The sequence below is a fragment of the Pseudarthrobacter sp. NIBRBAC000502771 genome (assembly GCF_006517215.1).
Lineage (GTDB): Bacteria > Actinomycetota > Actinomycetes > Actinomycetales > Micrococcaceae > Arthrobacter > Arthrobacter niigatensis.
Genome location: NZ_CP041187.1, coordinates 2,936,113 through 2,992,079, shown reverse-complemented (window position 1 = coordinate 2,992,079; position 55,967 = coordinate 2,936,113). Strand labels below are relative to the sequence as shown.

Sequence of the window (55,967 nt, the reverse complement as noted above, 5' to 3'; positions counted from 1 at the left end):
CATGGCCAGTCACCGCCCGGGCCCCCAGCCTGGGACTGCCGTTGCCGGCGCCGGCGACCAGCACGGCTGGGCGCACCTCTACCTCGTGGCAGGGGCGTCGTCGATCCTTTTCGTGTTCCTGTTGATCGCCGCCCTGGTGCTCGACTTCATGGCGCCTCCCCCTGTGCACGGCGGGGCCGCGACACTTGGGTTCATCGCCTCGAACAAGGCCGGCTATGTTGCGGAGCAGATCCTGTGGATCCTGCCGAATGTCTTGCCGGTGCTGGTGTTCACGGCCCTTTTCGTGGCGTTGTCGACGGTGCGGAGAAGCCTGCCCCTGATAGCGCTGATCTTTGGTGCGCTGCCCTGGGCGCTGCTGCTTGCGGTACCGGTCAGCAGCCGGGGCTCCCTGAACCTGGTCTACCTCAGCGACCGCTTCATGGCTGCCGGGTCGGAGGACGAACGGCGGATCTACGCTACCGCGGCTGAAGCCATCATCGCCGAGAACAACACCCCGGCAATCGTTGGCGTGCTCTCCGCCCTCGGGATCCTGCTGATGGGCCTGGCAATGCTCAGGGCCGGACAGGCAATTTTCCCCCGCTCCCTGGCATGGGTCGGCATCGCCACCGGGGCCCTGGGGGTGGTCAGTGAGGTCCTGCGCCACGCGGCTCCCAGTTTCTACTGGGGTTACGGAATTTTGCTGTGGGTATGGTTCGTCGCCACGGGCATTGCGCTGATCCGCCTGTCGCGCTCTGCTGCCCTGCGTCTCGGGGGCGCCTGACCTCCGGCGCCCCTGATCAAGGACCTTGGTCCCTAAAGCCGGTACGGGCCCTTTGAGATGGTGGTTGGGCAGGGAAGGTGCGCAACGCTGGAGTCGCGCCTTTTTTGGTGGCCGTGCCGGAAGCGGGCACGGCGTGCAGCCCCATCCACGGGGCATGATTTTGAGGAGGACACGGCTTATGGCAGGTACGTTCGAACTGTTTGTCGATGATGATTCACAGATTCGGTTCCGGCTTGTGATGCCCGATGGACACGTGCTGGCGGTTTCCGGACAATTCGCCGACAAGCAGGCGGCCGCCGCTGCCATCGAGGAGGTCCGCGAGTGCGCGGGCACGGGCCTGATCCAGGACGTGGTACCGCCGCGTCCCGGTGTTGTCCGCGCCTCCCCGCAGCACCCCCGCTATGCCGTGCACCGTGCGCCGCGGAGGCTCAATAACCTCGGGGCCGCCTGAGTCCGGCCGGCACGGAACCCGCATTTCGGGCAACGCATTCAGGTAGTGGGGCACGTCCAACGACGGGCCCCACTGCTTTGTCCGCGACGGCGTGCCTGCCCGCTGCGCTAGAAGCTTGAGGAACTGCCGGATCCGGAGAAGCTGCCGCCGCTGCTGCCGTATCCCGTGGTGCCACCACCACCCCTGGCTGAATTGACGCTGCTGACCCCCGTATTGAAGCCGGAGTTGAAGGTGGCCACGGAGAAGAACGTGTAGGACGGGTACACCGTGCCGAGGATGCTCGGTTCGTACGTCCGCTGCCTGCGGTGGTCCGTGCCGCCGTGGGCCGTTTCCATCTGTTCCCGCATCAGCCGTGCTTCGCGGTCTGTCCGGGCGAAGCCCTGGATCACGGTTTCGGCATGGTTCTCCAGCAGCTCCGAGAGCCGGGAACGGGCGCTGTACAGCCGGTCCAGGGCCTCCTCCGGCGTGATCCGCCGCTCGGCCAGTCCGGCCGTCCAGCGCTCAATGTCCCGCAGGCTTTCGTCACGGAAGGACCGGAGCGCCGTGGCAGTGGCCGAGTCCCCCTGCCCGTGGCGTTTGGCCAGGAGCTGCTCCAGCCCGGCGAGGTCTTTGCGGAAGGGAGCAAGCTGCCGGTCCCAGGCCGTAGGCCAGGTATCGGCACGGTTCAGCAGGGCATTGCTGTCCGAGATGACGTCGTCCAGGGCGTCCAGCTCTGCGGCACTGTCGGCGAACCGGCGGGCCAGCTTGAGGTTCTTCCTGCTGCTCAACGCCCGCTTACCCAGTGCGTGCACCTGGTTGGACAGCTCCGTCGCTGCGGCATATTTGCTGAGGAACGTCCTGTGTTTCTCAAGGACCTGGCTTCCGTAGCGGGATGATTCCGGGATGGTGCCGGCATTCAGTTCCGTAACCTCCAGGTCCATGCTGACGTTGGAGTAGCTGCGGTCCCCGCGTTCAATCTGTTTTCGGCATCCGCTCCTGGTCACGGCACGCACAATCAGCCAAGCGGCTGCACCCAGGGCCGCGGTTCCGGCGAGAACCCAGGTCGTGACCAGGAACGCCGTCGAGCGGTACCAGGGCTGGTTGATGAGCTCTGCCCCGCGGCGGATTCCGGCAACTGTGCCGTCGGTCCACTGGGCGTCGCGGGACAGTTCCTTGGACGCATCCTGGATGTCGCTGCGCTGCTCGAGGGACACTTTCCGGTCCTCGCCCATGTACGTCCCCACGTGCCGGCCCACGGGGTCAAGGGCGAAAATGAACAGTCCGTCGGCCCATTTTTGGCCGTCCGGGCTGATCCACTCCGGGTGCGTGGACCGCGCGAATTTCAGGACTTGTTCGTTGAGGTTGTCCGCCGGGGTGCCGTTGTAGGTGAAGACAGCAACACGGGTGGGCTCATAGAACTGGATGCGTTCGACGGCGGGCACCAGCGTGTTCTGGTCAAGCACCCCTGCGGTGTCCGCCACGATGACGGCCACAGGCGCCACCGCGGTGCCGGGGGCCGCGGCGCCGACCAGCAGGGCGGCGAGGGCAAGCACCACCACGGCTATCCGGCGCATGATGCTGCCCATGTTCCTCCCCACTGTTTAGAATCAGGATGAAACCAGGGAGCAGGGCCGCCAAAGGGCTAAGGTCCTGTGAAGATCGTGTTGGTCAGGAGCGCAGTGCCGTGGCGCAGGATGCAGGGTCCATTGTGGCCGGTTTTGACGGTTCGGAGGAGGCTGCGGCCGCCGTCCGCTGGGCGGCGCGCCACGCGCACGCCATCGGTTGCGCCCTGCATGTTGTGCACTGTTCGCTGTGGCCACTCCTGACCCGGCACCTCGGTCCGGTTCCCGGTGTGTCAGGCAGTGGCCTGGAACAGTCCGCCCGGTCCATCCTCGAAGACGGCGTGGCGGTTGCCACCGCGGAAGTACCCGGGCTTCAGGTCAGGAGCACGCTGCTTCACGGATTGCCGGCGCAGCTGCTGGCCGAAATATCCGCGGGCGAACGCATGCTGGTGGTGGGCAGCCGCGGCTTGGGCGGCTTCCTTGGCCTCCTGGTCGGCTCGGCGAGCCTTGAACTGGCAGCCACTGCCGCCTGCCCTGTCGCCGTGATCCGGGAGGAACACCACCCGGCCGGACCCGTCGTCGCCGCCGTCGATGACTCGGGTTCCCCTGCCGCGCTGGATGACGCGTGTGCGCTGGCAGCTGTGTGGCACGCGCCCCTCAAAGTGGTCCATGTCCGGCACCAGCCTGCGGGCTACCGGCTGCTGGAAGGACAGGACGCGGCGGCCGGCGCCCAGGCCGTCCTGGCGTCGGCCTTGAACCGTGCAGCGGCTGTGGTGCCCGCGGTCCGGGTGGAGACCGAATTGATGACGGACAGCTCGGTCCCGCACGCGCTCCTCAGAGCCGCTGAATCGGCCCGGATGATTGTTGTCGGCACGCAGGGCCGCGGAGTGCTCAGGGCAACCATCGGTTCAACGGCCCACGCAGTATTGCATCACGCCCGCGGACCCGTCCTTGTCTCACGGCGGGCCGGATGACGCAGGGTACTCCGGGTGTCGGGCCGGTTGCCTGCCGGGGCTCCGCCTAAGCTGGTCACGTGACCCCTGTTCCCTCCCCCGGGCCGCTGGACGTTGTGGTTCATTCCGGACCGGCGGACTGGTGGGTCATCCTTGCCGGTTTGGGGCCTCTCGCGGTTCTCACAGCTGCCCTGCTGGCCTTTTACATCAACTGGCGCACGCTCAAGCAGCGCACCGCTGCGGACAAGACAGCGCTCGACCAGAAACGCGAGGCTGACGCCAACGCGCTGCAGCAAAAGACCGAGGCAGACAGCCGGGCGGAGTGGTGGCGCCGGACCCAGTGGGCGCTGGACCGGGCCCTGGATCCGGATGAAGGCACCAAGGCGCTGGGGCTGGCGACGCTGGAAGTCCTGGCCAGAAGCGAATTGGCGCGCACGGAGGAACTCGAGCTGTTCGACATCGCCTGGAAGAGCGTGTCCGGCGACGAGAACGGGGACGATGCCTCGCCCGAGCCCGGTTCCGGGCAGGAGGCGGCCTTCGTGGACGACCGCCACAACTTAGGCGAGAATGGAACAACGGATGAAGACAGCAGCAAGGAGGTTGGACCATGAGTGCAACGTCGCCTGAGCACCGGTACGTCCACGCTCCGCGGAACAGCGCTGCCAAACCCGCCCAAAAGAAGACCACCCCGGCCGAGCACCGCGTCCAGGTTGCCGCCGCGCGGCTGCGCGTCACGCTGGATGAACGGCTGGGACGCGAGACGCCGGCAAAGACCAAAGCGCTGGCCAAGGAACCGATCTAGCGCGCCTTGCTGACAGTTGGGGGTCGACGACGCGTGGCGGGTTTTGGTGGTCAGCTGTCCGATGGACAGCCGCGAAGCGAGTACGGACCTGGTGACCAGTGGCCGCGGTAATCCTGAGATGTGACGCAGAGGTCCTGCGCCGCTGGAACTACCGTGCCGTCGTCGAACAAGTGGCCGGATCCGGGATATTCCTTGACCGCTGGCGCACTGACAGTCATCCCGGCGTTGATCCCGGCAGCGAGGCGTGGCTCCTCGTAGAGGGCAGCACTGAGGCTTCCAGTGGCTTGATCGGCCACGGGTTCGTGACGTCCCAGCCGTACCGAATTGCGGCCCCCACTGATCCCGGACCCGCTCACTGGTTCTTCTGGGTGGCCTGGGATTCCCTTCTTCCGCTTGGCGAGCAGGTACGGCCCGGACTCCTGGGCGAGGCACTCACCGACGACCTTGCGTCGAGGGCGGACGGACCGTCCCTGGTGACCCTGCCGCCGTCGTCCGTCCCTGTACTGCGCCGGCTTTGGCGCGCCCACGCGCCGTCCACGGCGGATCCCCTCGAGGTGGCGGGCGGAACCTTTCCTCCGGAGACCCTCCGCACCGTCCGCGTGAACCGGTACGAGCGCGACCCCGACGGGCGCCGGGCGTGCATTGCGTTCCACGGCACGCAGTGCGCCGCGTGCGGCTTCTCGTTCGAGTCCGCCTACGGCGTGGCAGGGGTGGGAGCAATCGACGTCCACCATGTAGTGCCCCCGGAGATCCTCGACGGCGCTTATCAGCTTGACCCCATTGCGGACCTTGTCCCGCTCTGCCACAACTGCCATGCCATGGCACACACCGCGACCCCGCCGCTGACCGCGGGTGAACTCCGAAGCATTATGTCCGCGGCCGGCCACCTAAAAGGTGAGGTGGTCACGGAGGTGGCCCTCCAGGCGCAGGAAGATGCGCGGCGGATCCTCGATGGCGGCCGGATGTAGGGCTGCTGGACTATCTTGGGACCATGGCGGAGCCGGGCCGGAAGGAATACGGGGTAGACCCCGAGGAATTCCGTTCTGCCCAGGTTGATGCGGCCGCCCTGCTGGATGCCGGATTGGGCGACGTCGATTGGTCTGTTCCACCACCAGGCGCCGTCCGGTTCACCATCGATGTTCCCAGTGGGAAGCTGGCCGCCATGGCCTTGGGCAAGCCGGATGATCCCAGCGTGGTGCTGGTGCCCGGCGCCACCGGGTCGAAAGAGGATTTCTCGCTGATGATGCCTGACCTCGCCGAGGCCGGCTACTACGCCCTGACGTACGATCTGGCGGGCCAGTACCAGTCGGCCGGCGCCGGCCCCGAGAACCTGGTGCCACCCCGACAGCACTACGACTACCAGTTATTTGTGGACGACTTCCTGGCAGTCCTGGAAACCACAGCTACCCCGGCCCACGTGGTGGCCTATTCCTTCGCCGGCATTATCGCCCAACTCGCCTACGTGCAGCGGCCCGAACTGTTCCGGTCCATCACGTTCCTGGGCTGCCCGCCGGAACCCGGCCAGACCTTCCGGGGCGTGAGCCGTATTGGCCGGTTCAGCACATGGGTGAACGGGCGGGCTGGTGCAGCCCTCCTGATTTGGGGCATCCGGAGCGGCCGGGTGGCGCATGTGCCGCCGGGACGGCAGCGGTTCGTCAACTACCGGTTCCGTTTCACCCGCCGCGCCTCCGTCCGCGATATCTACACCCTGATGCAGAACGTCCCGGACCTTCGGGCGGAACTGGCAGAGGCGCCGCTGCCCAAATTCGTGGCCGTGGGCGAACATGACCTGTGGCCGCTCCAGTTGCACCGGCTGTTCGCCCAGGCAATCCGGGCCCGCATAGGGGTGTACCGGGGCGGGCACAGTCCGTGCGAAACATCCCCGCATGAGTTCAGCCGCGACCTCCTGGCCCTGTACGCCAGGGACGGGGACGCTTAGCACCCAGGCAGCCCGCCGCCGTCGTGCCTGGTCAACAAGGCGCCGCAGGGCGTCGAAGTTCCGTTGCAGCCCCGACTGGTCACCCCCGGCCAGCACCCTCCCCCTGCGTGCCGTTGAACTTACGACGCCGGCAGGCACCGTAGGAGATCCACCGCACCCACTTCCAGACACCGGGCCTCCAGGGCTACGATCTTCCGGCACGCTCCAACGCCAGGGTGGGGGCCAGCGGCAGAGGGAGGACACCGACGTGGCCGGACGAGCAGGAATGAACGGTCCGCATTGGCGGCGGGTGCTGGCAACGCTTGGCAACACGGACGCGAGGATTGCGTACGCGCAGATCGTACTGGGAGCCGCTCACGCCGACCTGCTGCCCGATGTGAAGCCGCAGCGGAGGCAGCGGGCCCTGGCGGCCCTGCTTGAGTCCGGGCTCGTGGGACGTCAGGCGTCGGGTGGGTTGGTGGCGCAGGACTCCATATTCCGGGACCTGCTCGCCCAGCAGCCGCGCCGGCAGCCGCAGACTGGGCTGGACAGATTCATGCGGCTGGGGCGGATCGAGCGATACCCCGCCAATGTGGCCGAGCGGCGGGCCCTGCTGGCAAGGATCGCCAATGAGATCATCGAACCCGGCAAGAAGCTCACGGAGAGGCAGATCAATGAGCGGCTGCTCAGCTATACCGACGACGTCGTCCTGCTTCGCCGCTACATGATCGACTTCGGCCTGCTGCAGCGCACGGCCACGGGCTCTTCGTATTCTTTGCCGGAATAACCAACTGCCGCCGTGTGATGGCGTGCAGTAGCTTGGACAGCATGGGCGAGACGCCGGGTTTGAGGCCTGCAGGCAGTCGGAAGGGGGCCATCGCTTTCGGCGCGGTGGCACTCATATGTGTTGTGGCAGGCGGGTTGGTCGCGGCAGTTACCGGGCCGCTGCACCTTGAGCATGGATCGTGGGCCGCTGCCTATCTGGTGCTCGTCGGAGGAGTAGCCCAGGGAGCGTTGGGCATCGCCCAGTACTTCCTGGCGGCGCAACGCTTTGGGGGGTGGAGAGTCATTGCGGAATTGGTGGCGTGGAACGGCGCGTCCGCGGCAGTCATTGGCGGGACGCTGGTTGGTAACCCGTGGGTTGTGGATGCCGGCGGCGCAATGCTGGTTGTTTCGCTGGCGTTGATGTTCCGGACTGTTCACTGGCGGAGCGCGATGTCTGGTTGGGTCCCCTGGGGATACCGGGCCCTGTTGCTGGTGATCGCCGTCAGCATACCCATCGGGCTGGTGCTGGCTCACTTTCGCGCTCCGTGAACTCTCCTGCGGCATGACAGGCCGCGCCGCCGATGGGATCTCGCCTAGAATTCTGACATGCCTACACTTGTCCACGAGTTCACCTGGCCGGATCGGGTCGTCATCGGCACCGTCGGAGCTCCTGGTGCGCGCACGTTCTACCTGCAGGTACGCGCCGGGGCGCAGCTGGTGAGCATCGCCATGGAGAAGCAGCAATCGGCTCTGCTTGCGGAGAAGATCGATGAAATACTCGACCAGCTCATCACCCTGGACGGTAACCCGTTCAGCGTTCCCACCGGCACGCCCGTCGAACTGGTTGACAACGATCCGCTGGAAGCCGTTGAGGAGCAATTCCGGACTGGCGCCATGGGCCTGGGTTGGGACCCGGCGACGGCTCAGGTGGTGATTGAGGCTTATCCCCTCACTGAAGCAGATGCTGATCCGGACGATGAAGCATTGGATCAGGACGGCGTCGAGGCCCCCGAAATGCTGTTGGTGCGGATGCCGGTGGGCACCGCCCGCGCGTTCACCAAGCGCACGCGTGAGGTTGTGGGCGCGGGCCGTCCGCTCTGTCCGCTCTGCGGATACCCGATGGACCCCGAGGGGCACGTCTGCACCCCGCCAGAACTTTAATCCAGGCGGCCTGCCGGCCAAAGACTACGAGGATTCGGACTCAATGGCCTGCTCGATTTTCTGGAGGGTAGCCGGTCCGGCTGCGATTTCAATGACGCCGCCGTCTGAGCCCAGGGTGATGATCCGGAAGTCCAGCGGCACGTCCTGTTGATTGTCGTGGCGGTTCGCTTTCCGCACCGGGACGTCCACAACCCCAACTCCAGTGAGAGTCCTCCCGCGGCCACTGGGGGTCAACGTGTCGTCGACGATGGGCTGGAATTCGATCCGCTCTGCGCCGGGGACAGCGATTCCCATCCGCCAGACGCTGTTCAAGGAGCCCGGCGATGATTGAGGGAACCGCAGGAAGACAACCAAGTCGCCGTGTTCATCGAGTCTCTCCGCGGCCGTCTGGAACCGCTTCGTCATGAAGAAGACGACGCCCCCGATCATCATCGCGTAGAAGATGGCGTTGGCCGCGGCGTCGTCGAGGCTTTGCCCGGTGATAAGGCTGGCCGCCAGGATGACAGCGCAGGCTATTGCGCCAACCAGGACGGCCCGGAGCGCGGGATGCATCTCGCCCCACTTCCTCATGGCGCCATCCTAGGGGCAGGATTTTCCCGCAGCTACGGCCGCATCGTTTGGAACGTCTAAGTGATGACGCGCCGCCCACTCTTGAGCGAACCTTGCGCCCATCGTGGGTTGCCGTTCAGCAACGGGTCCTATCGTTGGGGCCAGGATCCAGCCGCTGGGGCAGGGTCTGGAGTTGGACAGGGCCGGCGGCTGGAGCATCCCGAGACCGGAGGCAGCCCCCCAAACCGCCGCCGGCCCACACCGCCTTGGCTGCAGCCGCCACAGTTCGTCCCAACACAGGCGTGACAAGGATTTGCGGCAAAAGTCGTGCCCCGTCCACCACCCGCCCGAAATGTCAGACCCTCCCTTCATGATGAGTACATGGGAAGCGGCACGGCAGCACGGGCGTTTGAGGCGATCGAGGCTGCCTTGTCCGTGCTCCGTGGCGAGGTAGCCAGAGCCGCAAACGGACCGCTCGCACAGAGCGATCCCTTGGCCGCCGTCGCCGATGAATGCCTGGACATCCTGGCCGGAGTGGCCCGCACCGAAGCCCGTGTAGCGGCGCTGAAGGCCGCGGCTGCGGCTGCGTTCGCGGAGTCAGCGCGGTGTATGGCTCCCCCGGACATGCCGGTGCAGGCGCAGGAAATGGCGGTCGCCGCGGAGGTGGGCTGCATCCTTGCCATCGGTGACCGCGCCGCCGGTGCACTTCTGGCACAGTCTTACGCTCTCACCACCTCTCTTCCCCGGACTTTGGAAGCGCTCACGGCGGGTACCATGTCGTGGCAGCACGCCCGCGTCATGGTGGACGAAACTGCCACCCTCAGCTCTGACGCCGCGACCGCATTGGAAGCCCACTTCCTCGACCCGGATGCGCCGAACGCCGCCCGCGGGTGCCCCGCCGGGGAGATGCCGGCGTACCGATTCCGGCACAAGGCCCGCGTCTGGCGCGAACGTCACCACCCGGAGAGCATCGAGAAACGGCATGCAAAGGGCATCGAAGACAGGTGCCTCGAGTTCTCTCCGGAGCAGGACGGCATGGCGCGCTTGTCCGCACGTCTGCCGGCGGACAAGGCCATGGCCATCTGGAACCGCTACACTGCCATCGCCCGAGGGCTCCAGGGACCCAACGAGGAACGCACACTCACCCAGCTTCGCGCGGATCTGTTCGCCGCCGCAGCCCTTCACCGGGGCACCGGCTGCACCGGTTGCTGCGGCCGGAACGGGGCCGGAGTGAACGAGGCCGGGGCCCCACCGAAGGGACTCGCCGATGTGCCGGTTCCCCGCGCGGAAGTGCTGGTCACCGTCCCCGTGTTTTCCCTCCTCGGAGCCACCGACGAACCCGCCATGCTTGACGGCTATGGCCCTATCCCGGCTTCCACGGCACGGGACCTCGTAGCTAATGGAGCCGCTTCGTTCTACCGGGTGCTCGTGGACCCCCGCGACGGCGCGCCGCTGGAAATCGGACGCACCAGCTACCGCCCCGGGAAGGCCATGCGAAGGTGGCTGCGCTTGCGGGACGGCAAGTGCCCCTTCCCTGGGTGCAACAACAATTCCCTGGACAACGAAGCCGATCACCTGCTCGCCTGGCACCAAGGCGGGACCACCGGCATCAGCAACCTTGGCCAACCATGTCCAAAGCACCACCGGTTGCGGCACGTCAGCAGGTGGCGTCCAACGGCTGCATCGAAGAATGAGCCGCCCGGCTGGGTTTCGCCCTCAGGACGCAAATACAGGAGCGAGCACCAGGACTGGGAACCGCCAGAGTTGCCTCCGCCACTGCAGGTGCGCGTTGGCATCCGGACTCAACCAGGCCGCAACGCAATGATGCCGGACAAAGGCACAGTGGACTACTTCCGTCTGCCAAGGTCCCATGTAGAAGAATGCCTGGCCGAGTACCTCGCGGCGCGGTGAGCTCGGTGGTGTTCCGAAGGTTCGTCCCGGGAAACACAATGGACCCCGCACTAAGCCTGCGGGGTCCATTGGAACCGGCTGTTACAGAAGACCTTCAACACGGAACGGCCCCATCAGGCCGAGGCGATGGCTTCCGAGAGGGCGATTACGTGCAGTTCAATGAAGGTTTGCGGCGCACGCAGCCGCCGGTTGAGCCGCAAGGCAGTCGCCTGTATGCCAACCGCATCGTCAGAGCGCATACTTCTTGAGGCCCTGGGGCTCAGTAGAGGTCCTCGTGCGGACCGACGTCACCGCGCCTCTGGGCGACTTTCATGGCCACGCGAACGGCTTTAACCCGAATGTAGTTGAACGTCCTCACGACGTCTCCCGGCGAAGCGTTGCTCTTCTCCAAGGACCATGCAACGAGCCCGTCATACTCCCGGCGCCCCTCTACGTCCTCAGGTGCAGAGCTCTGGGCCAGGGAAGCCATGTAGGCGTCGGCAAGGCTGTGGCAGTGCTCACCCGTGTTGGGGTTCTTTATAAAGCCAGCCTCCATAGCCGCCGCCAGTTCTCCTCTGTAGGGCTCTGAGTTCATTCCTCAGGCGCCTTCTCCGGCGCATCAGCCGTGTCCCGCTTCCGGGACTTGAACAAACCGGCGACTTTTCCGCCCGCAGCACCGGTGGCTCCAGCCAGGGCACCCCCAAGGCCTTTCACCGCGGTAAGCGCCTGCGGCTCATCCGGGATGCCGTCGCCGTCGACGTCCACGGCACGGAAGGGGCGGGACACCGCAGACGCTGCACTCGCGACCCCGGATCCTACGACAGAGGCACCGGTTGCCACCCCTTCTCCAACTGTGCTGGCCGTCCCAGTGATCCAGCTTCCCGTGGACTTCGCGGCATCTTCCAAAGCTGCAAGCGCCCGGTTGGGTTCGGACTCCTGGTCCTCGGCGTCGGACAACTCAATCTGCAAGGCAAGATGAGCCGGGAACTCTGCCGGAGCCTCGGGGAATGCTTTTCGTGCGGACTCCACGACGTCCCTGCCAAACACGAAACGGCTCACGCCGCCTGTCAGCGCACCCACGCCGTATTCGATCGCCGTCTGATGTTTCCCGTTCAAGGTTTCCCGCACGGTGTCCAGTTGGCCCGTTTGGATGGTCCGGACGAGGCTTTGGGCGGCCCCGCTGGGCAACGTATCCGCCAGGGTCGTTGCCCAGTGGGACCAGTCGCCGCCGGCGGCCGCGAATTTTTGGCCAACGCCCACCACGCCGTCGGGAGAAGTCTCCGCCACGTCCTTGGCCATGGTGGCAATTTGTTCCTGGCTAACCCGCTCGTTGGTTAGCCCGTAGACCAAAGCGTGGGCCTGGTCCTGGTCCAGGGCCTTCCCGTGGATGTCGGCCAGGGCAAGCCCAAAAATTGCCGTTAGCTCGAACTGGAGCTGCTGATCCCCTGCCGGGAGCAGTGCCGCGATCCGGTTGGCGCCGCTTTTCGCCGCGCCCATGGCCATGTTCTTCGCGGCCACCTTAGCCGCTTCCTTGGCGGTTACCTGCACCGTCTTCTTAGCGGCCTGTTTCCCAGCCGTCTTCAGACCGGTTGCCGCGACGCTGCCACCCGGGATAAACGAGATTCCCACTTCAGCCGCGATCGACCCCGCAGTGATAGCAGCCCCTGCGGCTGTGATCGACGTGCTGTAGTGACGTTCGAGCAACCTGATCACTTCCGCGGGTGTCGCGTCTGGACGCCGGCGACGAATTCGCATGACGTACTTGCGTGCGATTGAGTGACGCGCACTGACCGCCTTCGCGATGTCTGCGTTGGCGTCTTCATCATCCAACTGGGTCTCCAGCGTGACAGCTTCGCTTTCGGTCATTTACGTTGTCCCCCTCTAAACCACAGGCTCAACCCTGAGCCTTTCTATAAACGCTGCAATTCGGTTCGCGGGCAGAGGAGCCCAGGGCTCCCCCGCCGCGCCGTCATCAGTGTCCCGCACGACGCGGCAGGATCTTGCTCGCCACGCTGCGCGGACCTCCGCCGGTCAGATCGCACGGGCGGAAGTGAGCTTATCCCGGGATTTGGATCCGTGCGGCCTCCTGCAGCAGCGGATCGGAAATCATGACGGTGGCGGTTCCCGGCGCAATATCGAAGGCAACGTTGCCCCGCGCCTTGTCGCCAGGCAGAACCTCGCCTGAGCCCAGCTGGTTATCGGCGAACATGCTCATGTCCGCCTTACGCCCGTTGGCATCCTTTGCCGAGAAGTAGAGCGGGTTGGAGCTCGTCTTGCCGGATTCCGTTTCCCAGAGCACATCCAGGAGCAGGTAGGTGCCGTTCTTGGGCGGTGTAGCGAACGCACCGGTGGTGACAGAGTCGGTGCGTACGGCGGACACGACAGTGATCCTGGCGACGTTGCCGTTGCGCATCTTCACGGAAAACGGGACGCCGACAGTAGGTGCCGCGGGAGCAGCCGGAGCGGACGACGGCGGGGCTGCCGCCGCCGGGGCGGCAGGCGCAGCGGCAACCGGCACGGATGCTTCGGCAGACGCTGAAGTGGAGGCGATCGGGCTGGACTCCGCCGCCGGATTGCTGCCGCCAGAGCAGGAACCCAGGAGAATGCCCACCAAAAGCACACCTGCAGGGACAACGAAGCGCTTCTTGTTGTAGAACGGGCGCTTGGCGGGTGCCGGAACTGCCGGCTGGGTCGGAAATGCAAAGTTCTGGTCAGTCATGGTGATGCCTTTCGAGAGCGTGCGCGGTGATGCTGCGGTTGTTACTGCTTTTCCCATTTGCCACAGCGGGTTGAGTTGAAGTCCTGGCCCGGGGACAGGGTGACGACTGGGCGTCCGCCGCCGGGGATGTCGTTTTCGATGATCTTGCTGCCGTTGGTGCCGGACTGGTAGATGCCCCAGTAGCAGGTGGATCCGACGGCGGCCGCGGCGCGGTACGTTCCGGGTTCGATGTCGGAGCCCACGGTCCAGGTGCCGTCGCCAACGGTGTTGGCTGCCTTGGCCTTCTCGGCGCCGGTTACTGCGTCCTCCCGTTTCTTGACGGCGGCCTCGGCGGCCTTCACGGCCGCATCGGCTTTGGACACTTCGGCTTCACGGGCCGCGACGGTGGACTCACGTCCGGTGATGCCGCTCTGCAGGGTGTCGTACTTACCCTTAAGGGAGGCGTAGCTGGAAAGCGCTGCGTCGCGCTCAGTTTCAACGGTGGACTTTTCGCCCGCGAGGGACTTGTATGCCGGGCTCGCAGTCGGGTCCGGCAGCACCGTTCCGACAGCAACGCCGCAGGCAACAAGTACGACGGCGGCGCCCGCCACAAGGACGCGCTTCTTCCGTCGGGGCTTCGCTGCCGGAGCAGCCTGGCGGCTTGCGGGATCCGTAAAGACTTCCTCAATGGACGTCTCTGGCGACCCGGAAACCGGGCCGGGGTGATCGGTGCTCATGTCTCTTCCTTCGTTCGTGGATGACCGCTGAACGGCGGCGGGATCCTGCTCTCCCAATGTGCGGTTTCCCGCCGCCGCCGCAGCTCCGGAAGATTCCTTCGTGGCTGCAGATCGAACGTATGTCCCTCCCACAAAGCCTCTTAGAGAAGAAGCTGATAACCCCCCTTATCAGTCGAGAAGGTGTGATGTCTGGGGACGCCGTTAGGCTGATGGAACAATCACGACTGAGGGGGGCTGTAAATGGAAGCAACCGGCACGGCATTGCACATGACACTGTCCGACGTCGCCGCCCTGGCCCAGGTGCAGCGCCCGGTCGTCTCAATGTGGCGCAGGCGAAGCAGCGGCGGCCCGGTGCCTTTTCCCGCAGCTACGGAACAAGTCAACGGCGTCGAGCTGTTCGACGCTGGCGAAATCACCGCCTGGCTCCACGCCACCGGGCGGGGAAACAACCCCGAGGCAAGGAACGACGTCGCCGTTTTTGCCCGCCTGGCCGACCCCGTATCGGCAGCGGCCCGGGACGGCCGGCAGACGTTTGATGGCCTCACCTCGCTGCTCGCGCTCAAGGTCATCAGCGGACAGAGCCTTGGCCACATGAGTGCAGCCCAGATTCTGGACGCCGCCGACGAAGCGGACCCCGACGACGTCTTCCTCTATTCCGAGCTCGAGGCGCTTGGCTCCGCCCTTCCGGGGCTGGCCAGTTTCGCGGACAGACTGGCGGACAGCGCGTTCAGTGCCCCCGCAGCTTTCGAAAAACTGCTGGCACACCGGTTCAAGGAAGGCCTCCGCGACCAGTCGGACACCGCACTCACGGACGCTGCCCTCAAGCTCGTCGGCGCAGCAGCCACGGAACTCGCAGCCACGCTGGACGGCAGACCCGTCTACGTGGACTCGACCCCGGGCGGGAGCGACGTCATGCTTAGCATTGCGCAGCAGAGCGGGGAAACAACGGCGGTCACCTTCCTGGCAGCTGACCACGACGGCGGGGCGTCGCGGCTTGCCCGCAGGCGCCTGGCAGTGCATGGCACAGACAACGCGCCGGTGAAGCTCGACTCCAACGGCGCGTTCGCGGTCAGCGGTCCCGCGGTGCACGTGGCGCAGTATCCTGCACCGGGAGGTCCTGCGGTGGATACGGCAGGCGTCCTGCTCGGCATTGAGAACATCGTGCTGCAGATGGACGACTCCCAACGGGCCGTCATCATTGCTCCCGCCCGGGTACTCTGTGACGCACTGACCGGGGAGGCAGGGAAACTCCGCTCCGATCTGCTGCGCTCGGGCCGCGTTCGGGCCATCGTCCGGCTGCAGCCGGGACTGTTGCGAGCCAAGCCCAGGGAACCGCAGGCGCTGTGGGTCCTGGGGCCGTCGTTTGCCAACGTTCCCATCGCGGACCGCTGGACCATGGTCGCCGATCTGACCACCACCGCGCTGACCCTCGATGTGAGCCAAGACCTGATCAGCGACATTGTCGCCTCCATGGGTGACAGGGCCACCATCCGCGCCCACTCCTTCCGGTTTGCGCGGCTAGTGCAGACCCGCGTCCTGCTGGCCAGGCGCGGGGCACTGGTGAGTGTCCCACCGGCCAGGAGTTCGACGGCGGCGCGCGGCATCGAGACGGCGCTTCGGATCGAGGAACTCGTCAGGGTCCTCTCCGCCGGAGCGGCCGATCCGCCTGCACTGCCGACGGTCCAGCCCGCGGCGGTCGACGGTCCGCTCCTGCCCGCAACGGTCCAAGAGCTTATCAATACCGGCAACCTCAGGTACGTGAAGGGTGTCCGCCTTGAGGAGGCCGACCTCAACGGCCGGGCCGGGAGCAGGATCGTTGGCCGCGAGGAACTGATGGATCCGCACAACTCAAAGCCGCGGTACATCACCCTGCTGGACTTCGCCGCCAAGTACCCCACCGGGCGCCTGACCGAACCGGGAGATGTTGTCTTCTGTACCAGCCCGCGTCCCGCCGCGATGGTCGACGCGGAGGGAGGCGCCGTCGTCGTCTTCCCTGCCCGGGTCCTGCGGATAGACCGCGGTGACCCCGGCGGCCTGGTGCCGGACGTCGTGGCTGCGGACATCAACTCACGGCCGCCAGCCGACAAGACCTGGCGGAACTGGCAGCTGCGCCGGACCCAGGACCGCCAGCGACAGCCGCTCGCCACAGCGCTGGAAACGCTGCAACACGAGCAGGCACGCGCCCGGGAACGACTCAATCAACTGGAAGAACTCGCTACCCTGATTACGGACGGCGTAGCGGGCGGAAGCCTCACCCTGACAGACCTAATTACCCACGCCGGACCAGAAGGAACTGCATAATGCCCCCGAAAGTGAAGGTGGACCTCGCCCCGTCCACCATGAAGGAACTCAAGGACACGCTCTGGAAGGCGGCGGACAAGCTCCGCGGCTCGATGGATGCCTCGCAGTACAAGGACGTGATCCTGGGGCTGGTGTTCCTGAAGTATGTGTCGGACGCGTTCGAGGAGCGGCGCGGACAGATCCAGGCTGAGCTGGAGGCGGAGGGGCTCAACGAGGAGCAGATCGCCCAGCTGATCGACGACGTGGACGAGTACACCGGCCGCGGCGTGTTCTGGGTATCGCCCCGGGCGCGCTGGACCTACCTGGCGGAGCACGCAAAGGGCCTGGATGCGGTGGACGGTGCGGCGCCAAAGTCCGTCGGGCTGCTGATTGATGAGGCGATGGAGCTCATCATGGCAGACAACAAGCCCCTGGCCGCCACGCTTCCCAAGATCTACAACAGGGACAATGTGGACCAGCGCCGGCTGGGCGAACTGCTGGACCTGTTCAACTCGGCGCGGTTCACCGGCCAGGGCGCCAGCAAGGCTCGCGACCTGCTGGGCGAGGTGTACGAGTACTTCCTGGAGAAGTTCGCCAAGGCCGAGGGCAAGCGCGGCGGCGAGTTCTACACGCCCGCCGGCGTGGTGCGCGTGCTGGTGGAGGTGCTGGAGCCGCACCGCGGACGGGTGTATGACCCGTGCTGTGGCTCTGGCGGCATGTTCGTCCAGGCCGAAAAGTTCCTGGCCGCACACCACCTGGAGGGCTCGGACATTTCCGTCTACGGCCAGGAGCTCAACGAGCGCACCTGGCGGATGGCCAAGATGAACCTGGCCATCCACGGCCTCAACGCCAACCTCGCCTCGCGCTGGGGCGACACGTTCGCGCGCGACCAGCACCCGGAGCTGACCGGGAACAACGGCGCGGACTTCATCATGGCCAACCCGCCGTTCAACATCAAGGACTGGGCCCGGTCCGAGTCCGACCCGCGGTGGAAGTACGGCGTGCCGCCGGCCGGCAACGCCAACTATGCGTGGATCCAGCACATCATCTCCAAGCTGGCGCCCGGCGGCAGCGCAGGCGTGGTCATGGCCAACGGCTCCATGTCCTCCAACTCCGGCGGCGAGGGCGAGATCCGCGCCCAGCTGGTGGAGGCCGACCTGGTCTCCTGCATGGTGGCACTGCCCACCCAGCTGTTCCGCAGCACCGGCATCCCGGTGTGCACCTGGTTTTTCGCAAAGGACAAGACCGCCGGCACGCGCGGCTCGGTGGACCGCACCGGCCAGGTGCTCTTCATCGACGCCCGGAACCTGGGCTACATGGTGGACCGCGCCGAGCGCGCCCTGTCCGACGACGACATCGCCAAGATCGCCAATACCTACCACGCCTGGCGCGGCACAGCTTCCGCGGTTGAGGCAGGGCTGACGTACGACGACGAGGCGGGCTTCTGCTATTCGGCCAGCCTTGCGGAGGTCAAGGCTGCGGACTACGCACTGACTCCCGGACGGTACGTTGGCGCGGCCGAGGTGGAGGACGACGGCGAGCCGATCGAGGAGAAGATCGCGCGGCTTTCGAAGGAACTGTTGGAGCAGTTCGAGGAGTCGGAGCGGCTGGCGACTGTTGTGCGCGAACAGTTGGGGAGGGTTCTGTGAGCGGCTGGCGAGAGACAACGTTGGGTGCTCTCTGCGCTGAAGGCGGTGGAGGAATCCAAACTGGCCCGTTCGGAAGCCAACTGCATGCGTCAGACTACGTTCTTGATGGCATACCCAGTGTTATGCCGCAGAACATCGGTGACAACTTCATTCATGAAGAGGGCATCGCTCGAATTCAAGAAGCAGATGCGCTGAGACTTGCCAAGTACCGCATGCGAAAGGGCGACATAGTTTATTCGCGGCGTGGGGACGTCGAAAAACGCGCTCTTGTTCGAGAGAACAATGAAGGATGGCTCTGCGGCACCGGTTGTCTCCGTGTACGGCTCGGCGAACAGTCTGACCATGATCCAGCATTTGTCTCGTATCTTCTGGGCACCGAAGAAACTCGCGCATGGATTGTTCGCCATGCCGTAGGTGCAACCATGCCCAACCTCAACACGTCCATACTTTCCGCCGTGCCGTTAGTGATCCCTGAGCCTGCCGTGCAACAAGCAGTCGCGGAGGTTCTGGCAGCATTCGACGACAAGATCGTCGCCAACACTAGGCTCGCCCAGACCCTCGACGAGTATTTGATGTCCCGGTGGACCGCACTGTCACTGAGCGAAACTTTAGAGCGGGTCAAGCTGGATGGATTGGTCCAGGACGTAATTGGAGGAGACTGGGGCACCTCGGAACTCGCTGATCCGAGCACGGAAGAGGTATTGTGCATCCGTGGTGCCGACATCACCGATCTTCAGATGTCCGGCCTTGGCAGCATGCCCCGAAGGTTCATCAAGCCGAACAGTCTCCGGCGGAGGCAACTCGCGAATCTGGACCTAGTAGTGGAGATGTCGGGTGGAAGCCCCACCCAATCGACAGGACGGGCTGTCCTGATAACAGATGCCTTGCTCAACCGCTTGAACTTGCCATTGAGCAGCTCCAATTTCTGCAGAATTGTTCGTCTCGGCAACGCCAAGAACGCATATGTCGTCTATGCACTCTTGCGCGACAGTTGGAGTAGAGGCGAGTTCTTCCAGTACGAAAACGGATCTACCGGCATCAAAAACCTGGCATTCTCTGATTATTGCGCTGCGAAGGAGGTGCCGATGCCCTCGGACGTGGAGCTCAACGACTTTAATCAATTTGCAGGTGGCGTTTTCTTGACAATGCAGTCAATCGGAGAAGAGTCGGCTCATCTCATAAGAACCCGTGACACCCTCCTTCCCCAGCTCATGTCCGGCAAGCTCCGGATCAAGGACGCGGAGAAAGTCCTGGAGAACGCCGGGGTGTAAACGTGCAGCGCGATTAATGGGCAGCCGGGGATCGCCGTCCGAAGCCTGAGTAAGCTGAACAACAAATCGATTTTGGGGGAATCACCGTGACAGCACCGTCAGTAACGTTTTCTGAAGCCGATTGGGAGGGCGCCGCGAAGGAGCGGCTCGGCGAGCTGGACTGGAGGCCACTGGAAGGCCAGGCAATCGCGCCCGGCAGCGGGGAACGCGAGTCTTGGGCCGAGCTTCTGATCCGGCCCCGGCTCCTCGCCGCCCTCCAGCGCCTCAACGCGGCAGTCCCTGCACAGTATCTGCAGCAGGCCCTGGCGGAAATCGCATCACCCAAGTCGAACGATCCGATGGCCGAGAACCACCGCATCCACAACTGCCTCGTCGACGGCTACCGGCTGACCTACATCGACTCGGACGGCAACGAAGCCAACCCGACCATCCGGCTGCTCAGCCAGGCGCCCGACCAGAACGACTGGCTCGCCGTCAACCAGGTCACGCTGGTGCAGGGCGACTACAAACGGCGCTTCGACGTCGTGCTCTATTGCAACGGCATGCCCGTCAGCATCATCGAACTCAAGAAGGCCGGCAGCGCCCACGCCGACCTCCCCGGCGCCCACGCCCAGCTCCAGACCTACCTCCGCGAATTCCCCATGGCATTCCGCTTCTGCGTCTTCACGCTCGCCAGCGACGGGATCCAGGCCAAATACGGAACGCCATTCACCAACTTTAATCACTTCTCACCCTGGAACGTTGACGACGACGGCGTCCCCGTTCCCCAGGGTTATATGGTCGATGGCGACGCGGTCACCGCCCTCGACACCGCCCTGGACGGCCTCTACAACCAAGAACGCTTCCTGCAGCTCGTCCGGAACTTCACGGCCTTCGATCAGGGGTCGGGCGGTCTCGCCAAACGCATCGCCAAGCCGCACCAGTACTACGCCGTGACCAAAGCGGTGGCGAGCACAATCCAGGCGGTCGAAAGCAATGGCAAGGCCGGTGTTGTCTGGCACACCCAGGGTTCGGGGAAGTCCATGGAGATGGAACTGTACGCCAACATGGTGGCCCGCCAGCCGAAGCTGAAGAACCCCACCGTCGTGGTCATCACCGACCGGAACGAACTGGACGGCCAGCTGTTCGAGGGCTTCGACCGGAGCCTCCTCCTCGCTGAATCTCCAAAGCAGATCAGGAAACGCTCAGAACTGCGCGACGAGCTGAGCAACCGCACCACCGGCGGCATCTACTTCACCACGCTGCAGAAGTTCGGCCGCAGCAAATCTGAAAAGGACGCCGGCGCCGACCACCCGCTGCTGTCCGACAGGCGCAACATCATCGTGGTGGTGGACGAGGCACACCGCTCGCACTACGACGATCTGGACGGCTACGCCCGTCACCTGCGTGACGCACTCCCCCACGCCACGTTGATCGCCTTTACGGGTACACCGATTTCCTTCGACGACCGAAACACCCAGGACGTCTTCGGCGACTACATCGACATCTACGACCTGTCCCGGGCGGTGGAAGACGGCGCCACCGTTCCCGTGTATTTCGAGCCGCGGCTGATCAAGGTGGGACTTTCCGAAGGCGTCACGGAAGAGGACCTGGACAAGTCAGCCGACGAACTGACGCTCGGGCTCGACGATACGGAACGTGCGCGCATTGAGGCGAGTGTCGCCGTCGTCAACGCTGTTTATGGTGCGCCGCAGCGTATTGCTGCGCTGGCGGAAGACCTGGTGGCGCACTGGGAGAACCGGCGTGAGCGGATGGGCAAGTTCATCGAGGCGCCGGGCAAGGCGATGATCGTGGGCGGGACGCGGGAGATCTGCGCAAAGCTGTACGCCGCGATTGTGGAACTGCGCCCGGACTGGCATTCAGACGACCTGTCGAAGGGCAGGATCAAGGTGGTGTACTCGGGCGACGCGACCGATGTGCCGCCGGTGTCCGACCATGTGCGCCGGGATTCTCTGAATGCCCAGGTAAAGGAGCGGCTCAAGAACGTCGACGACGAGCTGGAGCTGGTGATCGTCAAGGACATGATGCTCACCGGCTATGACTCACCTCCGCTGCACACCCTGTACCTGGACCGTCCGCTCAAGGGCGCGCTGCTGATGCAGACGCTCGCGCGGGTGAACCGCACGTTCCGCGGCAAAGAGGACGGGCTGCTGGTGGCGTACGCGCCGCTGGCGGAGAACCTGGCGAAGGCGCTGGGCGAGTACACGCAGTCGGACCGGGCGAACAAGCCGGTGGGCAAGAACATCGACGAGGCTGTAGGCCTGACGGTGTCCCTCGTGGGGACGTTGCGGTCTTTGCTGGCTGGCTACGACTGGAAAGCCGTGCTGATGAAGGGCGGACCTAAGTCGTTCCTCAACGCCGTGACCGGCGCGGTCAGTTACCTGCGGAATCCTGCCACTCCCGGCAACCAGCCTGCTGAAGGCGAAGAGTCACTCGCCGCGAAGTACCGCAAATTTTCCGGGCAGCTGTCCCGGGCGTGGGCGCTGTGCTCGGGTTCCGAAACGTTGGCCGAGCTGCGTCCTGAGATACAGGTGTACGAGGAAATCCGGGTGTGGATGGCGAAGTACGACGCCGCGGACAGGCAGGCCAGCGGTGAACCTGTGCCGGAGGAGATCCAGCGGCTGCTGGGGAACCTCATTGCTTCCGCCACATCCTCTGGTGAAGTACTCGACATCTACGACGCCGCCGGAATGCCCAAACCGTCGTTGGATGACCTGACACCGGAGTTTATTGCGAAGACGCAGCAGGCTCGGAACCCGCAGCTGGCCATTGAGGCACTGAGGAAACTGATTGCCGATGAATCTGCCTCTTCCACACGGAACAACGTGATCCGGCAACGTGCTTTCTCGGAACGGATCACCGAGCTGATGAGGAAGTACACGAACCAGCAGCTGACGTCAGCCGAAGTCATCGCGGAGCTGGTGGAGTTGGCCCGTGAGGTGGCCGCAGAGGGTAAGCGTGGTGAGCAGTTCACTCCCCCGCTGAACTCCGACGAGCTGGCCTTCTACGACGCTGTGGCGCAGAACGAGTCGGCCGTGGAGGTCCAGGGCGAGGGCGTTCTGGCTGACATCGCCCGGGAGCTGGTTTCGGTGATGCGGCGGGACGTCCGGACCGACTGGACGGTGCGCGATGACGTCCGGGCTAAGCTCCGCTCCTCCATTAAGCGACTTCTCGTGCGTTTCGGCTATCCGCCGGACAAACGGCCGGAAGCCATCAAGCTGGTCATGGAACAGATGGAGTCCATGGCACCACGGTTTGTTGAGGCACGAATTTAGTTACCAAATTTTTCTACCACACAGCAGAAAGCCCGAGATGTAAGGACATCTCGGGCTTTCGCTTTTTCGTGTCCCGGGCCCATTTGGAACTTCAAATGGGCCCGGGGGACAAATAGGCGGCCCAGCGAAAGGCACGGAAGAGGCTCCGTCCCGCGTCTCCACCGGAGAACTTCAGCCGTTCTGAGCGGCCGGTAGACGAATTGCAGACTCAGCAGGATCCAACGGCTCGAGATCAAATTTCTTGCGAAGTGGCAGTAGCACCGGTTCAACTTCAAGCTTCATTGACAGAGACTGCAGAGATTCCCGCACGTAAGGATGTAACGCCATCAGCCCAACGCGTTCAATGAATTCTTGTCGCACGCTCTGCCCAACCTCAATAGGACCCGGAAACGCGAAAGTCATCCCCACGTCCACGGTAAAGCGAGCATCTTCTGCGTAAATCTGGAGACGCTGGCGTACCTCTGCAACCTCCTTCGATGACTCCAATCGAAAGTAAACCTGCGCCTTCATGTCGAGCGAATCGTTTCCGTCCGAAGGCTCATCAGTGTCTGGGAGGTTCTCCACGTCCTGCCATTCATCATCAAGACCCGCATCGCTGCGAACTCCCCGTAACTCGTAGTACGTCATGCCAGCCAATTCCGAGTCATCAACCATTGTCTGAAGATCGTGGTAGACAGTAACGTTTCCAGCGCGCAACGCTGAGGTCTTAGGCACTCTGCATCCGCCCCTGTTCGAGCTGCTCGCTTGTCCATGGTTCCGGAGCAAAGCTGCTCCGCTGCCGTACACTCCCGCCGGAGTGCACCTTGAAGTCCGTCCATCCTTGAGTCTGGTGGTAACGGCTGTTACGAGCCTTTACATGCACGACCAGTTCAGCATCAACAGCTCTCGCGTAACGCTGTAGCGTAAACAACGTAGGGTTGCCCCCGAGCCTCTCGAACTCTGACACCGTTGACTGCGACGTTCCCATCATCTTTGCCAAGTCTTTTTGCTTTATGTGAAGGTGCTTCCTTCGTCGAACCAACTGAAGAATCGTATCGGTTAGCGTACGTGCATCCCTCTGCGCCTGTGCCACTTCGGGGTTCTCTACATTAATACCGAGTGCTTCCAAAAGGTTGCCCATAGTCGTCTCCCTTCTCGGTCAACTAACTATCGGATAAAACCGATACGGTGTCAATTCAACCCCCGGAGATGGCTGTAACTCTTCAGGCGCTGCTTGGCGAGGGCCACGGACTCAGTCTGCCGTTGCTTGGTCTTACGAAAAAATGTCAAAGCCAGCAGCACCAACCCCCCATCCACCTCCGCATAGGCCATCCGGTAGGACCTGTGATCAAGCTGGAGCACGAACTCGAGGACACCGTCGCCCAGAGGCTTGACGTCCTTCTTTAAAGTTTCGTCGCGCGCGATTCGATCCATCAGATCCTCGAGCCGCGCCAGTTCCGCAGCTGACATCTTCTGCTTTGCAATTTCCTTGAGGACGGGACTTCTGGCGTCCCCCAATTTGAAGTAGTCCCACCGCTTCATTTACCCCCGACTCCTGACCTTCCCTCGCGTCCCAGCCCCCGCCCACGAAGCGGACCTGCGCTGTCGACTCGCTGCCCATAGCCGCCATCCAAAGACACTAGGTGCTGCACTCGCGGGCCACCAGGAGCTTGGCTGCCGAGCCTCGAATGATTGCCAGTTGTTCCAAGGTTGCGGATTTTCATGAGCGAGACCAAGCCTTAGAAGTCCCAGTCCTCATCCTCGGTGTTGACGGCCTTGCCGATCACGTAGGACGAACCGGACCCGGAGAAGAAGTCGTGGTTCTCGTCAGCGTTCGGGGACAGGGCGGAGAGAATGGCCGGGTTCACGTCAGTGACGGACGCCGGGAACATGGCCTCGTAGCCCAGGTTCATCAGGGCCTTGTTGGCGTTGTAGTGCAGGAACTTCTTGACGTCTTCGGCCAGGCCCACGCCGTCGTAGAGGTCGTGGGTGTACTGCACCTCGTTCTCGTACAGCTCGAACAGCAGCTCGAACGTGTAGTCCTTGATTTCCTGGCGCTTCTCCTCGGAAACCCTCTCCAGGCCCTTCTGGAACTTGTAGCCGATGTAGTAGCCGTGCACTGCCTCATCGCGGATGATCAGACGGATCAGGTCGGCCGTGTTCGTCAGCTTGGCGCGTGAGGACCAATACATGGGCAGGTAGAAGCCCGAGTAGAACAGGAAGCTCTCCAGCAGCGTGGAGGCCACCTTCCGCTTCAGGGGGTCGTCACCCTGATAGTAGTCCATCACGATCTGCGCCTTCTTCTGAAGGTTCTCGTTCTCGGTGGACCAGCGGAACGCCTCGTCGATCTCCTTGGTGGAGGCCAGCGTGGAGAAGATCGAGGAATAGCTCTTGGCGTGCACCGACTCCATGAACGCGATGTTCGTGTACACGGCCTCCTCGTGCGGGGTCAGCGCATCCGGAATCAGGGAAACGGCACCAACGGTGCCCTGAATGGTGTCCAGCAGGGTCAGTCCGGTGAAGACGCGCATGGTGAGCTGCTGCTCGGCAGGCGTCAGCGTGTTCCAGGACTGGACGTCGTTGGACAGCGGCACCTTCTCCGGCAGCCAGAAATTGTTGACCAGGCGGTTCCAGACGTCGACGTCCTTGTCGTCCTGGATGCGGTTCCAGTTGATGGCCTCGACGTGGCTAAGCAGCTTGACCTTCTCGGTCATGTCATCCCCTAAGCGTTGGGTGGGTTTCACTAAGTTAAAGCGTACGACGGCGGGCGGGCGCCCGCCGTCGTACTGTCGCGTTGGTTGAAGCTACAGCATGCAGCTGACGCAGCCCTCAACCTCGGTCCCTTCCAGCGCGAGCTGGCGGAGACGGATGTAGTAGATGGTCTTGATGCCCTTCTTCCAGGCGTAGATCTGGGCCTTGTTGATGTCGCGCGTGGTGGCGGTGTCCTTGAAGAACAGCGTCAGCGAGAGGCCCTGGTCCACGTGCTGGGTGGCGGCGGCGTAGGTGTCGATGACCTTCTCATAGCCGATCTCGTACGCGTCCTGGTAGTACTCCAGGTTGTCGTTCGTCAGGTACGGCGCCGGGTAGTACACGCGGCCCAGCTTGCCTTCCTTGCGGATCTCGATCTTGGACGCCACCGGGTGGATCGAGGAGGTGGAGTTGTTGATGTAGGAGATCGAGCCGGTGGGCGGAACGGCCTGCAGGTTCTGGTTGTAGATGCCGTGCTCCATGACGGAGGCCTTCAGCTCGCGCCAGTCAGCCTGCGTGGGGATGTGCACGTCCTTGAAGAGCTCGCGGACCTTTTCGGTCTGCGGCACCCATTCCTGCTCCGTGTACTTATCGAAGAACTCGCCCGAGGCGTACTTGGACTTCTCGAAGCCGCCGAACGTTTGGCCGGTTTCGATGGCCAGCAGGTTGGAGGCGCGCACCGCGTGGTACACCACCGAGTAGAAGTAGATGTTGGTGAAGTCCAGGCCCTCTTCGGAGCCGTAGTGGACCCGCTCCCGCGCCAGGTAGCCGTGGAGGTTCATCTGGCCCAGGCCGATGGCGTGGCTCTGGTCGTTGCCCTTGGCGATGGACGGCACCGAGGTGATGTTGGACATGTCCGAGACGGCAGAGAGGGACCGGATGGCCGTCTCGATGGTCAGGCCGAAGTCCGGCGAGTCCATGGTCTTGGCGATGTTCAGCGAGCCCAGGTTGCAGGAGATGTCCTTGCCGGTGTCGGCGTAGGACAGGTCATCGTTATACGTGGTCGGCTGGGAAACCTGGAGGATCTCCGAGCACAGGTTGGACATGATGATCTTGCCGTCGATCGGGTTGGCCCGGTTCACGGTGTCTTCGAACATGATGTACGGGTAGCCGGATTCGAACTGGATCTCGGCGAGGGTCTGGAAGAACTCGCGCGCCTTGATCTTGGTCTTCTTGATCCGGGAATCGTCCACCATCTCGTAGTACTTCTCGGTGACCGAGACGTCGGAGAAGGGCATGCCGTAGACGCGCTCCACATCGTAGGGCGAGAACAGGTACATGTCCTCGTCCTTCTTGGCCAGCTCAAACGTGATGTCCGGGATGACGACGCCCAGGGACAGGGTCTTGATGCGGATCTTCTCGTCCGCGTTCTCGCGCTTGGTGTCCAGGAACCGGTAGATGTCCGGGTGGTGCGCGTGCAGGTACACGGCACCGGCACCCTGGCGCGCACCAAGCTGGTTGGCGTAGGAGAAGCTGTCTTCGAGGAGCTTCATCACGGGGATGACGCCGGAGGACTGGTTCTCGATCTGCTTGATGGGCGCACCCACCTCGCGGATGTTGGTCAGTGCGAACGCCACACCGCCGCCGCGCTTGGACAGCTGCAGTGCGGAGTTGATGGAGCGGCCGATCGACTCCATGTTGTCTTCGATGCGGAGCAGGAAGCAGGAGACCAGCTCGCCGCGCTGCTTCTTGCCGGCGTTCAGGAAGGTGGGGGTGGCCGGCTGGAAACGGCCGTCGATGATCTCGTCCACCATCTGCATGGCCAGCTGTTCGTTGCCGCGCGCCAGGTGCAGGGCCACCATGCAGACGCGGTCCTCATAGCGCTCAAGGAAGCGCTTGCCGTCGAACGTCTTGAGCGTGTACGAAGTGTAGAACTTGAAGGCGCCCAGGAAGGTCTCGAAGCGGAACTTCTTCTTGTAGGCACGGTTGAACAGGTCACGGATGAAGTTCATCGTGTACTGGTCCAGCGTCTCGCGCTCGTAGTACTGGTTCTTCACCAGGTAATCGAGCTTCTCTTCCAGGTCGTGGAAGAACACGGTGTTGTTGTTAACGTGCTGCAGGAAGTACTGGTGGGCGGCCTCGCGGTCAGCCTCGAACTGGATTTCGCCATTGGGACCATAAAGGTTCAGCATGGCGTTCAGCTCGTGATAACCCAAGCCCTTGTAGGCAGCCGGCATCTCAGGCTTCTGGGCCCTGGTTACTTCTGTGTCTGCGACAGTCGTGTCCAAAACGTGTCCAATCCTTGGTTGACCCGGGTGACGTCTTCCGGCGTTCCCATGAGTTCGAATCGATAGAGGTGGGGTACCTGGCATTTGGCGGCGATGATGTCCGCGGCCATGCAGTAGTTTTCCCCGAAGTTTGTATTGCCGGCGCCGATGACGCCGCGGAGCAGTTGCCTGTTCTGCGGGTTATTCAGGAACCGGATGACCTGCTTGGGAACGGACCCCTCTCCCCCGGTGCCGCCGTAGGTCGGCACCACCAGCACGAACGGCCGGGTGGCGAGGAGGGGTGCGTCCTTTGGATACAACGGGATCCGGGCCATCTCACGGCCAAGCTTCGCGACGAAGCGGCTGGTGTTCTCGGATGCCGAGGAAAAATAGATGAGCTGGCTGTCCGTGACAACCTGCTCCGGCTGGTGGTGCGAAGTGGCCGGCGGGGACACCTCCACGCGCTGAGCCGCGTGGTGTTGCGAAGCGCTTCGCTGTGCTGTTGGTGCTGCCATGGGAGTCACCTCAGCTGGTTGTTGGTTGCCGGCAGGAAAAGCGGAACTCCTAGGCCACGGAGGAAACGGCCGACAGCGCGAGTTCCTCGATCTTGTCGGGGCGGAAGCCTGACCAGTGGTCCTGGTCGGTGACCACAACGGGAGCCTGCATGTAGCCCAATGCCTTCAGGCGCTCGAGTGCCTCGGCGTCCTGGGAGATGTCAACGCTCTGGTAGGTGATGCCCTTCTTGTCGAGCGCGCGGTAAGTGGCGTTGCACTGAACACAAGCAGGCTTCGTGTATACCGTTACGGTCATTGTCCCTGTCCCCTTAGTTGAACTCTTTTGCTGGGCCGGTGTCCCCGTCCAGCTGTATGTAGATACTACATGTAGTGCAGACGCCTCTTTGGAACCCCAAGATGATGTATTACAAGTATGTCATTTAATGCACCGTTAATCCACAGGCGGGGACCGGAAAAATGCCCGTGATCCCGGGTTTTTTGCGGGCTGGGTCCACAACCTGTGGATGGGGTTGCACACTTTTGCACAGTGCGCGTGTCGTGATTTCCCGGCGTGTCGCCCTGCGTGCCCCGACGCCGAAGAAGGGTCCCTCATCACTACATGTAGTGATGAGGGACCCTTCGATCAAGCACCTCGGCCGACGATTTCCTTCGCTTCTACCTGCTGGCGGGATTGAGCCGGGCGATGGCTGTGGACAACACAGTGGCGAAACTGCACCATGCCGCGTACGGAGCCAGCGATGCTCCGGCAACCCGGTTCAACCGGTACGTCCGCCGCACCAGGTCCGCGCTGCTGGCCGCCAATACCGCCGCCTCGGCAGCGGCCAGCCACGGCCGGCGGGAGCGCCAGAAGAACCAGCTCCATGAAGCGTTGAGCAGCAGGTTGGCGGCCAGCGCACCCCGGTAGGCGCGCAGTTCCCGGCTGTGGTCGTTCCTGACCGGCCCCGGACTGTCGGCACGGTCCAGTTCAGCAGCCCGGTCCAACGCCACGGCGGACGTCACGGCCAGGTCCGCGTACAGTGCCGTCCACACCACGGGAAAGGCAATCGCGGGCGGCTGCCAGTCCGGCTTGCGCAGCTTCAGGTACCAGCCACTCCGGGGGTCCGTCGCAACACCGCCCGCCGCGGCGGTGGCCACCGTCGCCGCGGTGGTCCATGCGAGCGTCTTCAGTTTCATGCGTCCTCCTGTCCCCGCTGGATACACGGTGAAACCTACAGCTGCGCCTCCCGGCGGTCCAGCACAATCTGCTGGACGTCCAGGTAGCCGGACTGGAACCCGGCGCGCGAGTAGCAGAGGTAGAACAGCCACATCCGCTGGAACACGGCGTCGAAGCCCAGGTCCCCTACCTCGCGGGAGCGGGCGAGGAACCGTTCCTCCCACAGCCGCAGGGTGGCTGCGTAGTGGTCGCCCATGCCCATCCGCTCCCGCACGCGCAGGGTGGTGTGCTGCTGGGTCACGCCCTCGATGGCCCGGACGGACGGCAGGAAGCCGCCGGGGAAGATGTATTTGTGCACCCACGTGTAGGCGTTGCGGGTGGCGAGCATGCGCCCGTGCGGCATGGTGATCGCCTGGATGGCCACCTTTCCGCCCGGGGCCAGGACGCGGTCGATCGTCTGGAAGTAGATGGGCCAGTACTCGTACCCCACGGCCTCGATCATCTCGACCGACACGACGGCGTCGTACTCCCCTTCCACGGCACGGTAGTCCTGCAGGGCCACCGTCACGCGGTCCGCGAACCCGGCCGCCGCAATGCGTTCCTGCGCCAGCGCCTGCTGCTCGCTGGACAGCGTGACGCTGTAGACGGTGGCACCACGGGCAGCGGCACGCAGGGCAAGCTCGCCCCAGCCGGTACCAATTTCCAGCAGCCGGGTACCGTCGCCCACCCCGGTTTTGTCCAGCAACCGGTCGATCTTGGCCTGCTGGGCCTCCGCCAGGGAGTCCCACGCCACCTCGGACAGCGGCCCGGCCCCGCCGGGAAACAGCGCCGACGAGTAGCTCATGGTGGAGTCCAGGAAGTTGGAAAACAAATCGTTGGACAGGTCGTAGTGCCGCGAAATGTTGCTGCGGGTGTTCTGCTCGGCGTTGCGCTCCTGTCGGGGCGTCCGCGGCAGGTACAGCGAGCGCAGCTTCTGCAGCGGCACGGGGATGAGCGTGTCCACGGAGGCGGCGAAGACTTCCAGCACCGCGGCCAGGTCGGAGGCTTCCCAGTCTCCGGCCATGAAGGACTCGCCCAGTCCGATCAGCCCGTTGTCGCCGATCCGGGCTTCGAATGCCGCGGGCCGCACCATGGTCATTACGGGAGCGTCCGGGCCGCCCATCCCCAGGACCGAACCGTCAGGGTATTCGACGCGCAGCGGCAGCCGCCTGACCGCGCCCTTGAACATCAGGCCTGCAGCCTTCCCTGCCACGTCGGCCTTGAGGCCCGACGGCGGCTGGGCAACACCGGGCCACAGGTCAGGATCGATGGTGGCCGGCGCAGCGGGGACACCACCGGCGGTCCAGGCTGCGGGCGAGTGGGTGGCGGCCGGCCCGTGGGTCTTGTTGTCGACGGAAGCTGAAGCAGTTCCGTTGTCGTCAGTCATTGTCATTGAACTGCCTCCTGTGAGGGGTGATGTGGTCTGGCAACGACGGGCAGGCGTCTTGCCCAGAGTTTAACGCCCTGGACCCGGATCAGGGCGGATACCAGCAGCGGCGCGGCAGGCACTGTCAGTGCCGCCGCAAGGATGTTGGGGACGGTGGCGGCCCGGCGCCTGCCGTCCATGGTGGCCACGAAGGGACGGTGCCCTTCGCGCTCCAGGATGATGGACACCGCGAGCCTGTCCCCGGGCGCTGGGACTTTCATCCTGTACTGCCCGTCGACGTCATTGAACGGCGACACATAGAACGCCTTCGGCACCGAGGCGCGGCCGCCGGGATCGGTCCGCAGCAAATAGCAATGCCGCTCCCCGTAGGTGTTGTGGACCTCGGCCACCACGCACTGGAGTTCCCCGCTGGAGCGGTAGCACCAGAACAGGGTGAGCGGATTGAAGACGTACCCAAAAACCCTGGCGCTGGTCAGCATGTGGATGGCGCCGCCGTCGGGCTCCATGCCCTGGGTCCGCAGGAACCGCTCCACGTTGGAGCGGATGTCCGCGTCCGGATCGCCCAGGTGGTCACCGGCCCGGAACACCGCCAGGGGCCGGAGCAGGAGGGGAAGCCGCGGAAGGTGGTCCACGTCCACGAACCAGCTGTAGCTCCGGTAAGTGAAGGCATTCTTCAACGGGGTGCGCCGCACATGGGAAATGGAGGTGCGGTAGATCGAGGCGTCCATGGTCACACAGGTTCTGCGGACAGCAGTTCCCGCTCCCCCTCGCCGGTGGAGTCTGCGGAATCGGCGGCGCGGGCCACCGGCCAGGTGCGGCCCAGCTTCTCAGCAGCCCGCACCCCGGAGAGGGCGCCGTCCTCGTGGAAGCCCCAGCCAAGGAACGCCCCGGCGTACGCGATCCTGCCGTCGCTCAGCGCGGCGATGGCCTGCTGGGCCTTCAGGGATTCAGGGGTGTACTGCGGGTGTTCGTACACCATCCGTTCCAGCACGGCGCTGTCGGAGATGAGCCCGGACTCGCCCAGGCTCACCAGGTAGGGCCTCCCGTCCACGGGCTCGAGCCGCTGCAGCCGTGTGAGGTCGTAGCTCACCAGGACCTTGTCCGGGCGGGCGTCGCACGCCGGAAGCCGGTAGTTCCAGGACGCCTTGGCGTTGTCCGCCGCCGGCAGGACAGCGGGGTCCTGGTGGAACACGGTGTGGTTCACCGAGTATGGCATCCCACCCAGCGCCTCCTTCTCCTCCGGGGTGGCATCGGCCAGGAAGCCGAGTGCCTGGGCAGGATGGGTGGCGATCACGACTGCGTCGAAGTCTTCCAGCCCGCCTGCCGTTGCGAGCTCCACGCCCTCGGGCAGGCGCCGGATGGCGGTGACGGGAGTGTTGAGGCGCACGTCGGGGAGCGTGGCGGCAAGTTTTTCGACGTATCGTGCCGAGCCGCCTGTCACGGTGCGCCACTGCGGTGAGCCCTTGATGCCGAGCATCCCGTGGTGGCCGAGGAACGTGAAGAGGTAGCGCGCCGGATACGCGAGTGCGGTGGTGGGATCGCATGACCAGACAGCGCTGACCACCGGGGTCATGAAGTGGGAAATGAAGTAACTGCTGAATTTTTCCCGCGCCAGGAACTCCCCCAGCGTCAGTTCGGGGACGTCAACTTCGCCGCTGACGGCCGACGGCGCCGCGGTCCTGAGCAGTTCCCTCGCCTTCCGGTAGAAACGGGTGACCTCAAGCAGCATCAGCAGGTAGCGGCCGCGCAGCAGGCTGGAGGGCTTGGCAATGATGCCGCGGGCGCCGTCGCGGGCGCCGGCGTATTCCAGGCCGCAGCCGTCGCAGCGGATGGACATGCTCATCTCCGAATCCTGGGTCTCGACGCCAAGTTCCGCGAAGAGCCGCAGCAGGGTGGGATACGTCCGTTCGTTGTGCACGATAAACCCGGTATCCACGCCGATGACGCTTCCGTCGGCCTGGGGCATGTCATGGGTGTGGGCATGGCCGCCCAGGCGTGAATCGGCCTCGAACAGGGTGACGTCGTCCTGCCTGTTCAGTACGTAGGCGGCGGTCAGTCCGGCCACCCCGCTGCCGATCACGGCGACGCGCCGCCGGCCGCCTGCACTTACTGCTGGGTCAAGTGACACTTCAGGCTCCTCTGCTGAACATTGCCGCTGTTCTGGTTATACAGAGGGCTATTCGGCGCGGTCGCGGCGGCGGATGGGTGCAGTACTGTGAACTGGTGGTAAATCCCGTGCACCTGAAGACCCTCCTGGAGGTCACGCGGCTGGGCTCGTTCGCTGCGGCAGCCGCAACGCTTGGCTACACGGCCTCCGCCGTGTCGCAGCAGATGTCCGCGCTGGAGCGGGAAACGGGCGTCACCCTCTTCCAGCGGTCGGCGCGCGCCGTGATCCCTACGGAAGCCGCCGTCGTCATGACCCGGCACGCCGCCAAGGTGCTCACGGACATCGAAGCGCTGATGGCCGCCGCCTCACGGACGCAGGACACCGGGAGCCAGGAACTGCGGCTGGGCATCTTCCCCAGCCTGGCCACGTATGTCCTGCCGCGGATCCTGAAGAATCCGGCGTGGAAGAGGCTGGGGATCGACCTGCGGGTCTCCGTCGCGGAACCGGGCCAGACCATCCAGGGGCTGCGCACCGGTGGCGACCTGGACCTGGCGGTGGTGTTCCAGGTGGGCCAGACCGGCTTCGCGTGGCCCAACACGATCAACCGGCAATGGATCGGCGACGATGATTTCCGGGTGGTCCTGCCCGCCGGGTGGGGCTTCCGTGCCGATGCGAAGGTCGCGGCCGACCACCTGTCGGAGATGCCCTGGATCATGCATCATCCGGGCACCAGCGACGCCATGGTGATCGAGCGGCTGTTTGCCGGCTGCAACCTGCACCCCCGGGTGGTGGCGCACAGCGATGACTTCCACGCCAGCCTGGAGATGGCAGCCGCCGGCTTGGGCGCCGCCCTGGTTCCCGAACTGGCGCTCCGGAACAAACCCGCTGGCGTGGTGGTGCTGGACGTGCCGGAAATCCGGCTGGCCCGGAACGTCTTTGCGCTGCTGATCAATGACCGGAAAACCGCCAGGGTGCAGCTTTTCGTAGACCTGCTGGCCGAGACTCTCGCCGGGATGCGCACCGCGGTGAATTAGGCGCGAACGCTGGAATGGTCTGCCCTTCGGGTCTATGTTGAGACTATGAACAAGGTAGCGAGCCAGCACTTTGGGGAGATTGAGCTCAACCACGGCATGGATCATCTCTTCGCCGCCAAACATGAGCTGCGCGGCCATCCGCTGGAACTCGACCTGAAAATCAACGCCCACGACCACTTCGATGAAGCCGCACTGCGCAAGGTCGAATACCGGCTCCGTTTCCTGCCCGAACTGGTGGACGAGGTCCGGGGAATGATTGCCGAGGAGCTGGAGCAGGACGGCACCAGTCCGCAGGAATACCTGCACTTCCACTGCAACGCGCTCAAGGACGAACAACTGCATAAGGTCTTCGGCGTCCAGGACCGGAGCCAGCTCACCAACGAGGTGTTCCTCAAAGCCCTGAAGCTGGGGCATGTAGCCATCTACCCCGGGCAGCCGGAACGCTACTTCGTCCTGGACTTCACCCTCGGGGAGCACTTCACCGATGAGATCCTGGTGGCATCCGCTGACCAGGACGGCGTGGTGGACGACGAAATCGTCTGGGAGTCCTGAAGGGGATAATCTCCGGGGCGTTTGACCCTGGTGCTGCCGCGCTGCCGGTCCCAGCATAGGAGTTATGCAAGAGATCAGAACCGGTACGTGGCGGCTCGCTGCGTCGCTGATACTCGCCGGCGTGCTGGCATCAATATTCGCCGGCGTGTTCCACGCTGAGTCCCACGACGCCAACGACCACGTGGCCTCCTTCACTGCATACGCCAACAGCGGCATCTGGACCGCCGTGCATCTGGGCCAGTTCCTGGGGATGGCCTTGGTGTGCGCTGGACTCGTTTCCCTATGGGCAGCAAGTGGCGCGCAGCGCCACGCCATGACCTGGGTTGCCCGGTTTGGCGCCCTGGCCGCCGCTGCCGCCCTGGCACTCTATGCCGCCCTGCAGGCAGTGGACGGCGTGGCCCTGAAGCAAGCGGTGGATGCATGGGCCGCAGCTCCGGAACCCGAAAAGGCAGCCCGGTTCGCCACGGCCGAAGGCATCCGCTGGCTGGAGTGGGGAATGCGCAGCTACCACAGCTTCCTGCTGGGAGCCGCGCTGGTACTGCTGGGCGTTGTTGTGGTGGCCATGCACCGTGTTCCCCGGATCATCGGATTACTGATGGCGCTGTCCGGAATGGGCTATTTGGCGCAGGGGTGGATCATCGGCGAAACAGGGTTCTCGGGTGCCAACTCGGTGCCAACTTTGGTTGCTATCGTGGCGATCGTCGCCGCGAGTGTATGGCTGTTCATCACCGCCGTGCGGATGAAGGACACCACGACGGCGGCGGCCCACCCAAGGTGACCCGCCGCCGTCGAGCGTTGCCTTACTTCGCCGTTTCCAGCAGGCCGGCGCGCACCGTCTGCGTGGCCTTGACCAGGTTCCGCAAGGACTCTTCAGTCTCGGCGTAGCCGCGGGTCTTCAGCCCGCAGTCAGGGTTGACCCAGAGCTGGCGGGACGGGACATGCCGGACGGCGGTGCTGAGCAGCTCCGTGACTTCCTGCTCGCCGGGAACGCGCGGGGAGTGGATGTCGTAGACGCCCGGGCCAACCCCGCGGCCAAAGCCGTGGGCCTCGAGGTCGTGGACCACCTCCATGCGGGAACGGGCGGCCTCGATGGAGGTCACGTCGGCGTCCAGGCCGTCGATCGCGTCGATGATCACGCCGAACTCGGAGTAGCAGAGGTGGGTGTGGATCTGGGTGGAATCGGCGGCACCGGCCGTGGCCAGGCGGAATGAGCCGACGGACCACTTCAGGTAGTCGGCCTGGTCGGCCTTGCGCAGCGGCAGCAGTTCGCGCAGGGCCGGCTCGTCCACCTGAATGACCTTGATGCCGGCGGCTTCGAGGTCGGCAATCTCGTCCCGCAGCGCCAGTCCCACCTGGTTGGCGGTTTCGCCCAGCGGCTGGTCGTCGCGGACGAAGGACCAGGCCAGGATGGTGACCGGGCCGGTGAGCATGCCCTTCATCGGCTTGCTGGTCAGGGACTGCGCGTACTCCGCCCACTTGACGGTTATGGGGGCACTGCGGGTGACATCTCCCCAGAGGATGGAGGGCCGGGTGCAGCGTGAACCGTAGGACTGGACCCAGCCGTGGACGGTGACGTCGAAGCCTTCCAGGTTTTCGGCGAAGTACTGCACCATGTCGTTGCGCTCGGGCTCACCGTGCACCAGGACGTCGTAGCCCAGCTCTTCCTGCAGGTCCACCACGCGCTTGATCTCGTCCTTCATGAGCTGCTCGTACTGTTCATCACTCAGCTCGCCCTTGGTGTTGCGCGCGCGGGCGGAGCGGATCTCTGACGTCTGCGGGAAGGAGCCGATGGTGGTGGTGGGCAGCGGCGGCAGGTGCAGCGCCTCCTCCTGGGCCGCTTCGCGCACCGCGTAGTCGGACCGGGTGAAGTCCGCAGCGGTCAGGGCTTCGGTGCGGGCCCGGACATCCGCGCGGTGGACGCCTTCTGCGGTGGCACGCGAGGCGATCACGGCGGTTGCCTGGTCGATGGCGGCTTTGGCGGAGGCGGGGTCTGCCAGGTAGGAGGCCAGGGTGGTGACCTCCGCGGCTTTCTGGTCCGCGAACGCAAGCCAGCTGCGGAGTTGCGCGGGCAGCCGGGTCTCCTCGTCAACGTCATGCGGGACGTGCTGGGTTGAGGTAGACGTGGAGACTGCCACCTTGCCTGCGGCGGCCCTCAGCCCATCGAGTTTCGCGGCAGAGGCGGCGAGGTCGTTGCGCCAGATGTTGTGGCCGTCCACGACGCCGGCAACCAGGGTCTTGTTGCCCAGGCCCGCCAGTGCTGCGGCGGAGGGAACAGCGCCCTTGAAGACGTCGATGTGCAAGGCGTCGATGTTAGTGGCGGCAAGCGTCCCCAGCTGGCCGCCGAGGGACCCGTAGGGGGTGGAGACGAGGATCTGCGGGCGGTTGGCCGCCGCGGTGAGGACGTCGTAGGCGCCGGCAACCGCTGCTTCGACCTCTGCAGCGGGGGTGTCCTGGTCGACCACCAGTGCGGGTTCGTCGAGCTGCACCCAGCCGGCGCCGGCGGCGGCCAGCTTTTCGAGCAGCTGGACGTACACCGGCAGGATGTCCTCGAGGCGGGACAGCGGCGCGAAGCCGGCCGGGGCGTCGTCGGAGGCCTTGGACAGGAGCAGGTAGGTAACCGGGCCGACGATGTACGGGCGGGTTTCGATGCCGTTGGCCAGTGCGAAGGCGAACTCGTCGACCTTGGCGGTGGAGGCCAGGGTGAATTCGGTTTCGGGGCCGATCTCAGGGACCAGGTAGTGGTAGTTGGTGTCGAACCACTTGGTCATTTCCAGCGGCTGCTGGTCCTTGGTGCCGCGGGCCAGGGTGAAGTAGCCGTCGATGTCCAGCTGCCCGGCGGCGTTGAGGAGCCTGCCGAAGCGTGCGGGTACGGCACCCAGGTGGGCGCTGGTATCCAGGACCTGGTCGTAGTAGGAGAACGTGCCGGGGACGGCTGCGGCCTCGGTCAGTCCCAGGTCATGGAGGCGCCTGGCGGTGGACAGCTGGATGTCCTTGGCGGCCGCGTCCAGTGCGGCGGCGTCGATTCGGCCGGCCCAGTAGGCTTCGACGGCCTTCTTGAGTTCGCGGCGGCGGCCGATCCTCGGGTAGCCGAGGAGTGAGGCGGACGGGAAGGGCGTGTTGTTTTCAGGCATGGCAAAGGTCCTCAGGTCGGAGGTAGGTCAAGAAGGGCGTGGGTCAGCGCGGTGAAGCGTGGAGGGTGCCGGGCCGGCGTTCAGCTGGCCAGCTGGGTCCGGGCAGCGGCGGCGCGGGCGTGGCTGCTGCGGTTATGCCGCGGCAGGGCCAGCTTGTCCAGGACTTCCAGCGCGCTTTGGTGCTCGTTGAAGGTGTAGAGGTGGAGTCCGGGGGCTCCGGCGTCGAGGGCGGCATTGGCCAGGTCGACGGTGGCGTCGACGCCGATGTGGAGCCGTTCAATGTCGTTATCGGCAGCCGCGAGGCGATCCATCAGCCTGGGTGCCGGTTCCACTCCCGCCAACTCCCCCAGCCGCTTGAGGCGGCGGAGGCTGGTGAACGGCATGACGCCGGGAATGATGGGAATGGTCACGCCGGCACGGCGGGCCCGGGTGAGCAGGTCCTCGTACTGCGAGGCTTCGAAGAACACCTGGGTAATGGCGAAATCGGCGCCGGAACGCTGCTTGGCGAGCAGCACTTCGACGTCGTGGTCTTCGCTGGGTGACTCCGGGTGGCGGGTGGGGTAGGCCGCCACGCCAACAGCGATCTTCCCGGCACAGAGCAGGGCCGAACGGCGCTGCTCCACCCGGCGGATGAGGTCGATGAGGTCCTGGGCGTACCGCAGGGACCCGGCCGCCGGCGGGGCGCCGTCCTGGGGGAGGTCGCCGCGCAGGGCGAGGATGCCACGCACCCCGATGTCCAGCAGGTCGCCGATGATCGCAGCGAGTTCCTGGGGGGTGTTGCCCACGCAGGTCAGGTGGGCCAATGGCCGCAGCGTAGTTTCGACCAGGAGCCGGTTGATGAGCTCGAGGGCGGTGTCCCGGTTCGATCCGCTGGCGCCGTAGGTGACGGAGACGTAGTCGGGCTCAGTCGTCTCCAACTCGCGGATTGTGGTCCACAGGGTCTCGGCCGCCGCGGGCGAACGCGGCGGGAACAACTCATAGGAGAGAGCCACCGGGGCGGTCTCGGATAACTGGGGATGTGCGTCAATAAGGCTTGGTGGTGACATTTGCGTCCTTGGCTTTTGGGCCATTGGGGCTGCCTGCCCCAAGGGGCGGACAACCGGCAATGAATTTGAGTTTGGGAACACGGAGGGACTCCACGAGGACGCAGCCGCGACTGTTACGCCTGGAATGAAGTAGTCCGTGAGCAAATGTCAGGCCCACATGGGGGCACCCACACCCTCCGGAGCGGAGGATCGCTGACACGTTACCGCGGTAACTTGTCTAAGACTCTAGGGGGCCCGGCGGGCCGGGGACAAGTTGGTACCGAATTAAGACGCAGTTTTACGGGTTGTTTCTTGCGGCAACAGAATAATGTTCGTCCGTGGGCGCCCTACCACGGTCGCTCCGGGGCGGTGGCGTCCCCGCCGTCCAAGTATTCTTCCCGTTCGCGCCCGCTGTTCCGCTCCCGTTCCGCTTGCCGGGCACTGTCCTGCAATTGGTCCAGCTGATCCTGCCGGTTGTCACCGGACGGGTCCGGGGTCGGCTCCCCCGCCGGCGCAGGTTGCTGCGCCGCTTTTTGTCCGGCGGCCCCCAGTTTGTCTTCCAGCCGGCCTTCAGCGTCCGACAAGCGGCCGCCCGCTCCACCCTCTGCTTCGTTGGACCGGCAGCTTTGCGGCGCCTGCCCGGCAACGTCCAGCGCCTGCGTGAACAGTTGAACGGCCGACGCCGGGTCCCCGGCCTGAAGGCGCTGGTCACCCAGACGTTCAATCACCAGGACGAGGTTCACGCGCACCGGGCATTCGTCGCCGGATCCGTCCGGGACCATCGCCAGCGACTGTTCGAACAAGGTCCGGGCACTCTGGTGGTCACCCGACAGCACGGCAGCATCTCCGGCGGCGAACGGCGCCTTGTGCGGCTCCACCAGGTTGGCTATTCCAAGGCCGCCGGCCGCACTGCCCACCGCGGACGTGTTTCCGGCCTCGAAACCGGTGGCGGCCTGACGGGCGAGGAGGCCCAGGCTGAGGAGCTTGGCGGCGACACACAGCGCCAGGAGCACCGGCAGGGCGGACCACAGCAGCAGGCGGCGCCTGCGGATGTTGGCCGTCATGGTTTGCCCCCATTGCGGGACGCGGGACGGAGCCCCTGGAGTTGACGGATGATGCCCACCGCTTCGGGCAGGGCCAGCAGGAAGGCGCCGATGGAGAAGGCCCAGTAAAGCTCGCTGGCAGCTCCCAACGATCCGTCCTGGTCCGTTCGTTCGGCCCTGCCGGGGTGGGCCCGTTCCATCATGGCTGCCACAGGATCGCCGGCAGAGCGGTGGAGGTAGGGCACGCCCAGCTGGGAAGCGACGGTCCGCAGCCGCCCTTCGTCGATGACGGACAGCGCGTCCCCGGAGCTGCCGGGCCGGGTGTCCTGCACGTAGTTCGCCGGGGCACCGCTGCCGCCGCCGTCGGAAGCCTGGCCGGTGTTCGCTTTCATCCGGCCGCCGCCGGAGGTGCCGTACCCCAGCACCGCTCCCCCGGCCACCAGCCCGCCGTCGACCTTCATGGCCTCCGGCTCCTTGCCGCGGGTCTGTTCACCGTCCCCCAGGTAGTACACCAGCCGGGGCCGGTCCGGCCGGCTGTCCCGGGCAGCGGCCAGCCGTTCGGAAAGGACCTGCCTGGCCGCGGTGATGCTGCTGCCCCTGGCGTAGGCGGTCACCTGGGGTTCCATGACGTCCGTAATGGTTTCCAGCGCCAGGGTGTCGGTGCTGAGCGGCATCCGGACATGCGCCGTGGTGTCGAAGGTGATGACGGAGAAGCGGGCTCCCGGCAACTGTTCGGCGATGGCCATGATGTCCCTGCGGACGCCGTCCAGCCGCGGGGACCTGTTGCCGTAGTCCTCGGCCACCATGCTGGTGGTGGTGTCCACCACGAAGAACACGTCCAGGTCGGCGGTGGCGGCCTGCACCGAACCGCCGGGCATGGCGGGCCGGAGGGCTGCCACCAGGACCAGCAGGACAATCCCGCCCCGCCGCACCGCCACGCGGCTGCGCAGCGCTGTCCGCTGCAGGTGCCACAGGACCGCGGACAGTACGAGCCCGGACAGCAGCGCAACGCCCAGCGGCAGGCCCGGCACTTCCGAAAACACTGCCCGCGGTGCTCCCTGGATCGCCGCCCTTTCGGTCTGCTCCACGGCGGTGACAATTTCCGGCACAGCATCGGGACTGCCAAGGGAGTAGTACGAACCGCCGGTAGACAAAGCAGCAGCGCGCAGCCGGGCACCGGGTTGGTCGGAATCGCCGCCGTAGTCCAGATCGCCCGGATTAAGAGCGTAGACATGCACCGACCGCTCCTTCGCCAGCAGGGCAGCCTGCTCCAAGGTCAGGATCGGCTTGCCCGAAAGGAAGTTGTCCGTGGCCAGCACCACAGACCGCGAACGCGTGGGCATACTGCCGCCGCCTGCCGCGTTCCCGTCCTCACCGGAGGGTCCGCCGGTGGCTCCCGGGAAGCTGTTGAGGCAGGAGGCCAGGCCATCCCCGATAAGCGAGGATCCCCTGCTGCTCCAGGTGCCGTCCAGGAATCCGGAGCTGCCTGGTTTGCCGTCAAAGGCGTCCTTGGCAGCCTGCAGCTGCTCCTGGGCGTAGGCATAGTCATCGGTCAGCGGAAACACCTGGATGGCGCTGCTGTCGAAGATGGTCAGGCCGATCCGCTCGCCGCGGAAGCTCTTCGCCAGGCCGGCGAAGACCTCCACGACCGCAGCGTCGGCACCGCTCATGGAGCCGGAGGCGTCCAGGCAGAGCATGACGTCGCGGTTGTGCTGCTCAGGGCGGATGGTGGTCACGTCCGCCGGCCGCGCTGCCGCAACGGCCGTGGCGGCCAGCAGCACCGCGCAGGCGGTCGCGGCAGCGGCCAGCCAGCGGCGGTGCCGCCGGAGGGCTGCCTGGTATTCCGGGAGGACGGTGAGCCTGTCGGCGTGCGCCACGGGCCGGCGCCGTACGTTGGAGCCCCCGCGCCCGCGCAGCGCAACCCAGGCCGCCGCACCGGCGGCCACAGCGGCGAGCGGCAGCAGCCACCAGAAGATCAGTTCCATGCTCGCACCGCCTCGGAAGCTTTTGCTGCCGAGGCAGCCACGGAGGGCAGCGGTCCGGGGCCGAATTCGGCGGGATAAAGGGCCTCGATGACGTGTGCCGCAGCCGGGAGCGGGTGCCGGGCCAGGTCCTGGTGCGTCATCCTGGTGGCGTCGACTCCCGTTGCGTCCCGCACGAACCCGCGCAGCAGGAGGCTGACCTGCTGGTGCGCTGCGCGTGCGTCAAGGTTTCCCGCCGCCGCCTCCTGTTCCACATCGCGGATCCGCTGCAGGTACGCCGCTTTCAGCCCGGGCAGGTCCGTCAGGGCGGACCGGGAGTGGGCCCGGCCGGCCGTGGAGCGCGCAGGAGGACGCGTGGTGGCAAACACGAAGACGTACCACCCTGCCACCAGGGCCAGGACTGCCGCGCCGCACCACATCCAGGCCGTGCTGTACTGCAGCGGGCCGTAGAACCCCGGGTCAGCCTGCACGCCGGTGCCTCTCCAGGAGGGCGAACAAGCCGGCGATGACATCCCCGCTGCCGGCCACCTCACCTTCGGTGATTCCGGCCGATTGCAGCATGGCTTTGCGGGCCGCGTCACGTTCCTTAGCGGCTGCGGCGTAGGCGGCCGCTACCACGGAGGACGTGGCCGGCTGCCAGGCCAGGAGGGAGGAATCGGCCACGCTGTAGGAGTCGCCGCTCCGCTGTAACCTTGCGTCGGCCAGGGGTGGAGGAACCAGTTCCGCATCCCTGACCGTCAGCCACAGGATCTCATGCTGGGCGCGCAGCCTGCGCAGGAGGCGTCCGGTGGCATCGTCTGCAGCCAGTTCATCCGCGACGACGAACAGCAGGTGCCGTCCGCTGATGTTCCGCGCGATGTAGTCGAGCTGGTCCCGGATGCTGCTGCCAGGCGCGTCGAGGCCAGTGTGTGAGTCCACGTGCCGGAGCAGCCGTTCGAGATGCGCCTCTCCGCCCTTCGCCGGGAAGGACCGGGTTGCGGCCGAGTCACCGCACACCATTCCCACCACGTCGCCGTGCCGGAGGGCCAGGTAGCCCAGGACGCCGAGGGACAGCACGGCGATGTCCTTCTTCGCTTCCCCGGACCGCGCCTCCGCCGCCATGTTGCGTCCGGTATCGGTGACCAGGAGGACTGTCTGCCTGCGGACGGCCACGTAACGCCGGATCAAGGGCGAGCCGTGGCGCGCCGACGCTTTCCAGTCAATGTCGCGGACCTCGTCACCGGGGACGTAGGCGCGCAGGTCGTCGAAGTCCAGGCTGCGGCCCCTGAACACGGAACCGTATTCGCCGTCGAGCATGCCGCGGGCTTTGCGGTGCGCGAAGATGGCAATCTTCGATTTCACGCGCTTAAGGAGGGTGGCCATGCGGGGTCAGGGAGTCTGGACGGCGGCGACGATGGCGTCGATCACCGATTCCACGGGAACCTGCTCGGCCACCGCGTCAAAGTTCAGGATGAGCCGGTGCCGGAGCACCCGGTGGGCCAGCGACCTGACGTCCTCGGGGATAACGTGGTCCCGGCCGTTCAGCAGGGCCACCGCCCGGGCTGCCTGGCTGAAGGCAATGCTGGCCCGGGGGCTGGCGCCAAACTCGATGAACCCGGCAAGTTTCGCATCAATGTACGCGGACGCGTTCCGGGTCACGTACACCAACCCCACGATGTAGTTGATCACCGCCGGATCGATGTAGATGCGGGCAGCCAGTTGCTGGATCCCGGTGACGGCGTCCAGGGAGGCGGCAGCGGCGGGCTTCCGCTCCGGGGTGTAGACGCCGGCGTCGATCCTGCGGATGATCTCGGCCTCTTCGGCCGGGCTGGGGTAATCCAGGACGTCCTTGAGCATGAACCGGTCCATCTGCGCTTCTGGCAGCTGGTAGGTACCCTCCTGCTCGATGGGGTTCTGGGTGGCCAGGACAAGGAATGGCGAGGGCAGCCGGTAGTCCTGCCCGCCGATGGACGTCTGGCGTTCCTGCATCGCCTCGAGCATTGCGCTCTGGGTTTTGGCGCTGGAGCGGTTGATCTCGTCCAGCAGCACAATGTTGGCGTGGACCGGTCCGAGCTGGGTATGGAAGCTTCCCTTGGCGGCGTCGTAGATCTGGGTTCCCACGATGTCGCTGGGCAACAGATCCGGGGTGCACTGGATCCGGCGGAATTCACCGCTGACGGCGTCGGCAAGGGCCTGCGCGGCGGTGGTCTTCGCCAGCCCCGGGACGCTCTCCAGCAGGATGTGTCCACCGGTCAGCAGGCCCACCAGCAGCGATTCCCGCAGCCGGGACTGCCCCACCACCTTGGCATCGAAACTTCGCGAAATGTTGGCGGCCACCTGCTGCGCCCTGGCCAGCTCCGCAGGTTGGATTCGTGCGGGCACGCTGGTCGAAAGCACTGGATTCCCCCTGATGACGGTGTTGGGCGGACGGTCCGGGCCGGCCGCGTCCCGTCCGTCATCCTATCCAAGCCGGACAGCCCCGGTCCGGCAATGGGCACCCCTCCCCATGCGGGTCCGGCAGGTCTATCCTTTTGCCATGATTGAGCTCCCAGCCAGTTACAAGGAATATCTCGCCGACAAGAGCCAGGTGGTCATCGACACCGTCAGGCCCGTCCTGATGCAGTCCGCTGCCGATAAACTCCACGGTGTCCGCGTGGTGGACACCCACCATGGCCACCAGGCCCATCTGGATGACACCCTGCCGTTCGGTGTGGTGCTTGAGGACATCGATTAGCCCCTTACAGCTCCCGACAGGGCCAGTGAGTTGCCGGACCCGCGCGCCACGATGGCGTAGAGGGCCAGGACCGGAATCGAATAGAGGATCGAGAATGCGGCCAGTTGGCCGTAGGCAACTGCCCCGTGCTGGCCGAAGAAGCTGAAGATCGATACTGCTGCCGGCTGCCTGCCCTCGGAGAGCAGCAGCACGAACGGGACGAAGAAGTTCCCCCAGGCCTGGATGAAGGCGAAGATGAATACCACGCCCAGCCCCGGGCCCATGAGCGGCAGCACGATTGCACGCAGGCCCGCCAGCCGGGAGGCACCGTCCACCCAGGCCGCCTCCTCCAGCGCCAGGGGCACGGCATCCATGAAGTTCCTGGTCATCCAGATGGCCATGGGCAGGCTGGTGGCTGCCAGGAACAGCACCGTGGCCGGGAGGGAATCCAGCAGCCGGAACTGCACGAACAGGCCATAGACGGGCACCATGATGGCCGTGACGGGCAGGCAGGTTCCGAAGAGGATGCCGGACATGAACGGGGTGGTGAAGCGGGAGCGGTAGCGGGACAGCGGGTAGGCGGCGGGAACGGCGGCGGCCAGCGTCACGATCCCCGTCCCGGCGGACAGCAGCAGGCTGTTCCACAGCGGCCGGAACAGCAGTTCCGGAGTGAGGACGGCGGCGAAATTGTCCAGGGCCGGCCGTTGCGGGACCTTGACCGCATGTCCCGCGGCAGGATCCAGCGAGCCGAGGACCAGCCAGAGCAGCGGCAGCAGGAAGCACCCCCCAATCAGCAGCAGGACCACATCCGCCAGGGTGCTGCGCCTGCCTTTTCGCCCGGCGGTCACGGCTTCTGCTCCTTCAGCAAACGAAGGTATGCTCCCCCGAATACTCCGCCGATGAGGATCAGGACCGTAGCGACGGCGGTGCCATAGCCGATGTCTCCGAACTTGAAGGCCTCCTGGTAGGCCAGCACGGGCAGCGTGGTGCTGCCGTTGGCAGGACCGCCGGCGGTCATGACCCAGATCAGGGTGAAGACGGCCAGGGTCTGCAGCGTGACCAGCATCAGGTTGGTGGCTATGCTGCCCCGGATCACCGGAAGGGTAATGGACACCAGCCGCTGCCAGGCGCCGGCACCGTCCATCTGTGCAGCTTCGGTCAGCTCGCCGGGGACTCCGGCAAGCGCGGACCGGTAGACCAGCATGGAGAAGGCGGTCCCGCGCCACACGTTCGCCAGGATCACGGCCGCCATGGGAACCGCGTAGAGCCAGTCTGTCTCCGCCAGTCCCAGCCCGCCGAGCAGCTGGTTGAGTGTCCCGTCGCGGCTGAAGAAGGCGTAGGCTGCGAACGCCGCCACGATCTCCGGCAGGACCCAGGCGGCGACGACGGCGGTGCCGACAGTTGCGGAGACCACCGGCCGTGCACGCCGCATCAGGACCGCGAGGGCGAGCCCCAGCACATTTTGGCCCAGGATCGCCGAACCGGCGACGAAGAGGACGGTTAAGGCCAACGACAGCGGAAAGGTTTGGTCCTGCAGCAGCCGCTGGTAGTTGTCCAGGCCCACCCAGTCGGGGTTCCTGGCGTGGCGCCCGGTGAGTGCGGCGTTGGTCAGGGAGGCGTGGAAGGCCCACAGCACCGGACCGGCGAGGAACACAAGCAGAAGCACGACGGCGGGCAGCACCGGCAGGTACCGGACCACGTGCCGGGTGCGGTGGCTGGCGGGCACCGCTTACTTCCGGATGGTTTTGTCGCCGCCCACAATGCCGGCCACGGCCGCGTCGTAATCGGCTGCCGCCTGTTCCGGGGTCCTGTTACCGGTGATAACGGCTTCGGTGGCCTCCTGCACGGCAGCGGAGATCCGCGGATAGTCGGACGTCGCGGGGCGGTACCGGGTGACTGCGACCAGGCTGGACACGTCCTTCACGAACGGGTTGGCAGATTGGTAGCCGGGGTCGGCAGCGACGTCGGTGCGGACGGCGATCTGCGAGCTGTCCACCGTGAACCTGAGGGAGTTCTTTGCGTCCAGGGCGGTGGTTAGGAATTTGAACGCGAGGTCGGGCTGCTTGGTTTCCGCGCCCACGGCCAACGTCCATCCTCCGGACATGCTCACTGCGCCGGGCGGGCCCCCTGCCTGGGTGGGGAACGGGGCCACTCCCATGTCCTGCCCGTACTCCGGCCAGGCGTAGCTGCCGCCGTCCTGCCAGAACGACGGCGCGTAGGAGCCTTCCACGGTTGCGCCAAGTTTTGCCTTCGGGAACCATTCGCCGAACACCTTTTTCCAGACGTTCGGATCCAGCGCCTCGGCCGGAGGCACTGCGAGCTTTTCCCCATAGAGGGTTTTGAGGAAGGCCAGCGAATCCTTGAAGCCGGCCGAGCCAACGACCCACTTCTTCGAATCCTGGTCATAAAGGGCCGCCCCGGTGCCGTACAGGAGCTCGTAGAAACCCTGCATCACGCTTCCTTCACCGGTGCCCTTGCCGGCATACATGTTGAAGGGAATCACATCCGGCTGGGAGGCCTTGATCTTCCTGGCGGTGTCCAGGATCTCCTGCCAGCTTGACGGGCGCCACGGCAGGCCAATGCCGGCAGCCTCAAAAACCTTCTTGTTGTACCAGATGGCACGCGTGTCGGTGCCCAGCGGGACCGCGTACGTGCCGCCGTCGTCCGCTTTGCCTGCTTCCTTGGCGCCGGCATCGAACTTGCTCCAGTCCCCCCACCCGGACAGGCGGCTGTCCAGGTTCAGGAGGTAGCCGGCGTCCACGTCGGAGCGGACCTTGAACGTGTCCTCGTAGAAGACGTCCGGGGCGGTGGAGGGCGACCGCAGCGCCAGCGCCAGCTTGGTGCCGTAATCGTCGTCATTGGCCTGGATGGGCTGCAGCTCAATTGCCACACCCTGGTTGGCGGCCTCGAACTCCTTCTTCGCCTCCTGGAACATGGTGTCCAGTGCCGTGAACGAGTCTGTTTTCTGGTACGCCACCTTGATGGTCCGGTTTCCGCCGGCAGGATCGGCGGGGGTGCAGGCCGCGAGGACCAGGACTGCGGCGGCCGCCAGCGATGCGGCTTTGGATGCCCGGCGGAACACGGCCCCGTCAGCTTTCCAGCAGGAGCCGCTGGGCGCGCGGCGCGAGCGTATGTTCCAGGACCAGCGAGGCGGCGCCGATGGCGCCCACGTCCTCCCCCACCCCTGTACCCACGACTTCGATGGGGTGGATCAGGCGTGCGGCGCTGTTGGCGTCCAGCAGCGGCGGGACCAGTTCGAGGTAGCGCTGCGACAGGCAGGTCCAGAACGGGCCACCGAAGACCACCCGTTCAACATCCAGTGTGTTGGTGACCACCGAGACCGCCCGGGCAACCAGGACGGCGGACTTGTCCAGGATGGCGGCGGCGCCCTCGTCGCCGGCGTAGGCACGGGCGCACAGCTCGGAAAAGCTCTGCTGGATTTCGGCGGCACTCCCGGCCTGGGCCCCCTCCAGGACTCCCGCTGCCACAGCTTCCGCCACCAGGACCTGCGGTATGCAGGATGACTTCACGCAGCCGCGCTGGCCGCAATCGCAGGGCGGTCCGTCCGGGTCCACGATGATGTGGCCGATCTCGCCGGCGTTGCCGGATGTGCCGCGGACCACCTCATCGTTCAGGACGATCCCGCAGCCGATGCCGGTCCCCATGTACATGAACACGAAACTGCCGGCGCCGCTGGGGCCGCCCGCCCATGTTTCCGCCACGGCGGCGCTGGTGACGTCCTTGTCCACCAGCACGGAATAGCCGGTGGCCTTGGCCAGCGCGTTCCGCAGTTCCACCCTGTCCCATCCGGGAAGCAGTGGCGGGTCAACCACGGTGCCGTGGTCCAGGTCGATGGGACCTGGAGCGGCCACTCCGAGTCCTGCGATGCGGGCATGGTCCACGCCGGAATCCTCCACGAGCTGGGCCAGCTCCGCGGCGATGGTGGCGATCACGGCGGCGGGATCGTTTCCGCCCGGGGTCTTGATCCGGGAGTGCCGCACCACGGCTCCCACGAGGTCAAGCACCACGAATGTGGTCACGGCCGGGTCCAGGTGGACACCGAGGGCGTACATGCCGCCGGGGTTCAGGCGCAGGATGGTGCGGGGCTTGCCGGGGCCGCTGCCCTCCTTGCCGGCTTCGACGATCAGGTTCTGGTCCAGCAGGCGGCGGGATATGTTCGAGATGGTCTGCGGCGACAGGCCAACGATCTGGGCGAGTTCCACCCGGCTCAGTCCCCCGGAGGTCCTGCGGATTGCGTCGAGGATGACCGTGAGGTTGAAGTCCCCCATCCTGGGCAAGTTGGTTCCGCGCCTCGGAGAGGATTGGCGGATCTCAGACACGGTGTCCCCTAAACGTCTTCGGCTACCTGGCGGTGGTGATGCTTTGAATCGTACGTTAAGCGTCCGCCACCGCCCACATGTCCTGCCAGCGGCGCGGCGGATGTCGTGGCCGGTGAGGGGAAGGAAGGGGTCAGCGGGACCTGCGGGTGCTGCGGGTGACGGTGAACTTCGGGTTACGGCCCTCCACCGCGGTGGGCCCGACGGACCGCTCCAGGGCGGGCAGGTAGTCCAGGTGCCGGTTGTACACCGTCCACAGCTCGCCCCCCGGAGCCAGGACCCGTCCCGCGGCTTCGATCATCTTCAGCCCGGCGCCGGCGTGCACCCCGGCACCAACATGGAACGGCGGGTTCAGGAGTACGGCGTCCACCGAGCCGTCCGCGAAGGTGCTGAGCGCATCGTCCTGCAGCACCGTGATCCGGTTCCCAAGACCATTCAGGCGGGCGGTGGCCAGGGCGGACTGGACGGCCGCCGCGGACTGGTCGGTTGCCGTCACCGCGGCCTCCGGGAACTGCCTGGCATACATTGCGGCGAGGATACCGGTGCCGCATCCGAGGTCGACGGCGTGGCGTGCCGGCTTCATGGCGGGCAGGAACGTCAGCAGGAAGCGCGTGCCGATGTCCAGCCTGGCGCCGGCGAAGACAGCGCCGTGCGCGGCGACGTCCAGGTCCAGTTCCGCAAGGTGTTCAACCACCGGAAAACGCGGGGATGCGGCGGCGGTTTTGGGACCGGCCGCTAGGAGGATCCGCGATTTTTGCCGCGCCAGCTGCGGCTGCACGGACACGAAATACCGTTCAAGGACGGCGTTCATGCCCAGTGACATGTGCTTCACCCGCCCACCTGCGAGCAGCCGGACATCCGGTGCGGCGTACCTGGCAACGGCGGCAGCGATCTCCTCAAGCTCGGCAAGGGTCTTGGGGAGTTGCAGCAGGACGGTGTCCGCTCCGGCCAGCAGTTCGGGCCCCAGGGGCAGCTGCATGAAACTGGACCCGGCGCTGTCCGCCGGAAGCCCGGCAGCCTCCCGCCTCGCTGACAGTTCGGCCGCGTTCAGCCGCAGGGCCCGCTCCCCGGTGACCAGGTCCTGGTGCACGCGAAGCGACGCCGGGGCCAGGGTCTCGGCGGTGCCGAGAGTGAGTGCTCCGTAGCGGTCTCCAATAACCGCCACGCCACCGCCCGCCCGTCCCAGGGCGACAGCTGTTTCAAGCAAGAGCCGGTCGGTGGCATCCCAGGCCTGCAGGTTGGGGGCTTCCACATCAGGCCGCCGTCGCAGCCCGTCGAAGATGTCCGCCAGGGTGTTTGCTGCCACCGGTGTGCTGCCGCCTTCTGTCGCCTCTGCCGGCCCCGGGACCCGGGGCATCACCCCCACGTTACCGGTTCCGCCGCCGTCACCGTCGCCATCGCCGGCAGCTTCAGGATCGCTGCCACTGCTGCCCGCCCGGCACGGTTGGCGCCGATGGTGGACGACGACGGGCCGTACCCGACCAGGTGGACGCGCGGCTCGGCCGCCACCTGCGTTCCGTCCATGGCGATCCCGCCGCCCGGTCCCCGCAGGTGGAGCGGCGCCAGGTGTTCCAGTTCCGCCCTGAACCCTGTGGCCCACAGGATGACGTCGGCCTTGAGCAGGGTGCCGTCGGCGCGGCGGACCCCCTCGGGTTCAATGGCGGTAAACATGGGCTGCCGGTCCAGCGCGCCCCGTTCCTTCGCTGCACGAAGGGCGGGCGTCCAGATCAGGCCCGTCACCGATACGACGCTTTGCGGTGGGAGCCCCTTGCGGACGCGCTCCTCCACGAGTGCCACGGCGTCATGGCCCGCCCTGGCATCAAACGCTTCGTCGCGCCACACCGGCTCCCGGCGCGTGAACCAGCTGGTGGAAGTGACGCGGGAAATCTCCTCCAGCAGCCCCACGGCAGAAATCCCGCCGCCCACCACGATCACGTGCCGGCCGCGGAACTCATCCGCGGACACGTAGTCGGCCACATGCAGTTGCCTGCCGCGGAACGAGGAACGGCCGGGATAGATGGGCCAGAACGGGCGGGTCCACGTGCCCGTGGCGTTGATGAGTGCCTTGGCGCGCCAGTCGCCGTCGGACGTTTCGATCCGCAGCCGGCCGGCCGGATTGCTGTCCTCGCGCCGCACCGCCCGCACCTTCACCGGCCGGTGGACGGCAAGCCCGAGCTCCGCCTCATAGCCGGCGAAATAGCGGGTCAGGAATTCCGAGCTTGGTTCCGCGGGGTCCACCTCCGGCTTGGCGATCCCGGGAAGGTCGCTGATCCCGTTGACGGTGGCCATGCGCAGGCTCTTCCAGCGGTGCCGCCACGCGCCGCCGGGACCTTCCTCGGCGTCGAGCACGGCGAAGCTGAGCCCGCGGCGCTGGAGATGGTACGCCGCCGACAGGCCTGCCTGGCCGGCCCCGATGACCACCACATCGGTTGGGTCAGGAATCACTCACCCATGATAGTCGCGGAGGGCTGCCGGGCCTTAGGGTGGGCGCATGGACACTGAAGACGCCGGACAGAGCGGAACCGGAGCGCGCGGGCACGCCGCCAGGCTGGAGAAGGCGCTGGGGGTGGTTTTGGGCACCAGCGAAGTCCCGCTGAGGCTGCGGGCATGGGACGGCTCGGAAGCAGGCCCCGCCAACGCACCGGTCCTGGAGTTCAAGTCCCGGAAGGCTTTGCGGCGGATGCTCTGGTCACCGGGGCAGCTTGGCCTGAGCCGGGCGTACGTGGCAGGCGACATCGACGCCCCCGGTGACATCTTCGCAGCCTTCGCTGCGTTGAGTTCGGCCGGGAAGTTCGCCGAGCCCGGACCCTTCCGGCCGCTTTCCGCCAGCGAACTCTGGCTGCTGGTGCGTACCGCGGTCCGGCTGGGCGCTGTTGGACCCAGCCCTGCCCCTCCGCCCGAAGAGGCGCGGATCGCCAGGAAGGGCAGGATGCACTCCCGTGGACGGGATTCGGCTGCCATCTCGCATCACTACGACGTCGGCAACGATTTTTACGCCTTGGTGCTTGGACCCTCAATGGTCTACTCCTGCGCTGTGTGGCCGGACGAAGGCGCCCCTCCCGGCGGCGGCCCGGACAATGGACTGGACTCGGCGCAGGAAGCCAAGCTGGACCTTGTCTGCCGCAAGCTGGGCCTCCAGCCCGGGATGCGGGTCCTCGATGTTGGCTGCGGGTGGGGCAGCTTCGCCCTCCATGCCGCGGCAAGGTACGGCGCCAGGGTGGTGGGCGTGACGCTGTCAATGGAGCAGGCCATCCTGGCACGCAAGCGCGCAGCCGACGCCGGCCTCACCGACAGGGTGGAGATCCGGGTCCAGGACTACCGGGACGTCGACGACGGGCCCTACGATGCCATCAGCTCCATCGGCATGTCCGAGCACGTGGGACGGCCCCAGACCCCTGCCTATGCCGCAGCGCTCTTCGGGCTGCTCCGCCCCGGCGGCCGCCTGATGAACCATGCCATCTCCTGGAACGCCGGCCCCACCGCCCCTGATCCCGACTCATTCATCCCCCGGTACGTCTTCCCGGACGGCGAGATGATCAGCCTGGGCGAAATGGTGTCCGCCCTGGAGACTGCCCGGTTCGAAGTCCTCGACGTGGAAGCACTGCGCCCCCACTACGCGCTGACCCTCCGGGCGTGGGTCAGGCGGCTGGAGCAGAACTGGGCGGAAGCGGTGCAATTGGCCGGAGAAGGGCGCGCGCGGGTGTGGCGGCTGTACATGGCGGCCAGCGCCATCGGATTCGAAAACGGACTCACTGGAGTCAACCAGGTCCTGGTGCGCCGTCCGGGCGGGGAGGAACCGCCGTTGCGCCGCACAGCCTGGCTATGACGCAAGCGCCTTCCTGCCAGGACGCAACCTGGCAGGAAGGCGGCTTGGCGACCCCGCGGTCAGGCCCCAGCGCGGTCAGGCCACGGGGGAAGGTCCGCCCGGCTGGGTGAAGTGCTGGGTCTTTTCGATCTGCACCACTTTGGGATCCGTTTCATCGGCGGCGTAGTCCGTGGGGCGGGTAAGGTCTTCGCCGGTCCGGACCTTGAGGGCCCGCATCACCAGGGTCAGCACGGCGGCGACCACCAGGTTCAGCGCGAACGCCGACACGGCAATGTAGACGCTGAAGTCCGTGCCGGGAATGGGGGCCACCGAACCACCAAAGTGTGCCTTGGTCACGGGGTTGACCACGTTGTAGGCGGAGACGGTACCGAAGATGATGCCCACCGCCCAGCCGATCAGCAGGGCCCAGCGGTCGAACCAGCGTGTGTAGAGGCCGGCCACCACTGCGGGGAAGGTCTGCAGGATCCAGATGCCGCCCAGCAACTGCATGTTGATGGCCGCCGACTGGTCCATGGCGATCACAAAAACCAGGGCGCCCACCTTCACCACCAGGGAGACAATCTTGGACACCTTCGCCTCCGTCTTTGGATCGACGTCCGGGCGGATGAAGTCGCGGTAGATGTTCCGGGTGAACATGTTGGCGGCGGCAATGGACATGATCGCTGCAGGCACCAGGGCCCCGATGGAAATCGCGGCCAGTGCGATCCCGGCGAACCAGGCCGGGAAGTGGTCAAGGAACAGCTGCGGGACCACCAGCTGCGGATTGACCGATCCGTCCAGGTCGATTGGCTTGGTGCCCGCCTTGATGGCCACGAAACCCAGCAGGGCCAGGAATCCGAGCATCAGGGAGTACAGCGGCAGGATGGCGGCATTGCGGCGGATGGTGTTGCGTGCCTTCGAGGCCAGCACCGCGGTCACCGAGTGCGGATACATGAACAGCGCCATGGCCGAGCCCAGCGCCAGCGACCAGTAGGCGGAGTAGTTTGCCGCCCCGGGGACGAAGACACCCGCCGGCTTGCCCGTGGCCTGGTTCACCGCGCCCAGCTTGGTCTGCGCCGCCCCGAAAATGGTGTCCCAGCCGCCGAACTTGATGGGCAGGTAGATCACGGCGACAATCACGGCAAGGTAGATCAGGAGGTCCTTCACGACGGCGATCATCGCGGGGGCGCGCAGGCCCGAGGTGTAGGTGTAGGCGGCCAGGACCACGAAGGCCAGGATCAGCGGCAGGTCGGTCAGCAGCACGTTGCCGGAGCTCCCCAGGCCAAGGACGGTAAGGACTGCCTTGATGCCCACCAACTGCAGCGCAATGTAGGGCATGGTGGCGACGATGCCCGTCACGGCCACGGCCAGGGAGAGCCAGCGGCTGCCATAGCGGCCGCCCACGAAGTCCGCCGAGGTGACGTAGCCGTGGCGGTGCGATACGGACCACAGCCGGCTCATGATGATGAAGATGATCGGATACAGGACGATCGTGTACGGAACCGCGAAGAAGCCGCTTACCGCGCCGGTGGCCCACATGGCTGCCGGCACCGCCACGAAGGTGTACGCGGTGTAGAGGTCCCCGCCCAGGAGGAACCAGGTGATCCAGGTGCCGAAGCCGCGGCCGCCCAGTCCCCACTCGTCCAGGCTGTGCAGCCCTTCCACTTCGGTGCTGCGGCGCCACTTGGCGGCGAGGAAGCCCATCACGGCCACGATGACGAACAGCAGCACCACAATGATCAGGGCAGTCCAGTTGATCTCGCGCGTGTTCATGGCCGGCCCCCTCCCAACGCGGCCCCGGCGGAGCCACTGCCTGCCTGGGGCGGGCCACCTGCGCGCGCCTCGGCCCGCCGTCGTCGGTCTTCCTTGGTGACCAGCCAGTACGCACTGCCGGTCAGGATCGCGGAGATTGGCACCCACAGCAGCTGGTACCAGTAGAAGAAGGGCATCCCTGCCAGCCGCGGCGCGTCAAAGGAGTAGAGCTGCGGCATCAATGGGAAAAGGATGGCGGCGGCCAGCAGGATACCGGCGCCGATATAGGGTGCGGGCCTGGCCGGTCCGCGGATAGCGGTGTCCCGGGTCAGGCGCGGTTCATCGGGAAAAGCCCCGCCGTTGCGGTCGTAGCCGTCTGCGTGGGACATCTGTGACCTCCTCGTCAGCCTGTCCCGCGGCCGCCGCTTTGGATGAAAGCTGTCCGGAGGCGGGACGATGTGCCCTCAACCACAGTTGTACCGCGCTTTGACCTGCGCCGGAAGGGTTTCGGCCCAGTATCGGTTGCCGGTGGCAACAAAAAGGGAACCATCACGGGTGATGGTTCCCTTTCCGTACTGGTGGAGCTGAGGGGACTCGAACCCCTGACCCCCTGCATGCCATGCAGGTGCGCTACCAGCTGCGCCACAGCCCCGTACGTTTGTTTTCCGGTGGAATTCCCCGGAGCAACCTGACCAGAGTAATGCACTTTTCCGCTGGACGCCAATCGGCGGTGATCAGGCGTTTGGGCACCCCGCCACGACGCCTTGACGCGACAAAAAAGTCCGCCGGAACCACATGGTTCCGGCGGACTTTCCGGTGGAGCTGAGGGGACTCGAACCCCTGACCCCCTGCATGCCATGCAGGTGCGCTACCAGCTGCGCCACAGCCCCGGATTGTTGCTGCCCTTGCGAGCTATCTTCAGGGTCTCCCCCGAAGCAACTCAAATATCTTAGAACAGCATTTCCGAAAATTCCAAATTGGGAATATTCGCCGCCAGGCGTGGCCTACTCGCTGTCGGAAACAGCGCCGGCTTTGGCTGACGCGTCATCACCGAGCTCCAGGTCGACGACGGGGCAATCCTTCCAGAGACGCTCAAGGGCGTAGAACACGCGGTCCTCCTCGTGCTGGACGTGGATCACGACGTCGGCGTAGTCCAACAGGACCCAGCGGCCGCCGGACCGGCCCTCGCGGCGCACCGGCCGCAGGTCCTGCTTGGCGAGCTCTTCCTCGATGCCGTCCACGATGGCGTTGACCTGGCGTTCGCTGGGCGCCGAGGCGATGAGGAAGACATCGGCGAGGGCCAAACGTTCGCTGACGTCCATGGCGACGATGTCCTGGGCGATCTTGTCCGCGGCGGCCTTGGCGGCCGTGCGGGCTATAGCGATGGACGATGATGTTGCAGTCACAAGACTCCTTGTTTTGGTTAAGTGTTGGTGCCGGCTGGCAGGTCAGCGGGACATGCCGCTGACGATCAGGATGATCCCGGCGATGAGGGCCAGGATCCCGAAGGCGAGGATGCAGAACTGGAGAATGCGGTTCCGGCGCGCCCTGGTGAGGCCGGCGGTGGCGGCATCCAGGGGATCGAGCCCGTAGGCGGAGCGGGCGGGAACCCGGGGAAGGTCTTCGAAAAGATCCTCCGACTGGTCTTCCGGCCGCGAAACCGGCTTGGGACGGCTGGCGGCTTTGGCAGCCGCCTCGGCGCGGGCGATGACCTGTGAGCGGCCGGTTGCCGCATCCGGGGCTGGCGCTTTGGGCCGTGCGGCGGGCCTCCGTTTTCCA

The 55,967-nt window shown here is 65.6% G+C and carries 54 protein-coding genes and 2 tRNA genes (1 of these 56 running past the window's edge); 20 read left to right on the top strand and 36 right to left on the bottom strand.

Going from position 1 to position 55,967, the window contains the following annotated elements:
- Window position 1: 1 nt before the first annotated feature.
- Window positions 2–760: a DUF4386 family protein gene (locus tag NIBR502771_RS14005; RefSeq protein WP_141160276.1), complete on the top strand. Its 759-nt coding sequence runs from the start codon at window positions 2–4 to the stop codon at window positions 758–760.
- A 178-nt stretch (window positions 761–938) separates the two neighbouring features.
- Complete coding sequence (locus NIBR502771_RS14000) at window positions 939–1,211, top strand: DUF1508 domain-containing protein (RefSeq protein ID WP_141160275.1); 273 nt, start codon at window positions 939–941, stop codon at window positions 1,209–1,211.
- Window positions 1,212–1,318: 107 nt separating this feature from the next.
- Here the strand turns inward: NIBR502771_RS14000 and NIBR502771_RS13995 are convergent, their stop codons facing one another.
- Window positions 1,319–2,776: a DUF5129 domain-containing protein gene (locus NIBR502771_RS13995; RefSeq protein ID WP_141160274.1), complete on the bottom strand. Its 1,458-nt coding sequence runs from the start codon at window positions 2,774–2,776 to the stop codon at window positions 1,319–1,321.
- A gap of 98 nt (window positions 2,777–2,874) precedes the next feature.
- On the opposite strand from NIBR502771_RS13995, the gene NIBR502771_RS13990 reads away from it, so the two are divergent.
- From NIBR502771_RS13990 to NIBR502771_RS13955, 8 genes are all read left to right on the top strand, one after another.
- A complete protein-coding gene (locus NIBR502771_RS13990) occupies window positions 2,875–3,726 on the top strand; it encodes a universal stress protein (protein ID WP_246839672.1) in 852 nt (283 codons plus the stop codon).
- Between the two features lie 59 nt (window positions 3,727–3,785).
- Entirely contained in the window at window positions 3,786–4,316 is a 531-nt protein-coding gene (locus NIBR502771_RS13985; RefSeq protein ID WP_141160272.1) for a hypothetical protein, read from the top strand.
- A complete protein-coding gene (locus tag NIBR502771_RS13980; protein WP_141160271.1) occupies window positions 4,313–4,507 on the top strand; it encodes a hypothetical protein in 195 nt (64 codons plus the stop codon). Before NIBR502771_RS13985 ends, NIBR502771_RS13980 begins: the two co-directional genes overlap by 4 nt.
- Before the next feature lie 98 nt (window positions 4,508–4,605).
- On the top strand, window positions 4,606–5,475 hold the full coding sequence (locus NIBR502771_RS13975) for an HNH endonuclease (RefSeq protein WP_141160270.1): 870 nt from the start codon (window positions 4,606–4,608) through the stop codon (window positions 5,473–5,475).
- A 23-nt stretch (window positions 5,476–5,498) separates the two neighbouring features.
- On the top strand, window positions 5,499–6,446 hold the full coding sequence (locus NIBR502771_RS13970; RefSeq protein WP_141160269.1) for an alpha/beta fold hydrolase: 948 nt from the start codon (window positions 5,499–5,501) through the stop codon (window positions 6,444–6,446).
- Between the two features lie 247 nt (window positions 6,447–6,693).
- Window positions 6,694–7,212, top strand: a complete 519-nt coding sequence (locus NIBR502771_RS13965) for a DUF2087 domain-containing protein (protein ID WP_246839671.1) — start codon at window positions 6,694–6,696, stop codon at window positions 7,210–7,212.
- Between the two features lie 41 nt (window positions 7,213–7,253).
- Window positions 7,254–7,739 carry a hypothetical protein gene (locus NIBR502771_RS13960; RefSeq protein WP_141160268.1) on the top strand — a complete coding sequence of 162 codons (486 nt, stop codon included), beginning with the start codon at window positions 7,254–7,256 and terminating at the stop codon, window positions 7,737–7,739.
- A 57-nt stretch (window positions 7,740–7,796) separates the two neighbouring features.
- Complete coding sequence (locus NIBR502771_RS13955) at window positions 7,797–8,351, top strand: DUF3090 domain-containing protein (protein WP_141160267.1); 555 nt, start codon at window positions 7,797–7,799, stop codon at window positions 8,349–8,351.
- Between the two features lie 24 nt (window positions 8,352–8,375).
- On the opposite strand, the gene NIBR502771_RS13950 is transcribed toward NIBR502771_RS13955, so the two are convergent.
- Window positions 8,376–8,921: a hypothetical protein gene (locus NIBR502771_RS13950; protein WP_141160266.1), complete on the bottom strand. Its 546-nt coding sequence runs from the start codon at window positions 8,919–8,921 to the stop codon at window positions 8,376–8,378.
- 360 nt (window positions 8,922–9,281) lie between these two features.
- Here NIBR502771_RS13950 and NIBR502771_RS13945 point away from each other — a divergent pair, with 360 nt between their 5' ends.
- A complete protein-coding gene (locus tag NIBR502771_RS13945) occupies window positions 9,282–10,811 on the top strand; it encodes an HNH endonuclease signature motif containing protein (protein WP_141160265.1) in 1,530 nt (509 codons plus the stop codon).
- A 259-nt stretch (window positions 10,812–11,070) separates the two neighbouring features.
- On the opposite strand, the gene NIBR502771_RS13940 is transcribed toward NIBR502771_RS13945, so the two are convergent.
- The 4 genes from NIBR502771_RS13940 to NIBR502771_RS13925 form a co-directional block, all read right to left on the bottom strand.
- Window positions 11,071–11,385: a hypothetical protein gene (locus tag NIBR502771_RS13940; RefSeq protein ID WP_141160264.1), complete on the bottom strand. Its 315-nt coding sequence runs from the start codon at window positions 11,383–11,385 to the stop codon at window positions 11,071–11,073.
- Window positions 11,382–12,656, bottom strand: a complete 1,275-nt coding sequence (locus NIBR502771_RS13935; RefSeq protein WP_141160263.1) for a hypothetical protein — start codon at window positions 12,654–12,656, stop codon at window positions 11,382–11,384. Before NIBR502771_RS13935 ends, NIBR502771_RS13940 begins: the two co-directional genes overlap by 4 nt.
- Window positions 12,657–12,846: 190 nt before the next feature.
- The gene (locus tag NIBR502771_RS13930) at window positions 12,847–13,509 is read right to left on the bottom strand and encodes a DUF4352 domain-containing protein (protein ID WP_141160262.1); all 663 of its coding nucleotides are present in this window, start codon (window positions 13,507–13,509) and stop codon (window positions 12,847–12,849) included.
- Between the two features lie 41 nt (window positions 13,510–13,550).
- Entirely contained in the window at window positions 13,551–14,225 is a 675-nt protein-coding gene (locus tag NIBR502771_RS13925) for a hypothetical protein (protein WP_141160261.1), read from the bottom strand.
- Window positions 14,226–14,465: 240 nt separating this feature from the next.
- Here NIBR502771_RS13925 and NIBR502771_RS13920 point away from each other — a divergent pair, with 240 nt between their 5' ends.
- The 4 genes from NIBR502771_RS13920 to NIBR502771_RS13905 all read left to right on the top strand — a co-directional run bounded on the left by NIBR502771_RS13920 (window position 14,466) and on the right by NIBR502771_RS13905 (window position 22,700).
- Window positions 14,466–16,526: a hypothetical protein gene (locus NIBR502771_RS13920; protein WP_246839670.1), complete on the top strand. Its 2,061-nt coding sequence runs from the start codon at window positions 14,466–14,468 to the stop codon at window positions 16,524–16,526.
- On the top strand, window positions 16,526–18,154 hold the full coding sequence (locus tag NIBR502771_RS13915; RefSeq protein WP_141160260.1) for a class I SAM-dependent DNA methyltransferase: 1,629 nt from the start codon (window positions 16,526–16,528) through the stop codon (window positions 18,152–18,154). The genes NIBR502771_RS13920 and NIBR502771_RS13915 overlap by 1 nt, the downstream gene beginning before the upstream one ends.
- A gap of 122 nt (window positions 18,155–18,276) precedes the next feature.
- Window positions 18,277–19,425: a restriction endonuclease subunit S gene (locus NIBR502771_RS13910; RefSeq protein WP_210411225.1), complete on the top strand. Its 1,149-nt coding sequence runs from the start codon at window positions 18,277–18,279 to the stop codon at window positions 19,423–19,425.
- An 86-nt stretch (window positions 19,426–19,511) separates the two neighbouring features.
- On the top strand, window positions 19,512–22,700 hold the full coding sequence (locus tag NIBR502771_RS13905; protein WP_141160258.1) for a type I restriction endonuclease subunit R: 3,189 nt from the start codon (window positions 19,512–19,514) through the stop codon (window positions 22,698–22,700).
- 171 nt (window positions 22,701–22,871) lie between these two features.
- On the opposite strand, the gene NIBR502771_RS13900 is transcribed toward NIBR502771_RS13905, so the two are convergent.
- The 11 genes from NIBR502771_RS13900 to NIBR502771_RS13850 form a co-directional block, all read right to left on the bottom strand.
- The gene (locus NIBR502771_RS13900) at window positions 22,872–23,354 is read right to left on the bottom strand and encodes a hypothetical protein (RefSeq protein ID WP_141160257.1); all 483 of its coding nucleotides are present in this window, start codon (window positions 23,352–23,354) and stop codon (window positions 22,872–22,874) included.
- 52 nt (window positions 23,355–23,406) lie between these two features.
- Window positions 23,407–23,667, bottom strand: a complete 261-nt coding sequence (locus NIBR502771_RS21240) for a helix-turn-helix domain-containing protein (protein ID WP_371706654.1) — start codon at window positions 23,665–23,667, stop codon at window positions 23,407–23,409.
- A 203-nt stretch (window positions 23,668–23,870) separates the two neighbouring features.
- Window positions 23,871–24,221 (bottom strand): type II toxin-antitoxin system RelE/ParE family toxin, encoded by a 351-nt coding sequence (locus NIBR502771_RS13890; protein WP_141160255.1) that lies wholly within the window; start codon window positions 24,219–24,221, stop codon window positions 23,871–23,873.
- Window positions 24,222–24,418: 197 nt separating this feature from the next.
- Complete coding sequence (gene nrdF, locus NIBR502771_RS13885) at window positions 24,419–25,393, bottom strand: class 1b ribonucleoside-diphosphate reductase subunit beta (RefSeq protein ID WP_056079660.1); 975 nt, start codon at window positions 25,391–25,393, stop codon at window positions 24,419–24,421.
- A gap of 90 nt (window positions 25,394–25,483) precedes the next feature.
- Entirely contained in the window at window positions 25,484–27,604 is a 2,121-nt protein-coding gene (gene nrdE, locus NIBR502771_RS13880) for a class 1b ribonucleoside-diphosphate reductase subunit alpha (protein ID WP_141161561.1), read from the bottom strand.
- A gap of 20 nt (window positions 27,605–27,624) precedes the next feature.
- Complete coding sequence (gene nrdI / locus NIBR502771_RS13875) at window positions 27,625–28,095, bottom strand: class Ib ribonucleoside-diphosphate reductase assembly flavoprotein NrdI (protein WP_141161562.1); 471 nt, start codon at window positions 28,093–28,095, stop codon at window positions 27,625–27,627.
- Between the two features lie 103 nt (window positions 28,096–28,198).
- The gene (nrdH, locus tag NIBR502771_RS13870) at window positions 28,199–28,444 is read right to left on the bottom strand and encodes a glutaredoxin-like protein NrdH (protein WP_013601222.1); all 246 of its coding nucleotides are present in this window, start codon (window positions 28,442–28,444) and stop codon (window positions 28,199–28,201) included.
- A 359-nt stretch (window positions 28,445–28,803) separates the two neighbouring features.
- A complete protein-coding gene (locus NIBR502771_RS13865; RefSeq protein WP_141160254.1) occupies window positions 28,804–29,322 on the bottom strand; it encodes a TspO/MBR family protein in 519 nt (172 codons plus the stop codon).
- A 35-nt stretch (window positions 29,323–29,357) separates the two neighbouring features.
- Complete coding sequence (locus NIBR502771_RS13860) at window positions 29,358–30,734, bottom strand: class I SAM-dependent methyltransferase (RefSeq protein WP_210411224.1); 1,377 nt, start codon at window positions 30,732–30,734, stop codon at window positions 29,358–29,360.
- Window positions 30,731–31,462: a DUF1365 domain-containing protein gene (locus tag NIBR502771_RS13855; RefSeq protein ID WP_141160253.1), complete on the bottom strand. Its 732-nt coding sequence runs from the start codon at window positions 31,460–31,462 to the stop codon at window positions 30,731–30,733. Before NIBR502771_RS13855 ends, NIBR502771_RS13860 begins: the two co-directional genes overlap by 4 nt.
- Window positions 31,459–32,856, bottom strand: a complete 1,398-nt coding sequence (locus tag NIBR502771_RS13850; RefSeq protein WP_141160252.1) for an NAD(P)/FAD-dependent oxidoreductase — start codon at window positions 32,854–32,856, stop codon at window positions 31,459–31,461. The genes NIBR502771_RS13855 and NIBR502771_RS13850 overlap by 4 nt, the downstream gene beginning before the upstream one ends.
- A 95-nt stretch (window positions 32,857–32,951) precedes the next feature.
- On the opposite strand from NIBR502771_RS13850, the gene NIBR502771_RS13845 reads away from it, so the two are divergent.
- From NIBR502771_RS13845 to NIBR502771_RS13835, 3 genes are all read left to right on the top strand, one after another.
- Window positions 32,952–33,869 carry a LysR family transcriptional regulator gene (locus tag NIBR502771_RS13845; RefSeq protein WP_141160251.1) on the top strand — a complete coding sequence of 306 codons (918 nt, stop codon included), beginning with the start codon at window positions 32,952–32,954 and terminating at the stop codon, window positions 33,867–33,869.
- A gap of 45 nt (window positions 33,870–33,914) precedes the next feature.
- The gene (locus NIBR502771_RS13840) at window positions 33,915–34,421 is read left to right on the top strand and encodes a DUF2004 domain-containing protein (RefSeq protein WP_141160250.1); all 507 of its coding nucleotides are present in this window, start codon (window positions 33,915–33,917) and stop codon (window positions 34,419–34,421) included.
- Between the two features lie 64 nt (window positions 34,422–34,485).
- Window positions 34,486–35,199, top strand: a complete 714-nt coding sequence (locus NIBR502771_RS13835) for a DUF4386 family protein (protein ID WP_168225745.1) — start codon at window positions 34,486–34,488, stop codon at window positions 35,197–35,199.
- Window positions 35,200–35,221: 22 nt separating this feature from the next.
- On the opposite strand, the gene metE is transcribed toward NIBR502771_RS13835, so the two are convergent.
- The 7 genes from metE to NIBR502771_RS13800 form a co-directional block, all read right to left on the bottom strand.
- Window positions 35,222–37,552: a 5-methyltetrahydropteroyltriglutamate--homocysteine S-methyltransferase gene (metE, locus tag NIBR502771_RS13830; RefSeq protein ID WP_141160248.1), complete on the bottom strand. Its 2,331-nt coding sequence runs from the start codon at window positions 37,550–37,552 to the stop codon at window positions 35,222–35,224.
- Between the two features lie 80 nt (window positions 37,553–37,632).
- Window positions 37,633–38,598, bottom strand: a complete 966-nt coding sequence (locus tag NIBR502771_RS13825; RefSeq protein ID WP_141160247.1) for a methylenetetrahydrofolate reductase — start codon at window positions 38,596–38,598, stop codon at window positions 37,633–37,635.
- A gap of 326 nt (window positions 38,599–38,924) precedes the next feature.
- Window positions 38,925–39,641 (bottom strand): hypothetical protein, encoded by a 717-nt coding sequence (locus NIBR502771_RS13820; protein WP_141160246.1) that lies wholly within the window; start codon window positions 39,639–39,641, stop codon window positions 38,925–38,927.
- On the bottom strand, window positions 39,638–41,605 hold the full coding sequence (locus tag NIBR502771_RS13815) for a VWA domain-containing protein (protein ID WP_141160245.1): 1,968 nt from the start codon (window positions 41,603–41,605) through the stop codon (window positions 39,638–39,640). Before NIBR502771_RS13815 ends, NIBR502771_RS13820 begins: the two co-directional genes overlap by 4 nt.
- Entirely contained in the window at window positions 41,596–42,072 is a 477-nt protein-coding gene (locus tag NIBR502771_RS13810; protein WP_141160244.1) for a hypothetical protein, read from the bottom strand. The genes NIBR502771_RS13815 and NIBR502771_RS13810 overlap by 10 nt, the downstream gene beginning before the upstream one ends.
- On the bottom strand, window positions 42,062–42,964 hold the full coding sequence (locus NIBR502771_RS13805) for a DUF58 domain-containing protein (protein ID WP_141160243.1): 903 nt from the start codon (window positions 42,962–42,964) through the stop codon (window positions 42,062–42,064). Before NIBR502771_RS13805 ends, NIBR502771_RS13810 begins: the two co-directional genes overlap by 11 nt.
- 6 nt (window positions 42,965–42,970) lie before the next feature.
- Window positions 42,971–43,978 (bottom strand): MoxR family ATPase, encoded by a 1,008-nt coding sequence (locus NIBR502771_RS13800; protein ID WP_141160242.1) that lies wholly within the window; start codon window positions 43,976–43,978, stop codon window positions 42,971–42,973.
- 109 nt (window positions 43,979–44,087) lie between these two features.
- Here NIBR502771_RS13800 and NIBR502771_RS13795 point away from each other — a divergent pair, with 109 nt between their 5' ends.
- Complete coding sequence (locus tag NIBR502771_RS13795) at window positions 44,088–44,315, top strand: hypothetical protein (RefSeq protein ID WP_141160241.1); 228 nt, start codon at window positions 44,088–44,090, stop codon at window positions 44,313–44,315.
- Here the strand turns inward: NIBR502771_RS13795 and NIBR502771_RS13790 are convergent.
- The 6 genes from NIBR502771_RS13790 to NIBR502771_RS13765 all read right to left on the bottom strand — a co-directional run bounded on the left by NIBR502771_RS13790 (window position 44,312) and on the right by NIBR502771_RS13765 (window position 51,076).
- A complete protein-coding gene (locus tag NIBR502771_RS13790; RefSeq protein WP_246839669.1) occupies window positions 44,312–45,142 on the bottom strand; it encodes a carbohydrate ABC transporter permease in 831 nt (276 codons plus the stop codon). The genes NIBR502771_RS13795 and NIBR502771_RS13790 overlap by 4 nt on opposite strands.
- Window positions 45,139–46,020, bottom strand: a complete 882-nt coding sequence (locus NIBR502771_RS13785) for a carbohydrate ABC transporter permease (RefSeq protein ID WP_141160240.1) — start codon at window positions 46,018–46,020, stop codon at window positions 45,139–45,141. The genes NIBR502771_RS13790 and NIBR502771_RS13785 overlap by 4 nt, the downstream gene beginning before the upstream one ends.
- 3 nt (window positions 46,021–46,023) lie before the next feature.
- Window positions 46,024–47,376 (bottom strand): extracellular solute-binding protein, encoded by a 1,353-nt coding sequence (locus NIBR502771_RS13780; RefSeq protein WP_141160239.1) that lies wholly within the window; start codon window positions 47,374–47,376, stop codon window positions 46,024–46,026.
- Window positions 47,377–47,383: 7 nt separating this feature from the next.
- On the bottom strand, window positions 47,384–48,583 hold the full coding sequence (locus NIBR502771_RS13775) for an ROK family transcriptional regulator (protein ID WP_141160238.1): 1,200 nt from the start codon (window positions 48,581–48,583) through the stop codon (window positions 47,384–47,386).
- A 181-nt stretch (window positions 48,584–48,764) separates the two neighbouring features.
- Entirely contained in the window at window positions 48,765–49,937 is a 1,173-nt protein-coding gene (locus NIBR502771_RS13770; protein WP_246839668.1) for a class I SAM-dependent methyltransferase, read from the bottom strand.
- Window positions 49,938–49,987: 50 nt separating this feature from the next.
- The gene (locus NIBR502771_RS13765) at window positions 49,988–51,076 is read right to left on the bottom strand and encodes an FAD-dependent oxidoreductase (protein WP_141160236.1); all 1,089 of its coding nucleotides are present in this window, start codon (window positions 51,074–51,076) and stop codon (window positions 49,988–49,990) included.
- 46 nt (window positions 51,077–51,122) lie between these two features.
- Between NIBR502771_RS13765 and NIBR502771_RS13760 the strand changes: the two genes are divergently transcribed.
- Complete coding sequence (locus NIBR502771_RS13760; RefSeq protein WP_141160235.1) at window positions 51,123–52,457, top strand: class I SAM-dependent methyltransferase; 1,335 nt, start codon at window positions 51,123–51,125, stop codon at window positions 52,455–52,457.
- 75 nt (window positions 52,458–52,532) lie between these two features.
- On the opposite strand, the gene mctP is transcribed toward NIBR502771_RS13760, so the two are convergent.
- From mctP to NIBR502771_RS13730, 6 genes are all read right to left on the bottom strand, one after another.
- The gene (mctP, locus tag NIBR502771_RS13755; RefSeq protein WP_141160234.1) at window positions 52,533–54,209 is read right to left on the bottom strand and encodes a monocarboxylate uptake permease MctP; all 1,677 of its coding nucleotides are present in this window, start codon (window positions 54,207–54,209) and stop codon (window positions 52,533–52,535) included.
- Window positions 54,206–54,577, bottom strand: coding sequence for a DUF3311 domain-containing protein (locus NIBR502771_RS13750; RefSeq protein ID WP_141160233.1), 372 nt, complete (start codon window positions 54,575–54,577; stop codon window positions 54,206–54,208). Before NIBR502771_RS13750 ends, mctP begins: the two co-directional genes overlap by 4 nt.
- Window positions 54,578–54,764: 187 nt before the next feature.
- Window positions 54,765–54,840: transfer RNA gene (locus NIBR502771_RS13745), tRNA-Ala, on the bottom strand.
- Between the two features lie 165 nt (window positions 54,841–55,005).
- Window positions 55,006–55,078, bottom strand: a tRNA-Ala gene (locus NIBR502771_RS13740).
- A gap of 114 nt (window positions 55,079–55,192) precedes the next feature.
- Window positions 55,193–55,594 carry a ribosome silencing factor gene (rsfS, locus tag NIBR502771_RS13735; protein WP_141160232.1) on the bottom strand — a complete coding sequence of 134 codons (402 nt, stop codon included), beginning with the start codon at window positions 55,592–55,594 and terminating at the stop codon, window positions 55,193–55,195.
- Between the two features lie 42 nt (window positions 55,595–55,636).
- A protein-coding gene (locus tag NIBR502771_RS13730) for a hypothetical protein (RefSeq protein WP_141160231.1) crosses the window boundary here: on the bottom strand, window positions 55,637–55,967 show its 3' portion. The gene runs 950 nt beyond the window's last position; 331 of the gene's 1,281 nt are visible here — the last part of the coding sequence; the start codon falls outside the window, past its right edge; it ends in the stop codon at window positions 55,637–55,639.

What these genes read in the sequence shown, in the direction of transcription:
- NIBR502771_RS13750 (WP_141160233.1), bottom strand. Translation starts at nt 54,577, where the DNA reads ATGTCCCACGCAGACGGCTACGACCGCAACGGCGGGGCTTTTCCCGAT.
- NIBR502771_RS14000 (WP_141160275.1), top strand. Translation starts at nt 939, where the DNA reads ATGGCAGGTACGTTCGAACTGTTTGTCGATGATGATTCACAGATTCGG.
- NIBR502771_RS21240 (WP_371706654.1), bottom strand. Translation starts at nt 23,667, where the DNA reads ATGGGAACGTCGCAGTCAACGGTGTCAGAGTTCGAGAGGCTCGGGGGC.
- NIBR502771_RS13960 (WP_141160268.1), top strand. Translation starts at nt 7,254, where the DNA reads ATGGGCGAGACGCCGGGTTTGAGGCCTGCAGGCAGTCGGAAGGGGGCC.
- NIBR502771_RS13980 (WP_141160271.1), top strand. Translation starts at nt 4,313, where the DNA reads ATGAGTGCAACGTCGCCTGAGCACCGGTACGTCCACGCTCCGCGGAAC.
- nrdF (WP_056079660.1), bottom strand. Translation starts at nt 25,393, where the DNA reads ATGACCGAGAAGGTCAAGCTGCTTAGCCACGTCGAGGCCATCAACTGG.
- NIBR502771_RS14005 (WP_141160276.1), top strand. Translation starts at nt 2, where the DNA reads ATGGCCAGTCACCGCCCGGGCCCCCAGCCTGGGACTGCCGTTGCCGGC.
- metE (WP_141160248.1), bottom strand. Translation starts at nt 37,552, where the DNA reads ATGCCTGAAAACAACACGCCCTTCCCGTCCGCCTCACTCCTCGGCTAC.
- NIBR502771_RS13935 (WP_141160263.1), bottom strand. Translation starts at nt 12,656, where the DNA reads ATGACCGAAAGCGAAGCTGTCACGCTGGAGACCCAGTTGGATGATGAA.
- NIBR502771_RS13805 (WP_141160243.1), bottom strand. Translation starts at nt 42,964, where the DNA reads ATGGCCACCCTCCTTAAGCGCGTGAAATCGAAGATTGCCATCTTCGCG.
- NIBR502771_RS13760 (WP_141160235.1), top strand. Translation starts at nt 51,123, where the DNA reads ATGGACACTGAAGACGCCGGACAGAGCGGAACCGGAGCGCGCGGGCAC.
- NIBR502771_RS13955 (WP_141160267.1), top strand. Translation starts at nt 7,797, where the DNA reads ATGCCTACACTTGTCCACGAGTTCACCTGGCCGGATCGGGTCGTCATC.
- nrdE (WP_141161561.1), bottom strand. Translation starts at nt 27,604, where the DNA reads ATGCCGGCTGCCTACAAGGGCTTGGGTTATCACGAGCTGAACGCCATG.
- NIBR502771_RS13995 (WP_141160274.1), bottom strand. Translation starts at nt 2,776, where the DNA reads ATGGGCAGCATCATGCGCCGGATAGCCGTGGTGGTGCTTGCCCTCGCC.
- NIBR502771_RS13795 (WP_141160241.1), top strand. Translation starts at nt 44,088, where the DNA reads ATGCGGGTCCGGCAGGTCTATCCTTTTGCCATGATTGAGCTCCCAGCC.
- NIBR502771_RS13825 (WP_141160247.1), bottom strand. Translation starts at nt 38,598, where the DNA reads ATGTCACCACCAAGCCTTATTGACGCACATCCCCAGTTATCCGAGACC.
- NIBR502771_RS13945 (WP_141160265.1), top strand. Translation starts at nt 9,282, where the DNA reads ATGGGAAGCGGCACGGCAGCACGGGCGTTTGAGGCGATCGAGGCTGCC.
- NIBR502771_RS13890 (WP_141160255.1), bottom strand. Translation starts at nt 24,221, where the DNA reads ATGAAGCGGTGGGACTACTTCAAATTGGGGGACGCCAGAAGTCCCGTC.
- NIBR502771_RS13865 (WP_141160254.1), bottom strand. Translation starts at nt 29,322, where the DNA reads ATGAAACTGAAGACGCTCGCATGGACCACCGCGGCGACGGTGGCCACC.
- NIBR502771_RS13775 (WP_141160238.1), bottom strand. Translation starts at nt 48,583, where the DNA reads ATGGGGGACTTCAACCTCACGGTCATCCTCGACGCAATCCGCAGGACC.
- NIBR502771_RS13860 (WP_210411224.1), bottom strand. Translation starts at nt 30,734, where the DNA reads ATGACAATGACTGACGACAACGGAACTGCTTCAGCTTCCGTCGACAAC.
- NIBR502771_RS13910 (WP_210411225.1), top strand. Translation starts at nt 18,277, where the DNA reads ATGCCGCAGAACATCGGTGACAACTTCATTCATGAAGAGGGCATCGCT.
- NIBR502771_RS13970 (WP_141160269.1), top strand. Translation starts at nt 5,499, where the DNA reads ATGGCGGAGCCGGGCCGGAAGGAATACGGGGTAGACCCCGAGGAATTC.
- NIBR502771_RS13925 (WP_141160261.1), bottom strand. Translation starts at nt 14,225, where the DNA reads ATGAGCACCGATCACCCCGGCCCGGTTTCCGGGTCGCCAGAGACGTCC.
- NIBR502771_RS13920 (WP_246839670.1), top strand. Translation starts at nt 14,466, where the DNA reads ATGGAAGCAACCGGCACGGCATTGCACATGACACTGTCCGACGTCGCC.
- NIBR502771_RS13835 (WP_168225745.1), top strand. Translation starts at nt 34,486, where the DNA reads ATGCAAGAGATCAGAACCGGTACGTGGCGGCTCGCTGCGTCGCTGATA.
- mctP (WP_141160234.1), bottom strand. Translation starts at nt 54,209, where the DNA reads ATGAACACGCGCGAGATCAACTGGACTGCCCTGATCATTGTGGTGCTG.
- NIBR502771_RS13940 (WP_141160264.1), bottom strand. Translation starts at nt 11,385, where the DNA reads ATGAACTCAGAGCCCTACAGAGGAGAACTGGCGGCGGCTATGGAGGCT.
- NIBR502771_RS13840 (WP_141160250.1), top strand. Translation starts at nt 33,915, where the DNA reads ATGAACAAGGTAGCGAGCCAGCACTTTGGGGAGATTGAGCTCAACCAC.
- NIBR502771_RS13815 (WP_141160245.1), bottom strand. Translation starts at nt 41,605, where the DNA reads ATGGAACTGATCTTCTGGTGGCTGCTGCCGCTCGCCGCTGTGGCCGCC.
- NIBR502771_RS13900 (WP_141160257.1), bottom strand. Translation starts at nt 23,354, where the DNA reads ATGGTTGATGACTCGGAATTGGCTGGCATGACGTACTACGAGTTACGG.
- NIBR502771_RS13930 (WP_141160262.1), bottom strand. Translation starts at nt 13,509, where the DNA reads ATGACTGACCAGAACTTTGCATTTCCGACCCAGCCGGCAGTTCCGGCA.
- NIBR502771_RS13915 (WP_141160260.1), top strand. Translation starts at nt 16,526, where the DNA reads ATGCCCCCGAAAGTGAAGGTGGACCTCGCCCCGTCCACCATGAAGGAA.
- nrdH (WP_013601222.1), bottom strand. Translation starts at nt 28,444, where the DNA reads ATGACCGTAACGGTATACACGAAGCCTGCTTGTGTTCAGTGCAACGCC.
- NIBR502771_RS13950 (WP_141160266.1), bottom strand. Translation starts at nt 8,921, where the DNA reads ATGAGGAAGTGGGGCGAGATGCATCCCGCGCTCCGGGCCGTCCTGGTT.
- NIBR502771_RS13820 (WP_141160246.1), bottom strand. Translation starts at nt 39,641, where the DNA reads ATGACGGCCAACATCCGCAGGCGCCGCCTGCTGCTGTGGTCCGCCCTG.